This window comes from Streptomyces auratus (genome assembly GCF_050433025.1).
In the GTDB taxonomy this organism is placed as follows: domain Bacteria; phylum Actinomycetota; class Actinomycetes; order Streptomycetales; family Streptomycetaceae; genus Streptomyces; species Streptomyces sioyaensis.
This window is the reverse complement of the sequence record NZ_JBNGCB010000001.1, coordinates 1-57,671: the sequence shown is the minus strand read 5'-3', so window position 1 is coordinate 57,671 and position 57,671 is coordinate 1. Positions and strand designations below refer to the sequence as shown.

The following is a 57,671-nucleotide window of genomic DNA, read 5'->3' as shown; positions in this document are numbered from 1 at the left end:
ACCGATCAGCCTCCAGGCCGACGCTGCGCACGATCGCCGAGCTGATGCGGCAGAAGTCCCCAGATGCGACCAGCAGCCCGGAGACGATCCGCCGCACGCTGTTGGGGCTGTCAGTTCCGACCAGTTGGAGCACGGTCGATTCGCTACTCGTGGTGCTGTGCGACCTGGCACACATAGACCCCGAGCCGGCACCAGTCGATGACGACCTGTGGATCCGCTCGGGGACCAGAGCGGAGATCAAGGCGCTGTGGAACGCGGCGCTCGACGGCGCTGACGAAGGCGACCTCTGGGGCAGAGAAGGCACACAGACCTATCCGGAACCTCCGGAGTACAGCGACGAACCTCCGTTTTGAGCCGCCTGGTGCATTCCCATGGGCCGCGGCTCAGTCGATCTGGAGCTCACGCTCCGGGCGGCACAGTGCGCAGGCCTCCACCCCAGCGTCAGCGCCTCGACGGCCGCGCGGCGGGTGATCGGCCGCACCCGGGGTTGCCCGGCGGTGCACTGGCCGTGGTGGATGGCCACCGGACTCGGATCGGCGCCGACGGTCACCTGCACCGTCCAGGCCGGCGGCGGCACAGCGCGGGCAGCCTCCTGCTCCTGCTCCCGTTGCTCGGCCTGTCATTTCTCGTGATGGACTTGGGATCGGGGCGGCGGGGGCCGCTCCGTGGCTTGGTGCTGTCTTTTCCATCTGCCGGACGGTTCTCATGGCGTCCCAAGCCCCGCACAGCACGGTAAGCCCGTGTAAGGGAGCGAGATGCAATTACGTCCCCACCAGCAAGAAGCCCTGGCCGCGATCCTGGCAGCAGTCCGACAGGGCCGGCGACGGATGACCGTCGTGGCCGCCAGCGGCAGCGGCAAGACCCTCATCGCCCAGCGCGTCTCCGCCGAACTCGCCCGCCGGGGAGCGACGCTGGTACTGGTGCCGACCAAAGCGCTCGTGGTGCAGACTGCCCGTAAGTGGCGTGAGGCCGGGTACCGCGGCCTGCTGATCGGCGTGTGCTCCCTGTCCCAGGACGACAGCGGCCTGTCGTCCCGGGAGCTCACCATGACCAGCGACCCGGCCGCCATCGCGGCTCAGGTGACCGGCGCGCCGGGGCCGGCGGCGGTGGTGGCGACCTACGGCTCCCTGCACCACCTGGCGGCCGCCCACTCCAGTGGCCTGGGCGCCTGGGATCTGCTGATCGCCGACGAGGCCCACCGCACCTGCGCCGCGTTCGGCGAGGGCTGGGGCACCGTCCACGACGACACCCTGATACCTGCTGCCACGCGCCTATACATGACAGCCACGCCGAGGGTCTGGGCCGCCCGCGCCGACGCCGGTCTGCTCGATACCGAGGACCGTACGCCCCTGGCCACGATGGAGCACGAAGAGGTGTTCGGCCCCACCGTCTACCGCCTGGGCCTAGCCGACGCCATCGAACGCGGCATCGTTGCCGATTACCAGGTCCTGGTCGTTGTCGTGGACGACCAGGACCAGGATCTGCTCAGCATCCTCAACGATCCCCATCCCGCTGGCACCGCGCACCACGACGGCCTGCGCAACGCCGCCGTACAGGTCGCCGTCGTGCGTGCCATCCACGAACACAAGTTGCGCAGGATCCTGGCCTTCCACAACCGCGTTGAAGCCGCGACCGGGTTCGCCCGTACCCTGCCGCAGACTGCCGCCAAGGTCCACGATCCACTGCGCCGCGACCATCTGTGGTCGCACGCCGTCTACGGCGAGCAGGACGACACCGTGACTCAGTCCCTGCTCGCGGCTTTCGACGACCCCGAGCAGGATGTCGCGGTCCTGTCGAACGCCCGCATGCTCAACGAGGGCGTCGACTTGCCCGACCTGGACGCTGTCGTCTTCGCCGCGCCCCGTTACAGCACCATCGACGCCGTCCAAGGAGTCTCCCGTGGCCTGCGCCAGACCCCGGGCGCGGGCAAGCGCACCACATTGCTGATTCCTGTCTACCTGCCCGAGACTGGCGACGGCTCCGACATCCTCGAAAGTTCCGACTTCGCCGCCCTGATCGCGATCCTGCAGGCTCTGCGCTCGCATGACGAGTCGTTCATGGATCGTGTCACCCTGCCCCCGCCGACCCGCCCCAACACTCTGATCACCCGCGACCTGCTCTACAGCGACCCCGAACGCGCCGCCCAACTCGCCCGTGTCCTCGGCCTGAAGGTACTCGTCCCCGCCGCCGGAACCTGGACCGAGGGGCTGCGCTCCGCCACCGATTACCATCGCTCCTTCAACCACCTGAACGTCCCCTTCGACTACACCGACGAGGACGGCTTCGGCCTGGGGCAGTGGACCGCCAGCCAGCGGCTTCACCACCTGCTGGGGACCCTGCCTGCCGAGCGCCGCACCGCACTGGAACGCCTCGACATGCGCTGGACGCTGCCCACCACCACCCAGGCCATGCTCGACCACGCTCGCCTGTTCGCCCGGACCCACGGCCACCTCGCCTTCCCCACCACCACCGTCGTCGGCGGGTACGCGCTGGGTAAATGGTTGAGCACCTGCCGGACCCGCGCCGGCGCCGGGAGCCTGGACGTCGAGGTGCAGAGCGCCCTGGATCGGATCGACCAGTGGTGGAACCCGCCCTGGGCGCCCGCGTGGCAGTCCTACTACGCCCTGGCCAAGGCCCGTTACCGCGGCCGGGGCCAGACATGGAACCTGGCCGCGCGCACACCATCCCAGCACGACCTTGCCGCCGCCCGCTGGATGAGGACGCAGGAGACCGAGTTCTTCCGCCTGACGCCCGAGCAGCAGGACCTGCTACTGCAGATCGGAGCGCAACCCGACACGAAGATCCTGCTGCGGCCTGCCTGGGGCGTCGGCAAGAGGAACAATTTCAGCCTGGGATTGCCCCACGCAGCCCGTTTTCTGGCAGAGCAAGGTCACCTGGACATCCCCGCAGGCCACCAGGCCACGTGGGAGAGAAGTGCGAGCGGTCCTGCCGGCTCTTTCCCGCTGGGAGCCTGGTTCCATGAGCACCTCGCGACCCTGGTGACCCTGCCCCCCGACGAACGCCGCGCTCTGAACACGCTTCGTGAACTGGCCCGCCGCGCAGCCGGGTTCGGACATGACCCCGGCGAGTCCCGTTCCCCACAGGCACGCCGGAGCCGGACTGGAGGAGCTGACCAGCAGGACACCGTCGCAGATCTCACTGGCCGCCCGCACGCGTTGGCCGCCGCCTACAGGAAGGCCCGCCGGGGCAAAACGCCGACCGCCTTCGTCCTGCAGAGTGCCGACGGGTGGAGCGCCCGGGTCGACACCTCCACCACCAAACTGGTCGTCGTCCAGCCCGAAGCGGCCTTTAGCCTGCAGGTCTCGATCGAGGAAGCAGTCCGCGCGGGCAAGGCGGCTTGGGGGAGCACCGGGCCCGTCCACTTCTCGATCGGCGGAGTCCCCGACGAGGAGACCGCCCGCAGCTGGGCCGTCCACCTGTACGGCGTGACCCACGAGCACCTGAGCGACATGCTCAGCTACTACGGCTTCGTCGAAAGAAAGTTGCAGTGAACGACCCGGGGTGTCAGGCGCGGCCGCCGAGGTACCAGCCGCGTGGCGCTGGCAGTAACTGAATGGTCATCAGGTCGCCCAGCCGCCAGGACAGACACGAGCGGTCCGCGAACGTCGAATCCGCATCCATCGCCAGGTCGGTGTGCGGGGCGTGCAGGGACAGACGCCGGTAGCGGCCGCGGGCTGGCCGCTCCGTCTCAGTCACCGTCTTCTCACGCCCGGTCCGGCCCGGAGGCGCTGGACGCACCGGGGCATGCCGCACCATCCACTCCTCGACCGCGGCCAGGCCGTCCGTCACGGGGATGCCCCACTCCATCAGCAGCGCCGCCACCTTCTCCAGCCAGGACCGGTCCGCGCCCTCGGTGAGGGTGCGGCGTAGCCGCCGCCGCTCCCATGCGGCTAGTCGGTACGCGAGGCGCACCGCCTCTGGGTAGAACACCAGCGGCGCGACCCGCAGTTCATCCCGCCCCGCGCGCCCCAACGCCCGTCTGCGGGTTTGCCACACCGGCGCGTTGAGCACGGGGATGTTCCACCAGCACGACGCGATGGCGTAGGCGTCAGCGAACATTGCCCGCCCGCCCGCGCCCAGCCGACGCTCCAGCAGCACCCTCAGACGGTGGGCATCGGCGACCTCGGGCACGGCCGACAGCCGGATGGCTGCGGTTCCGGGCTCGCGCCGGTTGTCCAGCCACCGCCCGTGCGCGGCGCAGACCTGCCAGGTTGCATCGGCGGCCAGATAGGAATTCCACGTCGTGCCCTTGATGCGGGCGCACAGCTCGCACACCCGCACCAGGAAGCAGCCGGGGGTGTCCCAGGGCCAGTCCCACGCCGGTCCGCCTGCCGAGGTCAGCAGCCGGTTCGCGCGCAGGTTCGGCAGCGCGGACTGCAGCTTGTCGACCGAGTGGCCCGTCATCACGGCAAGCCGGTCCAGCGCAGCTGCATTGAGATAGCCGTCGCCGTAGCGCGGATCGCCCGGGACACCGGCCTTGCGCAGCGGTGTGCCGAACATGGGCCAGAACTCCTGGTCGGGGATGCTGTTGGCGTCTGCCAGGCGCCGAGCGTAGGAGCCGGTCGACTCCCCGCCGATCAACCGCACCGGCAGCCCCAGCCGCTGTGCCGGCTGCCAGGGCTTCTTCCGCCGCGGCCGACTCGCCGCGCCGTTTCCTGCACGAACCACTGTCACGCGCCCCTCTCATCAGCCGCCCCACAGCAGGGCGACCCGTTACCCCCGGCATGACACCCGTTACTTGCGCCGGACGAGCAAGCCCGTATGCGTCAGGCGCCCGCCCATCCACGTGCGGCGGGTCCGCTCCCGGCGGCGCAAGCCATGTCTTTGGCCGAAACTCTTCGATGCCCCCTCCGGGCTGGCACCCCGGCCACTACATTCCCGCGCGATCTGACGCAGGGGCACCGCCCCGAGAAGGGACGGAGGCGCCATGGAACTGCGGGAGCACCAAGTCGCGGCTCTGGCCGCGATTCAGGCTGCAGCGGCAGCCGGTGAGAAACGCATGACGGTCGTCTCGGCGTGCGGCACGGGCAAGACGCTGGTCGCCCAGCAGGCCGCGCAGCGCCTGGCACCGCAGGGCACCGTGCTGGTGCTGATGCCGACCAAGGCCCTGGTGACCCAGACCGTTCGGCGCTGGCGTGAGGCAGGCACGAGGGGGCTGGCGCTCGGCGTCTGCTCCCTCAGTCAGACCGAGAGCGGCCTGGCCCCCGCGGAGGCGGTGTTGTTGCGCCGCGACCCGCGGGCCATCGCCCAGGCCGCTCGCACGACTGGCTCGGTCACCGTGTTCTCCACCTACGACTCCATCCACCACACCTGCGACGCCCACGACCTGTACGGGCTGCCGCCCTGGGATCTCGTGATCATCGACGAGGCCCACCGCACCTGCTCCGCATTCGGCGAGGGCTGGGGCACCATCCACGACGACGCCGCCGTCCCCGCCAAGATCCGCCTCTATATGACCGCCACGCCCCGGGTCTGGGCCGCCCCGGACCGAAACGAACTTCTCTCGTTCATGGAGCGTGCCCCTCTCGCCACCATGGACCACCGCGAGATCTTCGGCCCGACCGTGTTCGAACTGGGCATGGCCGAAGCCATCGAGCGGGGCATCCTCGCCGACTACCAGGTCGTCATGCCCATCGTCGACGACGCCGATCTGCACCACATCCTCGCCGCCCGACGTCCCGCCAACACCGCCCACCACGACGGCCTGCGCAACGCCGCGATCCAGGTCGCCGTCCTGCGCGCGATCGCCGAACACGGGCTGCGCCGCGTCCTGGTCTTCCACAACCGCGTCCTCCTCGCGGAAGCCTTCGCCGAATCCCTGCCGACCACCGCGCAGGAAGCCGGCGAGCAACTGCGTATCGATGGCCTGTGGTCGCAGGCCATCCACGGCGAACAGTCCGGCGACTGGCGCCGGGACCTGTTGGAGGATTTCGCCGACCCTGACCGCGCGTGCGCGGTGCTGTCCAACGTGCGGGTCCTCAATGAGGGAGTCGACATGCCCGACGTCGACTCCGTCGTCTTCGCCGCCCCCCGGTACAGCGTCATCGACGCCATCCAGGCCATCGGCCGCGGCCTGCGCCAGCCACCCGGGGCGGGCAAGAAGACCACCCTGGTCGTCCCGGTCTACCTCCGACAGGGTCTGAGCACCACCGACCTGCTGAAGGGCTCCGCCTTCGAGAACCTGCTCACCCTCCTGCAGGCCCTGCGCGCCCACGACAACTCCTTCATGGACCGCATCGCCCTGCCCGCCCGTACGAGCGGCGGCAGGGCCCCGGCCCGGACCACTTTCTACGCCCGTCCCGAACGGGCCGCGCAACTCGCGCATGCCCTCGGCCTGGAGATCACCGTGCCGGCCATCGGCACCTGGGAGGAGTCCCACGCCTCCGCCCACCGCTACCGAACCGCCTTCGGACACCTCGACGTTCCCGCCGACTACACCGACCCCGGCGGCTTCGCCCTGGGCGAGTGTCTGACCAACCTCCGCCTGCGACATCTCCTGGGCCGCCTGCCCGCCGAGCACAGACAGGCCCTGGACGCCCTGGGCATGATATGGGCGACGCCAGCCCGCACATTCCAGTCCATGCTCGAACACGCCCGCGCCTGGGCGGGCATGCACGGACACCTCTACGTTCCCGTCAAGGAAGAGATCGGCGGCCACCCGCTCGGCTCCTGGCTGGCCGCCCAGCGCCACAAAGCCAAGACCGGCCGCCTTCCCCCCGAGCACGTCCAAGCGCTCGACGCGATCGACCCCGACTGGAACCCGCCCCGGACGGACTGGCATCGCCGCTACATCCGCGCCCGCACCCTCGTCGCCACCACCGGCTGGAAGCCCGCCGTGCCCTCCACCAGCCCCGCCGGCGAGCACCGCGCCATCGTGAACTGGGTCCTCACTCAGCGGCTGACCTTCTTCCAGCTCCAGCCACGCCAGCAGGAACTGCTGATCGACCTGGGCATCCCGCCCCTGCCTGGCAGCATGTACTCCGACCGCGCCTACGACCCCCAACGCCACGCCTTCTACGCGGCCCTCGGACATGCCGCCGCGTTCCTCAACCGCGAAGGCCACCTCGACGTACCCCGCCACCACCTGGAACCAGCCCCAGCCGCCCGCGCGTACGCCCCCGCCTTCGCACTGGGGGAGTGGATCCACCAGCGCCGCAAGCACCCCGAAGTCCTCACCCCGAAACAACGCCGCGCCCTCGAAGCGCTGCGCATGATCTGGGACCCCACCCTCAATACCCGCAAACACCCCGACCCGCCGCGCCCGCATGACGACACCAGGCCACGCGCGAGACGCCCGGCCGTGCCTGAAACCGCCGAACAGCCCCTGGCTCCTGTCCCGGACCGGGCTTGCCGATCACAGATGCACCACACGGCCGAGCGACACCTTCTCCAGCACCTCCAGCGTGATCTGCTCCTCGCCTGAGCGGATCGCGATCTGCGCCGCCTGGCAGACCAACTGGGACAGTGACCGCATATAGCCGCGGCTGCGCGTATGCAAGTACTCGGCCACCTTCCTTAGGTCGTGCGGCTGGTGCCGGTACAGCACCAGCTCCGCATCGAACAGGTCGATGACCCGCGCGAAGGCGATCGACTCCTCGTCGCTGAATCCCATCCGGCTGGTACGCAGCACCATGTGGTCGCCCCGCAACTGCTCTGTGCGAGCCAGCGTGGTGTCGTTGTCCCGGGTGAGGGGGTCGACAATGAACTGGGCGCCGCGTCCGCAGTAGACGAACGTCGCCCCGGTCTCCTCGCTGATCACATCCAGGTACTGGAAGGCCAACTCCGCGTCCGCGGCCGTACGCAGCCGCTCGATGCCGTCGATGAGGACCAGCCGCGTCCTCGCATTGCGCATGGTCCGAATTACCGACTCGGTGAGGTCTCCGCTCTCCCGCTCCTGGCCCAGGAACCGAGCGAACGCGCCAGCCCAGTTGCGCATGCTGCCGCGCGTCGGCGGAGGCACGTTCAGAGTGATGACCGGGATGCGGTTCTCGTCCGGCCCGTACAGATCCGACAGCCGCCGCTCCCAGTGCACACCGATCGCCTGCAGCACCGTACTCTTCCCCGTTCCGCGCGGCCCGTCCAGGATGATCCCGGCCTTGCCGTGCCGGCGCTGCTGGTTGGCCAGGATCTGCTCGGCCACCAGCAGCTTCGCCTTAGCGATCGCGGGAGTGTTGACCGTGCGCAGATGTCCGTGGAACAACAGCCGCGGGTCCAGACTGCCGACCTTCGTCCCCTCCGGGGCGCTGTCCTCCAGCTTCGGAGCATTCAAAGACGACTGAGCGAGCGCCCTCCACGCATGGCAGTTCTCCGGCCACGACGGCGCAGGCGGGGCCAGCAGCAACGGCTCAGGCGCACGCGTGTCGCGCAGCAGCCGTTCCTCCTCGACCGTCAGCTCCATTTCCACGGTGTTCCCCTCTCCAACTATGCAGGTGCCTCATCCGCACCGCACTCCCTCACAAGACGTCGCCGTCGGTGCCAGCGTCCGCCTGCGCCTGATCGAACTGGGCGAAGATCTGCCGGTAGCGCTCTTTGAGGCCCTCGCCGACGCCGTCTTCCGCCCGCGCCCTGCCGGCATGTGCCCAGGCATCTAGCGCGGGATCTGGCGCCATCGCACCCTGCTCCCAGTCGATGCCCGGCCCCTCGTCGCCTTCCGGTGCGCCGTACAGGCCGGTATCGCCCAAGCTGAGGGGATCGACATCCGGGTCTGGGACGGACGGGGGGACTTTCGACCAGTCGATGGGGTCGCGCTCCGCGTACGGGTCGAACTCCCGCTGCGGGGCCGGCTCGGGCAGAGGCGCATACCCGTCCGGCACCAGTACCCGCCGCGCCTCGTCAGGCCCCCGTTCAGCCCGCTCCAACAACTCGGCAAGAGCATGGGCGATCGCCTCCTCGTCCTCGGTGCGCCCGCCGCGCTCCAGATGCCGGGAGACCGCAATGTCCCAAAGGAACTGCGTGAACGGCGCCCCGACCACATGACTATGGACCCATGTGGCATCCACCCACCCGTTGGTGTTGTGATCGCGCAGCCACACCCGGGACAGGTCGTTGGGGGTGTACCGGACCTCCCACCGGCCTTTCCTCTTGCCTCGCAGATCCGAGCGTGTGAGCCGGAAGGGGTTCAGTCCTTCCTGAGGATCGCGGGAGGGGTGGTCGTAAGTGCGGTTGTGCAGACGGATGCCCTGCTCGCTCACCCCGACCCACGCCGTCGGCAGCAGCCGAAGAAAATCCTCGCGGGTCAGCGGGATCGGCAGGTAGCCTTCGACCGCCACGCACGCCGCGTACATCTGGTTCGGCGTCAGATGGGGCAGATAGGCGTCGTAGGGATCGGCGAGCTCCGGGTGAGGTGTGTTCTGCCACTCCAGGGCGATCCACTGCTGGAGCAGAGCGTCGAGCTCGGCCAGCGTCCACAACCGCTCGCCGTTCACGCTCCGTCGCACCCGCACCGGGTCACGGCCCGTGTAGCTGTTTACGTGCTGGCTGAACTTCGACTTGACCGTCTTGAAGCTGCGCTCCACGACCCCTTTGTCCTGGCCGGTGCGCTTGCGGGCCGGCCGCACCGAAATGCCCAGGTACTCGCAGGCGTCGAAGAACGTCCGTCCGGCGAACACTGTGCCGTGATCGATGACGACCAAGTCGGGGATGATCACTGGCCGGGCCGCGGCGTGCGCGAACCGGGGTTCGACAGCGACCAGTTCCTCATACGGCAGGTCGGAGACGCTGGCGTGGACGGCCGCGTCGTACCCGGGCCGCATCGGCGCCGGGACCAGGGCCTGCGCCAGCAGTTCGCAGGCGTCCACTGCCTTCGTCGCCCGCCCCTTGGCGCGCGGCGCCGACACCAAGCCGCCACGGCCGGCCTTCCGCCGCTTGCCTCGCCGGCTCGGCTGCTTGGGCCGTACCACGGCAGCGATGATGCTGCGGGTCGCCACACAGATAGCGGCTGTCAGCTCAACCCGGGCGGGCTGGCCATCGTCGCCCAGCACCCACACATCCAGGTCGGTCGAGTCGATCTGGACCAGCTCACCCGGCATCGTCGCCTTCGTCACCGAGAACGGCGGCCCCATCCGCGCCCCCGGCGCACGCGCACCCGGGGGAGAGTCCCAGTCCTTGGGGTTGATGCCCAGCCGCCCCAACAGCTTGTACAGCGTCGGCTCCTCCGGAACCTTCACTCCCTCCCCGTGCGCGGCACGCACCACCCGCCGCAGCGACTTGAACAGCTTCCGCGCATCCGACGGCGCGTCCGCCCGCCGGCGCTGGCGCTCTACCAGCACCAGAAGCTGCTCTACTACGAGCGGGTCGGTCGCCCCGTACAGCCGCCGTCGCTTGGTGCTGCGCCCATCCACAAGATCGACCACGCTGCGCCGCCTGCAATAGGCCAGCCGCTTGGCCTGGACCGTTTGCCAGGACACCCGCCTGCCCAGCACCGCGTTCATCTCGGCAGCCTTGGCCTGGTACCGCTCGATGAACGTCGTCGACGCAGGGTCGAAAGCCGGCCGCGGCCGCGCCCCCGACGGCGCCCCGAGAGGCAGCCCGGTGTCAACCTCGACCACCGCCCGCTGCCACTGCCGCGCCGCCTCCGCCGCAGCGACCGGGATACCCTCCAGCTCTGCGAAGTCGGGCATTTCCGACTGGATCAGGGGATGCCCGGCCGCGTCGAGGACAGCGAAGTCGTCCGCCGCTGCCAGCACTGACAGGAGCACCGCGGCCGGCACCCCGCCGCTCTCCAACGGGTCCAGCAGCACCATCATCCCGTCCAGCCCGGCCACTAGGTACCGGCCGCCCTGCCACCGCACCTCGTCCCCGCGCGCCAGCACCCCGCGCGGTGCGCCGCGCACCTGCAGCGACGCCCGGTCCGCCGCAGCGACCGGCCCCGGCCCGCTCACGGCTGCTCCGCCGCGAACGGGCGGCGCATCGCCTCCGGCTCGCCCGTGCTCATCGGCCCCACCAATGATCCGGGACCTAGGGGCACGGCCCAGTCCAAGCCCAGGCGCCGCTTCCACAACATGTGGTAGAGGCGGGGGAGGGCCAGCAGGCGCGACACCCCGCACTCTTCGACGCCCTCCGCCAGCGGCCGCGGCTCGGCGAACGCGCGAGCCAGCGCAGCCTCCACCTCCGCGTCACCGAAACGCGGATGCCGCCGCCGCGACACCCACCGCAGATTCGCCAACGGCGTCCTCCCCGGCAGCCGAGGCGACGCCAGCTGCCAGGCCGCCTGCCCGCACGCCTCGCGCCACACGGACATCTCCCGCTCGAACCGCTCGCCCGGCCCCTTAGCCGGCCGGGCGACCACCACCACCGTCGCTCCGGAAACGGTGCGCACGAAGAAGTCCGGCACCAGCCGCCGCTCGCGGCCCCGCTCCCGCCAGACCAACTGCGCGGACCAAGCGCCGAAATCGACCACCCCGGGATGGAAGTCCAGCAGCATCGCCGTCGAAAGCCGCTCCAGCGAACGGCATCCCACCAGCCGCCTGTTGGTCGCCGCCCACCACCAGGTGACGATGCTTCGCTGGGAGGGATGCCGCGACGGCTTCCACACCTCGCCCCGCTCCGCCAGCGCTACCCCTGCCAATCGGTCCGCTGGCACGGTCCGGCGCACCTCGTTGGCGTCGAAGTGAAGAACCTGCAACTCCCGTGCCATGACGCCTCCCTGGCATTACGTCGTACTGCCGCGGCGTGCCGCCGACAACGGACTGTCAGACCAATAGCACAACGCTCGCTACCCTCTGTGCGGCGAATAGCGCGATCCGGACAGTCTTTTGCGGGCCGCGGGGCGCCCCCCGCTACGAGGCCGCCCGGCGGACGGGCAGGTGAACTCCGTTGACTTGATAAGTGAGTGCTCGGCTCGGCTTGGTGGCTTAAGCGGCGCAGACGATCAGGTTGGGCGCTCGGCACGCCTCCAGGCTGCTCTGCAGCTACGTGATGGCAGGCGCGAGGGTGTGAGGGAAGCAGGTGGGGGCTTGACTACCAAGCTGGAGCCGTCTGTGCTTCCTCCGGCCTGGGACCGGCGAGCACGGCCGAGGGCTCTTGTTCGGCGGACACATTCGCATGAGGCTCGACCAACGTGGGGCCGAGAGCCCAGGCGATCTCTTCCGCACCTTGGTCGTACGACCACCAGTCCGCTGCCCCGGCGGCTACGAGGCGGTCGAGCGTGGAGGCTAGGACGTCAGGAGGCGCAGCGCACACGCGCCCGATCCTTTCCGCTTCGATGGCGCCCCGAAGGCTGCCGGGAGGGAGGTGAGTGACCAGTGCGAGTGCGGTCAGCTGATCTGCGGCCGGCAGGTTGCGAAGTGCGCGGCAGGAGGTCAGGCGCAGGGCTTTGTCTGCGGCGTGGGCACGGTCTTGTCGCCTTGGTGCCTGTGTCAGGACCGCGGCGTCAAGCAGCTGCGCTGTGACTCCGCAGGGCGCACCTGTGGTACCCGCAGCTAGACGGATAAGCCAGCCGGGTTGCTCCAGTTCCTGCCACGGAGATGATTGTTGGTCCAAGCGCATGCTTCGTAGGAGGCCTGCCGGCAGGTGAAGCCGGCCTGAGGCCGTTGTCCGCAACGCGCCTTGCAGGGCAAGCAGCCGGGCGGCGGCGCCGACCTCGGCAGGAAGTGCGGCCGCGAGGTAGCTAAGCATCTCGCGGATCCTGACTGCTGCTCCCGGTCCCTGCTCCCGTCTCCTGCTGCGTCGTGGGGGAGCGGGAAGGGCGGATACCGTGAATGCGGCTTCGGGGACGATGGCGCTGTGTGCTGTGGCGTGTGCGCAGGCACTGCAGGCGTCGGTCAGTCGCCACAGGCGCCCGCCGCGTTCGCAGGTGAGCACTAGCAGGATGGCGCCTGAACAGCCGCGATGGCGCGGATGCCAATGGCAGCCCCGCGCGTGGCACTGGCAGGTGCGCAGATGCGTCGGCAGTGCGGCGCTCCGGGCGTGGGCGGCCAGATGCCCCACCACGGCGGGTCGTACTGCCGCCGTTCCCAGCGGCAAGGGCCTGCTCGCTGTAGGACAGTCCGGGCAGGCCATCACAGGGCCGCCGCGCTGCGGGCGCAGCTCGACTGTCCAGGTGCGCCGCACTGTTCGTCCGGTCGCGCACAGCCTCATGACCGCAAGCCTTTCTGTCTCGTCCGCGTTGAGGAGGGCGCCTCGCGGGCGGTGATGGGGGAGGGGTGGGCGGAACGTTAGTGCAGACCTCTGCCCTCCCTCGCGTGGCCGTCACCTGCGGAAATAGGGCAGAGGTCTGCACTGACAGGGCAGGGGTCTGCACCGTCGGATAAGAAGGTGACGATCTTCCCGCCCGACCCCAACCTCACCGCCCTGCGCCTGGAGCTGGGACGGCTGCGGGGCGAGCGCGGATGGACCTACGACGAACTCGCACGCCGTAGTGGCCTGGCCAGGCGCACCCTCATTGAGATCGAACAGGGCCGCACCATCGGCACCCTCAAGACCTGGCACGCCCTCGCCCACGCCCTCGACGTCTCCATCGAGCACCTCTTCGGCGTCCTCTGCGACGGCCACACGCCGCCAGCCGACGTCACCGAATAGCTTCCTTGCTCCGCCCTTGGATAGATCACCCGATCCGGGCCTCGACCGCGAACGCACAGACGAGAATCGAATGAACTCACGCCACGAGTGAGCCATCTGTGGGATGTGGACGGCATGGGCACCGCGATTCCGGCGCGCCGACTGTCACTTTCACGGCCATGCGCTCCACCACCGCCTTGCCAGCCCGCCGATGGGACGGCAGTCCCACCCGCCCGCACCACCGTCCACGCGCCCTGCGCGTCGCCGCGGACAGCCCCAGCCGCCTGCTGTGTGCGGCTCAGCCGGCACGCTGCCGCGACTGCGGCAACCGCATCGCCTGGTACGCCCGCACCAACCAGCACCCCATCAGCCTCCATCCGCACGAGATGACCGCGGCCGCCGTTCCCGCCCGATGCCGCTGGCACGTCAGCTCCGGCATCGCCCACCCCGCCCACGACGGCACACCCTGGTGCCGCGTCCCCCACACCCCCCTTTGCCCCGCACATCCCGCCACCGCGCCACTCACTCAACAGCTCGCCGAGCTGCGCCGTCATCTCGCACTGCGCACCCGACGCCTGCTCGACGCTGGCGCCTTCACCCTGCACCCCAGCGAACCCGCACCGGCCCCACTCACCACGCCGTGCCAGCCCGCCCGACCCGTGGTGCAGCTGCTGTACTGCCGCTACCTCGCACAGCGCCCTCTCGACGACATCCAGTGCGTCGCACAGACTCGCCTACGCCACCGCTGCACCCACCCCGTCCTCACCCCGGACACCCCAACGGGAACCTGGACACTCATATACGCCACGCCCTCCCACGGCCAACTCAACCTCCCCGCATCCGAGATGGCCGTCTACGACCTGGGCCAACTGCCCTACACAGAACAGCTGCGCTGGCGCGCTCAACGCTGCCCCCTCCACGCAGCCGCCTCGCACGTCGCCGATCTCGCCCTCACCGAGTGGGAGGTCTTCGACCCACTGCTCCACCACTCGCACATGCACCCCCGCCTGCCCACCGCCATCCGACACCGCGGACGCAGCACGTGATACCCGCGACTCCGCCCACCGCCACACACAGTCCCACGCGCCACGACCACGGACCACGCGGTCGCCCGGCCCACCGCCAGTACGCGTCCGCGACCCAAGCGCTTCACCAGATCAGCAACGCCCCAGCTGACACCCAACCCCGAACTATCCAGATGGAGCCCAGGTGCTGAAACCGACCGACGAACAAGCCGCTGCTGCAGACCACTTCCACGCCGGCGACCACCTCGCCCTACAAGCCGGCGCCGGCACGGGCAAGACCACCACCCTCGCCCTGCTCGCCCACGGCACCAAACGCCGAGGCCGCTACCTCGCCTACAACCGCGCCATCGCCCGCGACGCCGCCACCCGCTTCCCCGCCAGCGTCACCTGCAAGACGGCCCACGCCCTCGCATACGCCGCCGTCGGCCACCGCTACACCCGCCGCCTCAACGCCCCACGCCGCCCCGCCTGGCAGACCGGACAAGACCTGGGCCTCACCAAACCCGTACGCATCGGCGAACGCGAGGTCTCACAACGCACTCTGGCCAACATCGTCCTACGCACCGTCACCTGCTTCTGCCACTCCGCCGACCCCACCATCACCCACCACCACGTCCCCCACCTCCGCGGCCTGGAAAGCCAGACCCTGCACCGACAACTCGCCCAGCTCGTCACGCCCTTCGCCTACAAAGCCTGGAGCGACCTTCAGCACCCCGATACCGGCAAGGTCCGCTTCGACCACGACCACTACCTCAAGATCTGGTCCCTCTCGGACCCGAAGATCGACGCCGACTTCCTCCTCCTCGACGAAGCCCAGGACACCAACCCCGTCGTCGAGCAGATCTTCAACAACCAGCGCAACCACGCCCAGCTCGTCATGGTCGGCGACTCCGCCCAGGCCATCTACCAATGGCGCGGCGCCAAAGACGTCATGACCGGCTTCGACGGCACCGCCCTGGCTCTGTCGAAATCCTTCCGCTTCGGGCCCCGCCTCGCCCAGGAAGCCAACCGCTGGCTCGCCATCGCCGACGCACCCATCCGCCTGCAAGGCAACGAAGCCGTCCCCACCGAACTCGGCCTCGTCGACCGACCGGATGCCGTACTGTGCCGCACCAACGTCGGAGCCATCACCGAAGTCCTCCAACTCCTGGCAACCGGATACCGCGTCGCCCTCGTCGGCGGAGGCGAAAGCCTACGCACCCTTGCCCTGGCAGCCCGCGACCTTAAAGAAGGCCGACGCACCAGCCACCCCGAACTCGTACTGTTCACCTCCTGGGGCGAACTGCAGGACTACGCCAGCCACGACCTGGCAGGGCGCGACCTGCAGCCACTGGTCGATCTAGTCGACCAGCACGGCACAGACTCCATCCTCACCGCCGTCAACCAGCTCACCGACGAACGCCAGGCCCAGGTAACCGTCTCGACCGCGCACAAAGCCAAAGGCCGCGAATGGCCAAGTGTGAGGATCGCCGGGGACTTCCCACCACCTCGCGACAGCGACGAGCAGGACGACGCCGGCCGCCCCATTCCCTGCCCCATTGATGACGCCGAAGCCCGCCTCGCCTACGTCGCTGTGACCCGAACCCGGACCCTCCTCGACATAAGAGGCCTCGCCTGGATCGACCAACACCCTGATGGAAACTCCCGCACCACCCCACCCTCCACAGATCCATAACGCCGGCCACACACCGTCGGCAAGCCAGCCCCCCCGGGAACTCAGCCGCTGACCACCACCCCAGAACCTGGGCAGCCTTGGAAAAACTGGATGTATGTAAAGGCTGTTGGCTTTGCATTAAGGGCGCGGGGGAGCGCGCGCCTGGCGCAGCATGGTTTTGCCTGCAACGGCAAGACCCGCATGCTGATCGCCCTGGGCACCGAGGCAGCGATGAAGGGCTACGGCCCGAGTCCATCCCACGCCGAGGCAGCGCTGTGGCATAGCGACGTCGTCTCCGCACCGCCTGACTTAGCGCCGCTCCCCGGCCGCCAACGGTGCGCCGCAGGCCGTGCCTGCGGCGCACCGCTGCGTCCCGCCCAAGGGAAAGGCTGTGCGGGCAGAGTCTGGTGCTATACGGGGTCGTACTCGACGTCGGTGCTCTCGCAGCTGCCAGCGAGCTGGCGCAGGGTGTCGTGTTCGCGCCGGTCGATGGTCAGAGACCAGCGGAGTTTGGTGCCCACCCAGTCGGCCAGGTAAGTACACCGAGCCTCGGCCGCAGGCGGCATCCACTCGGCCGGGTCCTGATCGGCCTTGGACCGGTTGGTCTTCGCGGTGACCGCGACCAGGGAACGTTCGGCGCCAAGGTCGTTGGCGTAGGCCTGACGTCGCGCGGCGGTCCATTGTGAGGCGCCGCTGTCCCAGGCTTCGGCCAGCGGCACCATGTGGTCGATATCTAGGCCCGAAGGCCCGTTCACGGTCGCTTCGTCGTAGTAGGAGCGCCAGACGCCACCGGTGATCTTGCAGCCCGCGCCGACCGTGGGCTCGATGACGGCTTCGGCGAGGAGGACTTCGGCCCGGGTGTTGCAGCCGTCCTTGTCCTCGTCGATCCAGTGGCGGAACTTGGTGCGCTCGTAGCCGTCGCGCACTTCGGCGGCCTGGGGGAGCGCTTCGATGCCGTCGTAGAGGCTGAGAGTCTCGGCAGCCTGTGCGGGGGTGACTGTGGTGAGGGATAGCAGGGCGAGGGCCGCGGCCGCGAAGGCGCGAGCAGTCGTCTTATCCATGATCCGTTGATAGCGCTGGTACGTAGACCGTCGGGCGGAATCGGCCGTGGCGGTCACTCGGGGGAGTGGCAAGTCGTACTGGAGCGAGGAATCACGAGCTGGTCCTTCACGACCCGGAGATCGTCCGCGCGGCGTCGGATGGTCAGGCAGCGCCGGGGTCGAAGCTGCCGCCGGTCAGCGGTGCGCGACGTAGGTCGGCGTATGCACGGATAGTGACGCCGGGCTGGCCGGGGGTGCGCCAGGGGGCGGAGGGGCCGCTGGAGAGCCACAGCCGGCCGAGCGCGGCCGCCGCCTGACGGGCGGTGTCTTCGTCGGCAGCGGTGACGTCGACGACGACCAAGCCCGGCTCGTGCAGATGCTCTTGGGAGATCTTCATGGTCTGCCAGACGCATGTCGCCGACCAGAGGGTTCGCTGTCTGTGCGCACATTCACCCGGATGTGGGCCTGCGTGAGGCGGCGAAGTCCGCATGTGCGTCCGGCGTCGTGCGGGGCCGTCGGTTGACGTGCCCCCGCACGGTGGGTAGACCTCACGCTGATACCAATTCACCTGACCTGGGGGTCCTATGCATTCCGTGCGTCGTCTGGCGATTCTGGCCTGCCCCGTGCTGCTCTTCGCCGCGGCTGCGTGCACCCCCAGCACCCACCAAGACGCGAAGCCATCCTCATCCTCGAGCCCGTCCGCCAGCGGCAACGACGGGGGCTTGCCGCTCGCCCAGGCGGTGGGTCGGCTGAAAACGGCAGCCGAGTCCCGTACCGGGTACAACCGGGACAAGTTCCACCTGTGGACCGACGCTGACCACGACGGTTGCGACACCCGCAAGGAGGTTCTCCTGGCCGAGGCGGTGAAGAAGCCCCGCGAGGGCAAGAACTGCCGGCTGACCGGCGGGACATGGCGCTCGTACTACGACGACAAGACCGTTACCAACGCCCGCAAGCTCGACATCGACCACGTCGTTCCCCTGGCAGAGGCCTGGGATTCCGGCGCTTCGAAATGGACTGCCGAGCGCCGCGAGCAGTACGCCAACGACCTGGGAGCCGACCGCAGTCTGGTCGCCGTCAGCCTGGGCCCGAACCGCACGAAGGGCGACAAGGATCCCGCTGAGTGGATGCCGCCTGCCAAGGACGCCACCTGCACCTACGTCACTGACTGGGTCACGGTGAAGCTCCGCTGGAAGCTGACCGCCGACCGCGCTGAGACCGCGGCCCTGCAGAAGATCGCGGCCGGCTGCAAGGGCGCGACGGTGAAGTCCACGCCGGCACCGTAGAGGCGGGCGCGGGGTGCCCTTGCGTCACATTCGCCGCAAGTATGTGCATCACACCGCTCATTTCCACCTCCTCCCAGACCCGTCCGCGAGCCACGAACCCTGTCCATGCATCTCCGACAGCCGTTCACCAGCCCGTGCCGACCATGACGGGACCGGAGGCTGCGGTCAGGGCGTGGGGGACGGCGGCAGGCGGCTTGGCGGGGAGGCTGGCGGCGTGGGGTGCGGCAAGGTGCATGGGGAGAGTTGGCATCCGTCCATGCTGGCGCGGAGCCGGCGGGGTGTTGCCCTGCCGGAGGCCGGTAGCGGAACGCCCCGCGCCGGATGGTTCCGGGCGGGGCGTCCTCCTGCTCAACTGTCGTCAGTGCCAGTTCTGGATCCAGGTGGTGAGCAGGGTGATGGCGCTGCCGCCGGCCGCGTACAGAGCCCCGCGGAGGGGCTCCTGCCACATCGGCCGGTGGAGCGGCCCGTGGGGGCGGCGCGGCTGCCGCTGACGCATGGCCCAGCGCTGGCGCCAGAGGTCCCGGCGCCGCTGGTGGCGGCCCCGGCGCATGCCGGGCTCGTCCCCGGCCGGGGTGGTACCGTCGTTTTCCAAGGTGTTCCTCCAAGAAATGTTGGGGTCCTCGAGGTCCTCACAGGTGGTGCATCGCGTAGGGAGCCCTCTCGACCAGTGGCCTGAGAAACCGGGTCGGGGATGGGCTCTCTTTCGCGTTGTGTCGATGGTACCGAGCGTCAGGTTGAACACCTTCTGTCTGGCGTTGAGTTGTGGATGTTCGCTGTTCCGAACTGTTCCTGTCTGTTCCTGGAACCTTGTTCAGGGGGAGAGGAGTTCGTTCTCAACTGGGCTTTTCCTGATCCAGTGTTAGGTGCGTCACATTCGCGCGGGTCTACACGATGGTGAACAGGGTCGACAGTGACCCGATGATGAAGACCCACGTTGGTGCGCAGACACTCGCCGATGGGGACGAAGGGCGCCACGCCGCGCGGGTCAGGGGTCGCTGGTGTCCAGGTCGAGGCCGAAGGGCTCCGGGATCCGCAGGGCCCCCGCATCCCCCTCACCCCAGGCGCATACGCCGCGCGCGTCTACTCCCGCGGCCTGCACACCATTTCCGAGGACGGGCTGGACGGCGAGGACCGCTACCACGTGGTGCTCTGGCCCACGGACGAAGACCACCCTGCCCAGGTCCTCAAACGCTACCCCGAGCCCCTTCCCGGCGGCTGACACCACCGAACACATCGGATCGCAGCCCGCACACGCCCGCCCCAGAAACATTCCCGGCCGCCCACTCAGTTGAGCGCGTGCGGGCCGCGATCCGCGCCCGGGTCGCCGCGATGGTCGATGTCGCGTTGGCGGCGGTCGACGTCACCGCGCGGGTGTTCGTAATGAACGGCGGCGGACGATTCCACCGCCGACACCCGCCCGCCGCTGCGCACCGACCCCCGGTCCAGCAACCGGGGGAGCGGGAGATCCCTCACGGTCCCGCTGCGCCACGACCGCGCCGTCCTCGCCAGCGCGATTGTGCGCGAGAAGCTGCGCACCACGACCGCCATGCGAGGCCGGGTGTATGGCATCGCCGCACACCAACAGGCCGCGATACCCGAGCAACTGCTCGCGCCCCAGGAGGTGGCCCCCGACCCCCAGCCGCCCGGAGCCGAAGCCCGGCCTCCGGCCGACGATCGACCGACCTGACGGCGCTGCGGGCTTTCAAGGAGTCGCGCACCGACATGGAGGCCGTCGATCTCACCAACGAGCGGCTGCGTCACTCTCCACCGCGCGGCGGACCACCTCGTCGGCCTCGGCGCGGTGCCGCCCGACCAACTTGGCCGGAACTAAAGTTGTCGAGATTCCAACGGTAACTATAGTTGTCGTATGGCTTCGATTGAGATCACCCCCGAGGAGCGGGCCGAGCTGGGCAAGGCTCTTATTGATGCCCTCAACCCACTGGCGGTGGCTATTCGCTCCCGCCAGTCAGGGCTGTCTACGGCCCGCATGTGGGAGGCGGACCCGGTTGAGGTGACTCTGTCCGTCCTCGCCGCCTGGAAGGTGGTGGATACGGAGGTCAAGCAGCTGACGGCGGTCGCGGCGACGACAGCCGGCTCCTGCGGCGCGAGCTACAAGCAGATGGGTGCGGTCTGGGGCATAACTCGCCAGGGCGCGCGCAAGAAGTGGCCCGACGCAGTTCCTCGTCCTGCAGCCGCGGCGGCGCAGACGGGCGCGATGCTCGAACTCTTCGGCGGCACGGCCGAACTGGTGCAGGACCCATCGTCCGGCGGCTGGGCCTGGGCGGGTGAAGGCGCGGACGAAACGCGCGGCGCCGCCGAGGGCGGCACCTGGTACGCGACGAAGGAAGAGGCCGCCGCTCATGCCGGAGCCTTTCTGCGGGAGCATGCCGCGCCCCTCTCGTAGTGCTCCAGTGCGGCTTCGCCCGGCTCGTTACCGGGCCCGGGGGAGTGGGGCAACCGACCCGGTCGCACCATCCTGCCGCCGCGTCGGCGTGTCACACCCAAGCCCGCCAGCCGAGCCGCAGACAACAAGACCAACGAAGGGGGAATCCATGCCAAGCAGTATCTCTGCACAAAAAGAGGAAAACGGACGAGCCTTGTCCAGGGACCATACGGGCATCGATGATGCACCCGCGCAAGGCGCCGAAGGCCCGACACGCCCCCTCACGCCAGGAGACCCCGGCGGAATCCAACGCCTGACGCCCCGCGAGCGCCAAGTCCTCATTCTCATCGGGCAAGCAGCACCAAACCGGGCAATCAGTCGGCAGCTGGCCATTACCGAACGCACCGTCAAGGCGCACCTCGCCAACCTGATGATGAAGGTCGGTGTCTCCAACCGCATCGAAGCCGCGATCTTCGCCTACGTCCACCATCACGCCATCTCAGTGCCGGCCCCCTGCTTCCAGGCCGGTTAGCGACAGTCGGGTGCCGAGCGCTCCTCCATGTCGGGACGAGCGCTCGCCCTTGAAGAAGGCCGATTTCGAACTATTGGGAGCTTTGCTGGCGGCGGGACCAGCTTGTCCGCAGTCATGAACGCGTTGAACACATGCTGCAGCCCGCATCGACAGGGGTAGTTCCACGCCTCCGCCACCGTCCGGCGCCGGGTCTCTCAACAGTGCCCGTCCCGCCGCGAAGGGCCGCCCATCCTAAGCAACGACCTGCATAGTCGACCAGTTCATCGTCCTTCCGGACATCGTCTTTTGGGTCAATGCCTAAATGGCCAATAGCGGAGTGGAGGTGCAGAAGGAAGAATTGTAAATGCCCGCCCGGAACTTCCGGTCGGGATGCAGGACTTCGCAACGGATCAGCGAACGACTGTAACTCAACTTCAAAAAAAGGGGATACGCATGCGCAACGGACTTCTGACGACTGCTGCAGCCATCACTGCTGCGGTCGTGCTCGGCGTCACGGCTCCGACAGCCACTGCGGTCGATCAGGCTCACACCACGGCAGCCACCGCCTCCGACGCATCTGAAGCCAGCATGCACGGCGGCAGCCTCACGGTCTATGAGGACAGCAACTTTGGCGGCAGGAAGAAGTCCTTCACGAGGTCGGACTCAAACCTCGCGGACAACCTCTGGTCCGACGGCCGGACGAACATGAACGACTCCGCCAGTTCGATGAAGAACACCACATCGGACGACTGGAAGCTGACCTCGGACGCGGGCTTCCACGGTGACGTCTACTTCGCCCAACCGCACTCTACAGACAAGAAGTTCAGCGACAACTCCCTCGGAAACGACGAGCTGAGCGCCGTCCGGCGACTCTGACGGCATTGGGGCGTCGAGAAATCGGCGCCCCCTCTCCGTTCTCCATATCCCGCGAAGGAGACGTTATGTCGCTACTGAAGAGGAGTGTCACACTATTTCTTTTTGTGGCGGTCATGGGCTGCTCGGCTACACCCTCGAAGTCAGCAAGTGACTATGTTGCAGCTCCTGCAGTCAGCGACACGGCACGAAACCTGAAACTGCCGTTCGACACTTACAAGAGGTCTCTGGCTGATGTGTATCTGATCGAGGCCGCCGAGGATACTCTCATGCAGGACTGCTTGAAAGAAAAGGGAATAGGCTGGGCCCTGGTGCCCCGGATCGGCGGCCACGACGTCGATCCCCCGAACCGGCAACGCTATGGCATCATCGAGCCTGAAGTGGCCAAGCGATTCGGCTATCACATGCCGCCTGACGCGCCCCAGGTTGCACGTCACGCGGCGGAAAAAGATGACCGACGCAGTAAATTGAACCGAAGGGAAAGAACAGCCGCCTACGGAGCATCGGGCACTGGTGGTTGCTGGAGTCAGGCCCGCGGTGAATTGCTGAAGCATGCACCGAAAGGAAACTATGACCGTCTTCAAGGGCTTAGCCTGCGCATTTTCAGAGCATCTAGGAAAGACGCCGCAGTGCGGAGGTCATTCCTGACCTGGAGTGCCTGCATGCGAGAGAAGGGGTTCCGCTATCGCGACCCCCTTGATGCCGCCTCCGACAGCCGGTGGTACACGTCGGAGACCCCCTCCGTGCAGGAACAGGACGCGGCAACGACGGACGTACGCTGCAAACGGCAGACTGGTGTTGTCGCCGTCTGGTCGACGGCGGAGACGAGAATGCAGCAGGCGGTCATTCATGCTCATGCCGCGGAGTTCCGGGACTTCAAGGCATCGAAGTGCCGCTATCTAGAGGCCGCGCGACGCGTTCTGAGTCGCAGGGCTGGACGGGGCTCCGCCCGTTCCGGGTAGCCGCTCCGGCGCGGCTCGCCCGCTTGACAATCTCGTCGACCAGGAACGCGGCCGTCTCGCCGGCCTCGGTGGCGACGCTCAGGTGCAGCAGGTGCAGCTGCTTGGCGGCCGGGGAGGTCGGGCTGAGCGTGTGGGCCGTGCTGTCTCGCTGGCAGCCGCAGGTCCGCAAGCGCCGCCGCCAACGAGCCGCCGACACGATCACCGTGGAGACCCGCGCACAGTTCGGCTACTCCAAAGGGGGCACGTCGCGGACCTGTCTGTCGGCATACTCGGAACCTCGCCAGCCTTTGGCACGGCGCGCAGGCCGCCGCAGCTGCTGCTGTTCGAGACGTCCGCCGAGCAGCAGTGTTTCGACTGCAACACCCGTCGTCGCCGCAAGGTCCCCATCGACGGCTGGAGGATGGAACACCTCCAGGAGTCGGCGGACAAGGCGAAAACGGCCGCAGTACCCGCGCCCCGGCGTACGGGCGGCTCGTGCTCCTGCGCGGAACCGGAACTGACCGCGGTCATCCTGGGCCAGTCCCACCCGGCCGAGCCCGCCGAGCAGACGACCCCTGCCAGCGCCATCTACACCGCCTCCTGCCGCGCCTGCGGCGGCTCGTACGACAGACCATGGCGCCGCCGCGCGCCCTGACCAGGGTGTCGCCGGTGGACGGAGCCGTCTCGGCTGCTGGCTACCGGGCAACGGATGCTGCGAGGGTGCGCAGGGGTTCGGTGAGTTCGGGGTGGTCGCCGCGGGAGGCGGATTGGAGGAGGTCTGCTGCGACGACGAGGAGTGAGGTGTGGCCGGCAGGGCTGTCCAGAATCGAGAATTCGGTTCGGATGCGGGCGGCGGTCTGCGGGGCGAGGAGAGAGTAGGCATACAGCAAAGCGGGGTCGTAGCCCGCTGGCGCCAGCCCGAACCCTTCGAAATCCAGCAACGTCGGCCCGCTCACGGTCAGGTTGGCGAAGTGGCAGTCGCCGTGAGCCGTAGCCCAGTCGATATCGACCGGCGCGGGGACGCCTGCGTATTGGGGGAGTGCGCGGTCGATCCACTGCCGGCGTACCGCGACGCGCTCGGTGGGTGTGGCGGCGATGGTCGCCAGGTCGGTGTGCAGGGATTTCCACCATGTCTCCGGCAGTTCTAGCTCACCGGTCAGCACGGGCTCCGGCGCGCAGGTGGGGGAGTCGATGAACGCGGTGAGTTCGGCGCGGTAGGCGATGCCGTCGCGCTCGGTGCCGTCGTGGATGCCGTACAGGGCCGGCTTGCACACCTCGGGGAAGGTGGTAGCCGCGTCCTTGGTGCCCTCCCACAGCTTCCCCTGCGCCTGCGCGGCCGGCGCAGAGATCAGCCGCAACCAGCAGGCTCCGTGGCTGGGGTGGTGCGCTTTCTGCCCGAGGGTGCGGCCCTGGTAGCCCCACAGCCGCTGCCCCTCGACCGTGACGCCGAGTGCGGCGCTCGCCTCCTGTTGTGCGGCGAGTGCGCGGTGTTCGTCAGCCGGGGTGGTGGGGGGCGAGTACATCGCACACCTTCCGCAGGGTCCGGGGCGGGATGGCCGCCTGGTCGAGGGCGGCGCGAGCGGCCTCCCAGTGCGCCGGAGCCGACGCCGACAGCAGAACCTTCGTCACTCCTGGGCATGAGGCGGCCGCCAGCAGGCACGCCTGCGCGACGGACAGCCCCGGCCGCAACAACGCGGCAAGATCGTCGGTCGCTGCCCGCACGAGTTCACCGCCGTGCAGGGGCGCGGAGGCGAAGACTTGCCAGCCACGCTCGGCTGCCTCACCGATCGGCCCCCGGCCGTCGAGGGCCAGTTCGAGTGCGTCTGCCTCGACCAGGCTGACCGGCAGCTGCACCGCACGCAGCCGGTGATCGGGGGAGCCGGCGGCCTCGGTGGCCAGGCGGTCCAGTTCCTCGACGGTCAGCAGACCCTCGGTGAAGCCGGACCAAGTGGCGATCCCGTACGTGCTCAGGTGTCCGGCTGCTGCCGCTTCCTCCAGGACGGCGAAAGCCTCGCGCAGCACGATCGGCAGCACAGCGGGATCGTCGGTGCGCTCGGGGTTGTGCAGGAAGACGGTGTCGAGACAAGCGCGGCCTAGAGCGGCACGGTTGCGCTCCACCTGCCAGCGCACATACCCGGCCGCCAGGCTGTGCCTACGCTCGGCGGCCTCAGGGGGCAGGACGCCGGCGGCCACAGCGGCGGCTGCGCCAGGCGCGGGGAAGCCGACCTTCGTCGACACCTGCAGCTCTGGATGGTCGGCGAGAACGGGAGCGAGGAGGCGGTGGGCACGGCCGGCCAGGTAGTTGGGGGCGGTATCCACCCACGCGGTACCGGGCCAGGCGGCCGCCCGCCGGGCCGCGGCGTCCACCTCCCGCAGGCGGTACGTGCCCAGCGCCAACGACGCCGTCACCACAAGCCTCCCCTCACTGTGGCGGCCTGAGCATCCACCAGCTCCCCGGCTACCGCAGCGGCGTCGGCGACCGTCAGCTCCGCAGCTGCCGCCAGGTCGGCCAGCGATACCCAGCCCCCGCTCAGCAGGCGCTGCAGCAGCGGTTCGACGGCTGGGTCGAAGTCCGCCTCCTGACCCGCCGCGGCGAAACGGACCACCACCGCACCCTGGCCATCGGCTGCAGACGTCAGGCGCGCCCGCCCTGTCGTCAGCCGGACACACAGATCCGGGTCGGCGGGCACGCCAGCGAGGTGGGGGAGGGCCGGGCGGAGCCGGCCAAGATCCTCAGCATCCCGGGCCGCAGCGAACTGCTCCAGCAACCCAGGCTCCTCCAAGGCGACCGCCAGATGCTCGCGCAACGACTCCACATAGGCAGCCTGGACGTCAGGGCCCGCATGCAGGGGCAGGTCGGCACGCACCTGCTCCGTGGCCCGGAGCATCTCGGAGAGCCAGACGAGCAGGTCGGCGCCCGTGTGCGGGGTCAGCCCGCACGTCAGGTGAAGGGAGCGGACGCCTTGGTCGGCGGCGACCGCGTGCCACCAGCCACGCGGCAGATACAACACATCCCCCGGCTCCAGAACCAGGTCGGCTACCGGCTGCTCGGGCGGAGGTTCGGGCTGGGCGGTGTCGCGGTGCATCGGCGCGATCCGAGTCGGCCCGTAAAGCCGCCAGTGCTTGGACCCCTCGACCTGCACCACGATCACGTCATGGTCGTCCCAATGAGTGCCGAAGCCCTCGCGGGCGCTCCACGAGGCGTAGGCGTTGACCTGGACATGTGTACGCAGCCAGCTCTCCAGGTGCTGGGCGAGGTCGGCGACCGGCTCATGGAGTTCGTCGATCGCATCGATCACCAACGAGGCCCCCTCAGCCAGGCACTGGTGCAGCTCGGTCGGGTGGGTGCGCTGCCAGACGGTGTGCCGGCGAGTGGTGACGGGCACTGCATAGCGGTGCTGGGGCAGCATCTCGCCGCCGGCGGACAGCCGCAGCCGCGGCACCTCAAGGCGGTGCGTGGTGATCAGGTCGTTGAGCGTGTCGAAAGAGACCAGAGCGCCGGGATCGGTCACGGCGCCAGGGACGTATTGGTAGTCGCGGTGCAGCGACCGGGCCAGGAACTCCTCCTGGCCCAGCCGCTCCGCGATGAACTGGGAAGTCATCGCTTCGGTCACCGTCGCCTGTCAGTCGTTGCCGTCCGAGCGGCCGGTACCGCCACCGTCGGAGGGTGTCGCGCCCCGGTCACGGGCGGCCTGGATCTGCCGACGGGCGCGGACCAGACCGCCACCCCCAGTAGCGGACCTTTCAGTGTGCTGCGGCATCGCTGCCTCCAAGTAGAGAGCTTCCCGGCACTCCAGCCGGAATAGAAACAGCGTCACGCATCAACTTGCCCCAAAGCATTGCCTGTTGGAAGCGCAGGCATTGCGGGTCCACCCGCAATGTTCCAACCCACAAGCGTACTGCCTCACCGGACCCAGCTCAGCTACCGTGAGGCAGGCTGACCGCTCCACAACGGGGGTGCGCCATAGCCACGATCACCCGCTCACGCCGCGCCACCATCGTCAAAGAGGCGGCGCAGATCCGCATGTACTGCCAACGCCAACGCCGCAGCACCGAACGTACAGTCACCGCCATCCGCAACGCCCTGCCCGAAGTCACCGCCCTCGAAGCCTGGCGCCTGGCCCTGGGCTGGTCCCGAGCCGACACCGTCGCCCAGATCAGCGACCTCTACCGAGCCGACGGTCTCATCCCTCCGGGCCCCTCGCAGTCCATGCTCTGCCGATGGGAACACGACCCCTACGACTGGCCGGGCCAGGAATACACCACCATGCTCTGCCGGGCCTACCGGGCACGCCCGGTGCAGCTCGGCCTCAGCCGAGCCGGCGGCGACGCCTTCGATGGCCTCGGGTTAGGGGCGAAGATCCGATACGGTCAAGCCGATGCCCAGGCGTGCGAGGCACCCACACGGGAAAGGGTGGTGGCGATGACCACATCCACCGGTCTTCCGGCCGTCCGCGAATCCCTCTACCTCGCCCTGCTCGCCGACCCCGCAGGCAGCAGCGCCGTCGTCGAGCTGGCCGAAGCCGCCGTCGAGCACTACGCCCTCAACTACAGCAAGCACCCACCCCACACCCTCTTCACCGAAGTGCGGAACGCACGCAACCTGCTGACCGAAGCACTGACCACCCACACCATCGAAGAAGCCGTCGCTGCCGAGATGCGACGCAGCATCGGCTGGCTCTCCGCTCTGCTCGGCAATCTCGCCTTCCACCTCGACGACCCCTCCGGCGCCAGAGCACACCTGACAACCGCCGGAACCTACGGCACCCGCACCGGAGACGCCCGACTGACCGCATGGACCTGGGGCGCCCAGAGCATGCTGGCCCGCGCCGGCGGCCAACTTGCCCGCTCCCTCACCCACGCCGAACAGGGGCTAGCGCACGCCCCTGCCGGACTCGCCCGCGCCCAACTGCACGCCTGGGCACAGGCGACGGCGCTCGCAGGGCAAGGCCGAGCTGAGGAAGCCGATGCCGCACTCGCGGACGCGAGCCGCGAATTGGAGGCGGACACCTTGGGCAGCGCACCGGGACGGTTCGGGTTCGACGCAGCCGAGTACGCGCTGCACGAAGCCGAAGCCCACCTCTCCCTGGGCCGCACCGAGCAAGCCGTTGCCCGAGCCGAAGCCTCAGTACGCCACGCTCCTGAAGGCACACCAGGCTGGGCGGCTGGCACGTTGGCGCTTGCACAGGCCGAGGCCGCGCTCCAGCCGACAGACGCCGCCCAGCGCGCCCTTGATGTGCTCGAGCGGGTGCCGGCTGCCAGGCTGCGCTCGACCTCCCGCGCCCGGCTGCTCCGCCTGGACACGGCCCTCGCCGCCGTCTCGGCGGCCGGAGTCGACGATCTTCGCGAGCGTGTCCAGGTATTGCCGCCCGTCATTGACGACCGCGGAGATGTCGCGAGCGCCTGACAAACCGTACGGCTGTGATCGGGCCACTACGTTCGCATTCGGCGGATATGGAGGCGCATGCGGCGCCGGAATCGCTGGCTGATCGTGAAGGTTCTCCAGATAGCCCGACGCCACCAGACCTGCTCGGAGGGGAGCAGGCCGGCCCCCTCTGCGCAGGCGTTCCGGCCGACCCGGAGGCGAGTTCCGCCTCTTTGAGGGCTGCATTCGCATCTGATCGGCTCTGAGGGGCCGTTGTCTCGGCCGGCTCGAAGACTGTGCTCGGTGGCGGGATGTGGCGGAGGGTGGCGCATGGGCACGCGGGGGCAGGATGTTCGATTTCTCGGCATGGATGGCTGGCGTGGGGAGCTGCGGCCGGAGTCTTGCGGCGCCGTGAAGTGGACTATCTCTGAGGCATTCTGACGCTGCATCTGATCGATTCCCTTTCGGTCCGATCAGATGCGCCCGAGTGGGGCCGGGTGGCGGTGGAGGGGGAGCGTCGGAGAGGTTTTTGGGGCGGCTGGTCGTCTCCGGCCTTAACCCTCTGTGCTCGTGGCGCGACGGCGTGCGGCGAAGTAGTCTCCCGGCAACCGGAATGACAATCCGGGAAGACAGTGACCCTGGCCGGGGCGTCCAATCCGTGGCCAGGGCCTGTCGAGCAACGTGATCTCAACCTCTTCGCCATGCTCTGGAGAAGCTCATGCCGAAAGGCCGCTATCACCCTCGAAGTCCCTTTTGGGCTTTGAGGTCAGGTGCCGAAATTATCATGCCGCTGCCCACCTGCGATGAAACGCTCAGCATCGATGTCTTGACGGTCACGGTGCCCGGAAGCCTCATCACCACGGTGCTGACCCTGCCTTTCCTGGCCACCGTAAGCTCCACTGAGAGCATCGCCGCAGCTGCCCTGGCCGCGGCCTACCTCAAGACGGTGACTGACACTCAGGTCTCCTACCAGCACATTCGCCGACGCATCACCGGCGGTCCCCAAAGGGCGATCCCCACCAGCCACTAGTTCCCAGCTGGCACGGAACACAGCCGCCCGCGGCCCTGCCGCAGCGAATTTCCCGCGCGGCAGGGCAAGGACGACCAGCCCCAGGCTTTCCCGCCGTAGGACCTGAAAGAGGCACACCCATGACTCCCGCCCCACCGTCGCGGCGGATCTGCAACAAGTGCAAGAAGCCGTTCCTGCATGAGACGCGGCGTGGACGCCCCCACTCCACATGCACCCTCTGCAGAGCCGCCGCCCGCCAGAACAACCGCAACCCCCCGGACTTGGCCCTGCCGGAGGCGGACCTGAACGAGGCTGCCGAGGACCTCAACCGCTCAGCCAGCGACTTCCTCGCCGCCGTCCAACAGAAGACCCCCACACCGCTCCTGCTGCACCGCATCAAGGGCCTCCAGCAGATGGTCGAAGACGCCGAGGCGGCTGCCATACGTCGCGGCCGCCTGCAAGGCGACCCCTGGAAAGTGCTCGCGCAGCCGATGAACGTCAGCCCCGAGCGGCTGCGCAAGAAGTGGACCGAGGAAAAACTCGATCGCCGCCTGCACCGCCGGCGCAGCCACCGCGACGGCCCCGCCTCCGCCGCGCGCAGCCGGACACCCCCGGAAGGCACCACCTCCCCGCCGAGAGATCCGGACGTCGACTCCGTGCCGACGATGACCCCGCGATTCCAGTTCGCGAGCGCCCTGTCCTGCCTCCAACGCCAGACCGGCCAGACCATCAAAGAAACCGCCTCCGAGGCCGGAGTCTCCGCCTCCTACCTCTCCCGCATCGTGGGCGGAACCCGCCTGCCGTCCTGGGACATCGCCGAGCGCATCACCAACGTCTGCGACGGTGACCTCGCCGAACTCCGCGACCTATGGGAAGCCGCCCAACGCCCGCCCGCCCCCGACACCGACAACCGCCCACCCGCCCCATCCCAGCAGCAGGCCGCACAGCGCGCCTTCCACGCAGCCCTCCGCGGCGTCTATCTCGGTGCCAACCGCCCCCATCTGTGGGCCCTGCGCCACGCCATGCACGACACCGTCACCATCAGCATCCTCGCGCGCACCCTCAAAGGCAGCTACATCCCCGACTGGCCTGTCGTGGCCCGCCTCGTCTTCGCCCTCCACGGCCGCCCCGCCGACCTCCGCCCCCTCTGGCAAGCCGCCTACCAGGACCTGCCCCAGGAGGGGCCGCGCCTTGCCGCCGGCTCCTTCGGATGACCCGCAACCCACGCCTCACCCATGGCAGGAACCATGACCCCGCACGCCACACCGGACACACCCGCACTCGCACTGCCCCCCGCCTTCGAGGCCTTCTACGCCCTCCACTACGCCCCCTACCTCGACTACGCCCAAGCCCACCTGTCCCTCGCCGAGGCCACCACCTGCATCAACACGGTGTTCGGCACCCTCATCTCCCGCTGGGACACCCTCGTCGGCTCCTATAACCCCACCGCCGAAGCCTGGGACCACCTGTCCCGCCAAGTCCGCCAGAGCACTCCGCTTTTACCGATGCCCGGTGACCGCACCCTGCACTACGACGTCCAGGTCCTCGCCACCCTCGGCTACACCGCCGCCACCATCGCCGCCATAACCGGCCGTGACCTGAGCAAGATCCGCTACCTCTCCCGCACATCAGCGACGCCCGCCCCCGCTCGCACGAGGCGGGTTGCGCGGACCCCGGCTTGACGCCGATAGGGGAAGCCCTCCGTCGCGGGACAAGGCGGTCTGCTGGAGCAGGGCGCACACCGAAGCGATGCGGGTCATGTGCGCGCTGAAAGCGTCGCGGGCGGCGTGGACGTCCCCAAGCCGCTTCTTGCGGGCCTCCATACGGGGGGTGACGAACAGTCCGGTCGCGAGGGCGGTCACCACGGCGGTGGCGGCGGCCACCAGCAGGGTCCACACGATGTTGGGCATGGGGCACATGCTCCCGCACCGCGGTGAAGCCTCCGGCGTTCAGGCGGCCGGGCCCATGCCTTCAAACCGAAGGCGCCCCTGACCTCGACGTCCCGGAAGGTCTCCGGGGTCGCGAAGGTCAGGGGCGCCTGGGAATCACAGGGCGATTGCAGAGGGCCAGCCTCATGCCGGTGATCGCGTCGGATAAGCCCTCGATATCCGACGCGAGGGAGTGCCTAAGAACCGATCGGTTCCTGGACACGAGCCCCGCAGCGAGCACTACGGCTTTCCCGCGTGTCCCGACACCACATCTAGTGGTTAGTGCGTGCCTGGCCCCCCAGGCGGGTGTCAACACCGGTAATATCGTGTCTGCTTCACCGGCTTCTCCTCGAACTTCGTTGAACTGCCATGGCAGTTCAACGGATCCACTGGTGCCTGATCGGCAGGCCCGGACCGAGAAGAAGGTGAGGTACGTGCTGTGAGCGTTCCCCTGGGCAAGCGCGGCAAGAAGAAGTGGTCCACGTACGAGTGGATCATGCTCTTCTTAGCCGCGGTGGGCACATCGGCAACGGTCATCGCGCAGGTGAGGTAGTTCCTCAGCTCTGCTGAGTGCTCACCCCGAACAGGTCGGACCACGGCCGGAGCGCTGAACATGCAGCGAGCCCGGTCGGGAGCAAGACGACCGGGCTCGGTAGCTAACCGCAGGAGGCTCGCGGTCTCTGGTGCCAGCCGGAGACTCGGGCCTCTTTGCATGCTCTGACCTGGCGGTCTGCACGCGATGGCTCTTAAGACCCGACAAGCCCGGCAGGGCGACGTCATATCTTAAGAGTCAAGGGCAGCTTACCCTGATTCGACGAGAAAACTACAGCACACTTGCATCACGCCGAATCCGCTGACCTGCGGTTATTGACGCCACTGGTGTTCTGGTGGGGGTGGGCCCCTCTCTCACAGCACGCCGATCATGGCGTTCTCCTCCCAGCCGTCGGCGTCTTCGAAGTAGCCCTCCATGACGCCGCTGTTGGGGACCCAGCCGCCCTGCTTGGCGCTGGTCTTGCGGTCGTTGCCGACGCGGCAGGATTCCTCGGCGGCGCCGCGGCGGGGGGAGTGCCCGGTGTGCCGGACGGGGAGCTCGGCCCGGGCGCTGAGCCGGGTGGCGACATCGCCGATGGCCTCCGGGGACAGTCCGCGGTCGGTGACGGTGTGCCAGCGGGGGTGCAGGGCCCGGAAGGCGTAGCCGTCGGGGTCGGTGAGGCCGGCGGCCTCGGTCCAGGCCCGCCAGGCGCGGACCGGGCAGGTGGAGGGCCCGGAGCTGAACGGCACCTTCACCTGGCGGGGGCTGATCTTCGAGACGCGGACATCGACCTGCAGGCCGTGCTTGGCCTCGACGACATCGCGCAGCCGCAGGTGGGCCACCTCGTGCTCACGGCCTCGCGCAGGCCGAGGCTGGCCTCCGGCCCGCCGACGCCGCGCAACGGGCACTTGACGTACTCGAACGGGCGCCGGCGCCGCGCTCGACCATGGCCCAGGCACAGGTCGGGCTTGCGCCGTATGCGCTGGGCAACCGGTTTAGAGGGTGGTCCGGTCGGGGGTGGCTTGTTTGCGGCGTCTGCGGTGTTCGCGTTGTGCTTGGGCGCGGGCGCATTCACGTGTGCAGTACTTGATGCCGCTGGTGCGGTTCTGGCCGTATGTGGCGCGGCCGCGCTGGCGGACGAAGGGGCGACGGCAGGTTTCGTTGGCGCAGGTCCGGATGGTGGCGTCTTCGGCGAGGTGGTTGTACAGCTGGAGAAAGGCGACTGACAGGATGTTGGGGTAGCGGTCGGCCAGGTCGCCGATCCCGATGCTGAACGGCTGCAGAGCCGCATTCAGCGTGCTGCGCAGGTTGCCGATCCGCAGGTCCAGCGTGAGCTCGCGCAGGTGCTCCAAGTCCCGGGGAAAAAGCTCTGGTTGGTCGTCGTTAGCTGCCTGCCACAGTGCCAGTTCGTCCTCGGTCACCGCCGCGTCCACGAGCGCGTCGAGTCCGCCCTCATGGCGTAGGGCAAGCCAGGTGGTGACAGCCTCCTGCGCCTGGGACACAAAAAGGGTGGCGAGTTCACCGTGCAGGGCGAACGGTCCGTGCACGGGATGGAGTTGTGCGTCGAGCTCGGTGTAATGGTCGTGGTCCTCGACGTCCCAGCTGCCCGAGGCGATGTCCCCGCCCAGCGGCCCGTAGGTGCGCATGACGTGGGCGATCGCGTCGTGGTCTGCGGGATCGAGGTCCATGAGTTCGTGGAGGTAGAAGTCCTCCGGCAGCGCCACCGTGTCTCCCCCGTAGTGCAGGTGGGGATCCCAGACGATCCACTCGCCGTCGGCCCGTGCCCCAGGCATTGGCATCAACTCCGGGGCGGGTACCGGAGTTCCGGGCCAGAGCGTAGGACGAAAGCGTGGGTCTACGTATGACGTCATGCGGGGCATCATAGTCATGCGGCAGTAGCACGAAAAGAGGTCGATTCGTATTACGCAGCGTGAATCCGGTAGAGAGGAAACCGTGGTGACGCACTGGCAGAACCGCAAGGCCATCGGCGACGCACACGAGCAGCATGTCATCAAGACGCTGCGAGCCTGCGGGTGGACGGTGCAGCCTTGCGGCCAGGGCACCTACCCGCCCGCGATCCAGCGCGCCCTGGCTCGCACCCAATCAGCGCTGCGCTACTTCCCCGACCTGATCGCCGCCCGCGACGGTGAGGTGATCACCATCGACGCCAAAGACCGCATGCCCAGCACCGACAGCGACCGGTACGCCATCAGTACTTCCACACTCAAGGCCGGCCTGCTTTTCACCGCCGCCCACGCCCCGACCCCGCTGTACTACGTCTTCGGTGATCTCAAGGTCCTCACGCCCTCCGAAGTCCACCACTACACCACCCATGCTCGGCCTCACCGCAGCGGAGCCTGGGTCCTGGTCGCCACGAAACGAGCCCACCCCTTCGAAGAGGTCTTCGGCGCACCCCCTGCCCTGGCGGCATGAGTCCCCGATCAGCCGCCGATGTCCTCCAGCAGGTCCTTCATGACCTCTTCGATGCCTTCATCGACGGCGGCCATGGCTGCCTGGCAGATGAGTTGGGAGAGCAGCTTCATATGGCCACCACGGCCCGGGAGCTGAGACCCTGGGCCGGCCAGGGCCGGCGCTGGGCCTCGGGCCGGCCGAGGGCAAGTAAGCGGCCTTCCTGGCCCAAGGATGTGAAGTGACCGGCGTAGACCTCTCCGCCGGTCAAACCTGGCCGCGGCTCGCCCTGCCGGGCGAAGTGCCGGGCGCCAGCGGGAAGCGGATGGAGAAGCGCTCGGCAGCGAAGTGGACCGTATGGCCGAGTGCTGTGGTGCACCACGCAGCTTCTCTTGTAGCCACGAGGGCGACCGATCAGACGACGCGGACGGGGACGTGACGTCCGCTCAGTAGGCTCTGGAGAGAATTGGCTTCGTCTTCTGGCACGGCGAGGGCCGCCAGCCGACGCGCACGGGTCACGGCTACGTACCACACTCGCAGGGTTTCGTCGGTGGCGGGATCGCCGATGGCCCAGCGGCGCGTGCTCCCGGGCTCGGGCAGCAGAAGGAGCACGCCGTCTGCTTCGTCGCCCTTGAGCTGATGGACGATGTTGGTGCGCACTCCGGTGGCGACCTGGGGCCGCGCCGTGGTGGGTCTTCCGGCCGGGCGGCCCTTGCCGCCTTGTGGAGCAGCCCCGGACAGAGCGGGCCAAGCCTTCATGGCCTGCCATACCTCGGGGCCCCACTGGGGGTGAGGCGGGGGCAGGCTGTGCAGGAAGGCGAAGGCCGTGCGGTTGACCTGGCCAGCGGAGAGGCGGTGGGTGGCGGTGATGCGTTCAGGGCTGCCGGATTCGCCGGGGTACCAGTAGCCGAACAGGACGCGCACGGCGATGGCGCAAGCCCGTGTGAGGTCGTCGCTGGTGGCGCTGCGGGTGTGGGCGACGGCGCGGGCCCAGGCCAGGCTGGTGATGGTGTTGGTGTTGGGCCGCTCCCGAGTGACGCCCGGCAGGGTGGCGTACTTGTAGGCGGTCACCAGGCAGTCCTCGGCCTGGACGGCGTACTCCTCGGCGAGCGCGCGGAAGACATCGACTATGCCGCTACCGGTCGGGGCGTGCAGATGGCGGCTGCCGGAGGCGGCGAACCGGGTGGGCAGCAGCAAGACGGGAATCTCGTCGCCTCGCACGACGGAGGTATCCGGCGGGCGCTGCCCCGTGCGCAGGGTGGCCGCCAAGCGGCAGATGACGGGGGAACTGCGCCAGTTGCCCGTCAGCCGGTGAGAGGTGGGAGACAGCCGGGCCGCGAAGCTCTCCAGCGCCAGCGGTTCAGCTCCGCGCCAGGCGTAGATGGCCTGATCCGGGTCGCCGACCAGGACCAGCGGCAGCCTGGCGCCGTGCAGCAGCTCCAGGATCGCCAGGTCCGCGGCGGAGCAGTCCTGCGCCTCATCGACGACGACTTCCACGAAGCGGGACCGTAGCGGGGGCAGGAGCCCTGCCAAGGCCTCAGCGTTGCGCAGGTTCCACAGGGCCAGCACCCGCGCCTCGTGCCCTGTGAAGTATCCATGCTTGCACCACGAGTTGCGGGTCTCGAAGATCTTCTCCTGCCATGCCTCCTGGCTGTAGGCGCTGGCCTCGATGAGTTGCCGGGTATCGTAGTCGAGTTTGTCCCAGGCAACCGCTTCGCGTGCCCTGTTCTCAGAAGGGTCCAGGGTCATGGGAAAGCGGTGCAAGGAGATCTCTCGGTCCATACCCGTGACTGGGGCCTTGATGCTGGCCCACGACTCCAGCAAACGAGGCGCGGGCTCGGCCGTCCGCCGCGGCTTGACCAGGAACTCCCACAGGAACGAGTCGAGCGTGCCGATGAAGTGTGGCGCCTGGATCAGGTCGGCACGACCTGCCTGGCGGCAGCGGCGGGCCATCTGATCTCGTGCCACCCGCGTGAACGAGATCAGGGCCCGTCCCTGTCGCAGCAGACGTCGGGGGGACTGCAGATGCCGAGTGGTGATCACATGCGTCTTGCCCGCGCCTGGACAGGCAGGAACGTAGGCAGGCGCCCGTACGGCAATGGCGGCTTGTTGCTGAGCCTCGGCGATGGCCCGCACTGTAGCCGTCTCCCCGGACCCGGTCATGGCGCGCTCACCGCCGCGTTGCTGTCCGTGGCGGTGATGAAGCCGATAGCGTCCGCCAGGTACTCGGGCACGGTGAACGCCACCGCCGGGTTGGCCAGCACGTCGGCAAGTTCCTGGGCGAATCGTCCTTTGGAGATCTTGGTGCCCTTCGCGAGGTCTCCGTGTGCACCGGTGAGGGTCCGGCTGGTCTTCGTGACGAACAGCTCTCCGAACGCCAGGGCGGGATCGGCTGCCTCACGAACTTGCTCCCAGCGGCCCTCCGAGCGCGGCGCGCAACGGATGAACGCCGCCCGCAGGGCCGGAATGTTGTCGGCCGACCACAGGGCCGGCTCCAGCGTCCGGGGTGCCGCGGCCAGGTGCAGCGCGCCGGGAGAGCCCCAGCGGCGGGGCAGTTCCCGCAACGAGTGCAGCCGGGCCGGTTCCGGCTCCCCGGGCGCCACATCTGTGTCGGTGATCAGTGCCACCCGCCGTCCCAGACACATGCCGTCGACGGGCGCCAGCAGCACACGCAGATAGACCTCGAACCCGACGCCGTCCACGATCACCCGGGTGGTGCCGAAGAACCGCTCCAGCGCCTCGAACGCTTCCCGGCCCGCCTGAGCGCCGACGCCCTCACCGATGGTCAGAACACGCTGGGCCAGAGCCGGCAGCAACAAAAGCTCGGAAATTCCTTCCACCAGGATCGCCCGCGAGGCGAACAGCAGGGCGCTCTTCGTGGCATCCAGGTAGCGGTCCAGATGCCGCACCCGATCCGGGCTCAGACGCAGCCGGGGGATGGGCAGGGGCCTTGCCTGCCAGCCGTCGGACAGCTCGGCAGGGCACCGAGCCATGACCACCAGATCCTCCACACTGGCCGCGGCCGACAAGATGGGGGAGTGGGTGGTGACCACCACCTGCAGATGCCCGGCCGGCTCCGCTGGGTCACCGGTCGTTCGACGGCGCGAGAACCGCGCCCGCTGCTGCAGATAGCGCAGCAACAAGGTCTGCAGCTGCGGATGCAGGTGCGCCTCGGGCTCCTCCACAAGCAGCACCGTCAGATCGGCCTCCGCCGCCGCGTCCAGCTCCGCCATCACTGTGGCGATGAACAGGGTGTTGGCGTAGCCCAGCCCAGAGGCCGACAGAGGAAAGGTCTGGGCAGAGGCATCACCCATAAGCACCCGTAGCGACCGGGCGATCGAGGCGAACGTGGGCTCTGCTAGGGCCAGTTCACTCATCTGGGGATGCGCGCCGACGGTCAGGTCCCGCAGCGGCTCATTGATCTTCTCACCGACCTCGGCCACGTCCGGGTCCGCGGCAACTTTTTTTAACTCGGTACCGATCCGTTCCACGAACGCATCGACCTGCTCGTCGTTCCCCAACAGCCCACGAAGAATCGTTCGCACCCGGTCACCGCCGGCCGATGCCAGCTCCCGCTCCGCATCGCGCAGCGCAGGCAGATAGACATGCCGGACACCACCCCGCGCCGTAGGTTCCCCCGTGACCGGATGACCCGCGCTCTGCGCCCAGGTGACGCTTCCACGACGCCCGCCGGTTTGCGGCGGCGTCCAGGACACCTGCCACCGAGCTGTACGGCCTTCGGAAGCCCCATCGCGCAGCAGAGCCTCCAGATACGCGCCGCTTTGCTCCGGACCGATGTCGGCCAGGTCCAGCTGAAGGATCGGGCCGCGCTGCGCGGCCGCCGATTTGAGGACATCAGCCTCCTCGAAGTACCGCACGCGGCGCCCGTCCAGGGGATCCATGAGCAGACGTATCGCATCAATCACGCTGGACTTGCCCGCGTTGTTCTCCCCTACAAGCACGGTCACTTCCGGGCGCAGCGGGATTCGCACCCGCTCACAGGACCGGAACCTCTCCACCAGCACCTCGGACACATACACAGGCGCCCCGCCCCCATCCCCGATACGTCACCCTGAGCAGCGATGATCAACAGATGATCGTAGACGTTGCATGCCCCCGCTTGGGCGCAGCGCTCAGAACTCCTCGTCGTCAGGGTCGCTGAACAGGCCGAACTCGGGCACGTAACGCAGGGGCATTGCAGGTATACGTTGCACAGCTGCCAGTCCGCACGCAGGACGGGGCGGGCCCGCCGGGTGCTGAGGCGGCGTGCGGAACCCGGCCCCCACTCCATCGGTCCGCAGCCGCCTGTACCCCGCTTGTCCGCGGTTTCCTCTTCCCCTACGCGCGCCTCGGCCGGAGCGTGTCCAGGGCCTTCTCGACGTCCTCCTTGGAGTTGTAGATGTGGAAGGCCAGCCTCACGCCGTCGCCTCGGACAGACGCACGCAGGCCGTGGTTGGCGAGTCGCTCCTTCGCCTGAGGAATGCCACGCACGGAGACGATCGGGCTCTGGCCCCGGGGCATGCCCATACCTTCCCGAAAGTCGTTGGCGAGCCCGATGCCATGGCGGTTGATCGTGTGGACGCCTATCTTTTCGATCAGCTTGAGCGCCGGCACGGCTCCCAGCCAGGAGAGCCACGCCGGGCTTGAGTCGTGGCGGCGGGCATCGTTGGCGAGCCGCAGTGGTGGGCCATACAGCGATTTCGAGGGGTCTTCACCGGCGCACCAGTTAGCGCTGTGCGGAAGGAGCTTCTCGATCATGTCCTGCTGGATCGCCATGAAGACGGCCCCGCGGGGTGCACCGATGAATTTGTATGCGTGACAAATCAAGAACGTGTATTGGTTGGCGTCCAGTGGCATCCAGCCGACAGCCTGGGTGGCGTCAACCATCGTCCACGCCCCGCAATCGTTGGCCTTGCTAGTGATGGTGTGCAGGTCTGCAACGGAACCGTCGATCGACTGCGCTGCGGAAACGACGATCAGTGAGACGCCGGGGCGTATCGCGTCGGCAAGCCGTTCGAAGGGAACGAACTCCACCTTGTAGTGCCGCTGCTTTTGGTGGGCGAGGAAGGGCCAGCAGGCCGAGGTGAACTCATCCTTGCTGATGAGGACTGTCGTCCCCCGCTTGACCGTATTTGCGATCGCCGCGACGAAGTCCGCCGTCGTGCCATGGATAGCTACGCGAGAGGCGGGAACACGGACGATCCGCCCGAAACTGTCCCGGGCGGCCGCTACCGCCTCGTTGTACGTGGCCAGGGTGGGTCTGCCGTGCAGCCACTGCCAGGATCCCTCCGACACGGCGACGGCCGTGGGGAAGCTCGGCAGGCCATAGGTGGCTGTGTCGAGATAGCCGCTGTTCGGCACGAACAGGTCTTGGGCCTCGTTGATCGTGAGGGGATTATCCCCTATCTCGCGGAGGCTTGCGTCAACGTCACACATGCACGTCGGGCTGGGCGGCAGGCTGGTGGGGAGCGAGTCTCCACCGCGAGTGCGGGGGGCCTCGCGGTCAGCGCGCGTCTCGAGTGGCGTTCGGTTCGGATCGTCAGTGTGCATCGGCTTGTCCTTCGCTTCCGTGACGGGGGCGCCGTTGGGCTGGTGGGCGGCCGGTTGCTGGTTCACGGATTGCTCCTTTACCTGTGGTTGGATTCGTCGAACCCGGAGTACGCCGGGCAATGCCTCAAGCGTGGCTCTGCCGAATCTGTCAAAACAACAGGGTCCGGCTCCCTTTTTTCGTCGAATTGCTGCACGTCAGCGCGCTATTGATGTCGATCAATCTGCAAGGCTGGATATTCGTACAACGCTTCTGCGGGCAGCTACAACACGCGTTCGCGGATGCACAACAAACGCGCTAAATTCGAGATATGGCTCGAGTAGACCAGGAAGTAAGGAACATCGGCGATGTCGACGAGTTGATCGCCTGGGCCGTAGCTGCGCAGCTAGCCCGGCTAGACGAGGATCACAAGATCAGCAACAGAGCCGTCGCTCGTGCATCCGGCTGGGACCCCGGAAACTTGGTCAAGGCACTCCATCAAGATCGTCACAGACTCAATGGTGAACGGTTGAGGCAACTCGACGAAGCGATATGCGGCCTGGTGCCGGAGATGGAAGACAACGGAAGTCTGACCTCGTTGAGCTTGCGACTTCGAGGATTGACCGACCGGACAAGTCTTGTGGCTCACGTTCCTTGTAGCTGGGCTCCCGAGATGCTGCTGAACCGCCCCACCACCGAGTTCGACGTCCTGATCCAGGCATCGGCGCTCCTCACCATGTTTATGGCGGTGGACAATTCGAAGTCCGAGCGTGAAGGGATCCGAGCGATCCGTCAGCACTATGAGGAACAGATCGGCAAACTTATCGATCGGCTCATCGTGATCGGTGCATCTCCACCAACGCCACGAAATACCGATGCACTGGCTCTAGTTGGCGGCCTCGCCAAGTACTCATTCGAAACAGCAAAATCTCGCCTGCACCACGCTTTGCGTACGTTCCCCCTGGGCTTCAGGATGTGGCGGACGATCACGGCGCTGGTCCAACTCAGCGAGACCAATCCCCGCCTCGCCAATAAAGTCAGAGCCTGGGTCCACGGTCTGCTCAACGAAGCGGATCAGCTTCGGCAGGTAAACGTATACCCTGGTCGATCTCTCGAACTTGAACTGGCTCTGGCTATTCCGCAGGAGTGGTCACCCCCCGGAGATCAGGACTGGATCCACCAGCTTTTGCTCACCCGCGCACGCAGCGCAACCGCAACCATCAGGGAACGTGGAACCGCCGTTCACGGACTGTGGCAACGCACCCTCACTTACGACCGAGCTCACAGTGGCAGATGCAAAGATGAACTTCGCTCCCTCATCCAGGAATTCCGATCACCCGATGCAAGACCGGATGCTGTAGCCGGCCTGCAGTGGGTTGCCAGCACGCTCCAGCACGTCCTCGAAAATGACGTGGCATTCTGCAATAACTGGCCACAAATAAACGAACCGTGGCTTCATGTAGTCAACGGCGCGGCCGAGTCGCTGAACGACGAGTTCATGCCCGATCACATTCGGCCCGCAGCCAAGTCTCTGTTTAGGCACACACTCCTCCAGAACGCCGGTGTTGAGCGCCGTCAAGCCATCGACACACTCGTTGCGGGCGGGTGGATCGAACCCATCGTCAACGCCTTGGGGAACGTGCTCACTCACGAAAAGGCGCAAGTATGGCTGCGCATCCGTGCCCTATTCGCACTAGGCTTCCTTCAGCACCGTGACCTGGCAGTAGCGCAGATCCTCAACACAGCATTCCAGGAGGCGTTTGACAAGATTACAAGGGCGGACCCTCATCCTACGCGCGCTGAAATAAGTGAGATGCACGCCGTGTTGTTTGCCATAGGAGACTGCTTCGGTGCAGAGTCGCGAACGCCCGAACCTCAGAAAGCCAAAGAACAAATAAGATCGGACGTTCTAGAAAGCCTGAGTCGCCTCATAGTTGACGGCCAGACAGATGCGCTTCAACGTCACCTAATCGCTCGAGCAGCTGCCTACATGCTGACTGTCACTGCCTCAGATCGCACACAGCAAGACAAGCTTGATACGTCAGAGGAGCTACTAATCCACCTCCGTAGATGTCATCCGGATGGCATCACTCAACAGTTTTGCGACTGGGCGCTAAAGTTCCGGTTCGACAACGAAAGCGGAAAGGTGCGCCCCTTGTTTCATGCGACTCTCTGAGTACCTAATTTTGTAGGGGCCTGTATCTGGTTTTCACTGGCCACCGGAACCCGGCCAGCGTCGCCGCGTCAACCTGGACGAACTGACCGCTGCGGTGACAACCCGCGGGCCCTCACTTACCCCTGGAGCCATCGCAGCCCACGCCTGCAACCGTCGGCTGGCAGCCCAAGCCCGCAGCCGCGCCGAGCACACGGCCGCATCCACCGGATCCGTGCATGCGCGTGAACTCGTCGAACCGGCCACTGCCTTCAGCCGCCTCCACAGCCTCGGCTGGATCACTCGCCTGCTCAACACACCAGACCCCGATGCGCTGCTCGCCCAGGCTCTGCAGGTGGTCGCCGACCTGCCCCCACCCGGCCAGCGCATCGACCGCCGCATCCTCGTACCGGGCAATTCCCACGCCCTCGACGCAGGAACGCTGCCCGCCCTCGTTCTCGCCCTGACCGGATCCATCGCCACGACGGGGCGTGCAAGCTGGGCCCGCCTCGGAGTGGCCTGTGACGACCTGCTTGGTGGACTCATCATAGGGAAGACCGAGGGGGACAGATCGAGCGTTGCCCGTGCCGCACCCTAGGCTTCCGCCTATGACGGTGGTTGAAGGTCCCCGGCCCGCCGGCCCGGATAAGCGGCCGTTGTTCCCGGATCAGGTTCAGGCGCTCCAGCGGGCGGTCAAGCATCTGCGCCGTCCTGGAACGCGCGGGCTGTACGTGGCGGCGACGGGGACGGGCAAGACGCTTGTGTCCATCCGGGTCGCCGACGAACTCGACGCCCGGTTGGTGTTGTTCGTGGTACCGACGCTGGATCTGGCTGCGCAGACGGCTCTGGCGTGGCGTCGCGACGGGCACGGCGAGCACATGGTGATCGTGTCCTCGATGGACGCAGCCGGCCGGGAGGATCTGGTTGCGGCGAGGGTCGGCTCGACCAGCAACGCCCCCGCGCTCGCGGCGCTGCTGTCGGTAGTGGGGGAGGGGGATGATCAGGTTCCTGCGGTGACCGTGATTTGCACCTACGACTCCCTCGACAAGATCGAACAGACCCAGAAGACGCAGTACACAGTGCCGCCGTTCGACCTCGCGGTCATGGATGAGGCGCACAGGATCGCCGGCCGGGCGGACAAGAAGTGGGCGGCCGTCCACGACGCCACGCGCATCCACGCGGATCGCCGTCTCTACATGACCGCCACCCCGCGGATCTTCGGCTCGCCCGAGCTGGCGGAGTCCGCCGACACCTCCCGCCCACGCCGCCGACACCGCGCCGGCACTGAGGCGGACCTCGACGCCTTCGCCAACTCCATGGACAACGAAGCCGTCTACGGCAAGAAAATCTTCGAATACCCTCTCGCGTCCGCGGTGGCCGACGGCCGGGCAGCGGACTACCGCATCGTGGTACCCACCCTGGCCGACGCCGACCTACGCGCACGCCTGAACCTGCCGACTCCCGGCGCCACCGGCAACGACGAAAACCAAGGCGAGGCTCAGGAGGCGCTGCGCACCACGGCGCTGCACCTGGCCGTCCTCAAAGCCATGACCGAGCACGGGCTGCGCCGGGTGCTGGTGTACTTCACCCTCGTCTCCGACGCCCGCCGCTTCGCCCGCGAACTACCTCACACCCTGCGCCTGCTGCGCCGCACCGCCCCCGAGCTGTGCCCGGACATCACCCCGGAGCTGTTCTTTGCCCATGGCGAGCACACCCCCGCCGAGCGCCAGGACATCTTCGACGACTTCGCCGCCGCCTCTTGCGCGATCATGACCAACGCACGCCTCATCTCCGAAGGCGTCGACATCCCCAGCGTGGATGCGGTGGTCTTCGCCGACCCCACCCGCAGCGTTATCCGCTGCGTCCAGGCCCTCGGCCGCGCCCTGCGCGTCGACGTCTCCGGCAAGGTCGCCAGCCTCATCGTCCCGGTCTACGTCCCGCCCGGCGCCGACCCCGAGAACATCCTCGGCACCGCCTACGAGCCCGTGTGGGCGATCGCGACCGCGCTGGCCAGCCACGACCACCGCATCCTGGAGCGCCTGCCCGACAAGGCCAACCGCCTCCCACGCGAGACCAGCGACATCATCGAACGTCGCTGGCACTTCGACTTCACCGTCCACCCCGAGCGCATCGCCCGAGCCATGGACCTGGCCTCCTTCGACCCCCGCGACCCAGCGGTCTCCCGCTCCCGCCGCCTCGGGCTCGCCGCCGCCCAGGCCTACCGCGACGAACACGGCCACCTCGACGTCCCCACCGACTACACCGACCCCGCCGGCTACACCCTGGGCACCTTCATCACCACCATGCGCGATGCCCACACCGCTGGCCGCCTCGAAGCGGACTGGATCGCCGAACTCGACGCCCTGAACATGATTTGGGACAAGCACGCCGCCGCCTGGCGCGCCCGCCTGACCGCGGCCGGCGACTACCACGCGGCCCACGGCCACCTGGCTGCCCCCGCCACCACCAAAGTCGGCGCCTGGCTCGCCGAACAACGCCACCTCGCCACCAAAGACCAGCTGGACCCGGCGCGTGCCGCCAACCTTGCCGCGCTCGATCCTCACTGGCGCCTGCCCCATGGTGCGGACTGGCACCGCAAGTACCACCTGCTCCACGGCCATCTCGCTGCCGGCCACGACCCGGCCGCCCTCTCCCACGACACCCTGCTCGGCACGGTGAAGATCGGCGCCTGGCTGCATCGCCAACTCACCACCTGGCACACCCTCCACCTCGGCCAGCAGCGACTCCTGTCCGGCCTCGGCCTGACCCACGACAACAACCCGCTGGCCCCTACCCGCCGTACCCGCCGCACCTTCAGGCAGACCGTCCAGCTCCTGGAACTCTTCCTTCACCGCGAAGGCCGCGCCCCCACCGCCCGCGAGACGATCCGCGTCGACGGCGAGACCGTCAGCATCGGCGCCTGGCTCGCCAAGACCCGTACCAAGCACCGCTCAGGCCAGCTCCCCGAGACTCACGCATGCCTGGTCGCCGCGCTTTTTGACGGCGACTGGACGACCGAGACCGCCGTCCCCGCCATCCTGGCGTAGACGCCTGCCCGCACAGGGAGGGGGCGGAGCCGGGCCCGTATGCTGCGTGCGCCTGGAGGACCGCGCCGCGCGCCCGCCGTTCAACCTTGGCCGCCGTGCTCCCGTACTTCGCTTCGTCACTCCATGGTCAGGTTCGTATGCGGGTGGTTACTCTGGCGTGATGGATCACGAGGGGGCGGAGCAGGGGCCGGGAGTTGCGGTGACCAGCCGGGAGCAGGACGCGGTGCGCCTGCTGCTGTTGATCGACGGGGCGTGCGAGCCGCTCACGGAGGCGGAGAAGGCCGTGCCCGGCCTGGAGCGGGCGGTGGGCGTGATGCGGACGCAGGTCAAGCTGCAGAAGCTGGACTTCTGGCTGCGCAACCCCGACTACCTGGCCAACGAGCTTCTGACTGCCTACGAGACCGAGCCCGAGGAAGCACTACTGGACCTCGCCGGCCGCATTCTGGACTCCGAGGAGCCGGAGGTGCGGCGCTATCCGATGCTGCGCCACCACTTCGGCGCCTACGAGTGGCTGGACGACGCCCTGGCGGTGCTGCGCAGCGCCGGGCTGCTGGTCCGCAAGCGGCGGGGAACGGTCAACCGGGTGCGCCAGCACGACTACTTCCTGCTGGAACACGGCCGTCACGTCGCCCGGGAGATCATCCGCCAGGAATCGGATTTCGGCTACTACGTGCAGCGCGTCGAGGACGTCCTGCGGCTCGCGGGGGAGAAGAGCGGCAGCGAGCTGAAGAAGCAGCAGTACCTGACGCGCGAGTACGCCGACACGCCGCGGGGGAGCCGGATCGGGTCGATCAGTGAGCAGGCGCGCCGCCGGCTGGCGGCATTCCGGCAGCAGCTGCAGGTACAGGGAGCGGGGGGAGCATGAGCACGGTGCAGGAAGAGGCGCTGCTGGAGACGCGTATTGCGGACAAGGCGGGTGTGAAGGTCGACGATGTCCGTGACGTGTTCGCCGCATACGGACTGCCATTGGTCATTTCCCCGGCACGTCCGCGGTCACTGCGGGTGCGCCGGCTGCGGGTGGCCGGGGAACGCACCGGCGACGTCGAGCCGGGCCCGTTCGACAAGACTTTGTCTTTCTCCGCAGGTCTGACAGCGCTGGTCGCCTCGAACTTCCGGGGCAAGACATCGGTGCTGGAACTGCTGACGTGGTGCCTGCGCGGCACGCCGCGCAGTGAGATGCAAAACCGTGTCCGCAGCTGGCTGCACCACGTCGACCTGGACGCGACCGTCGCGGGGGAGCCCATGGCGTTCCGCCTGGACCTCACTGACGGGGAGATCACTGCGGCAGTCGTCCTGACCGGCCCCGACCCGGCCGCACTGGCCGGCGTACGCGGCCCCGCCCCGGACCGGGGCATCACCGTCCTGCTGCGAGCCTCCAGCACCGACAGCTATGCGGAGCAGATCGCCGGCCTGATGCTGGGGCGGATGGATCTGCAGCCCCTGGTCAACAGCTTCAAGGAGACCAGCACCCAGACCCACGGGTGGCCCGCCTACTTCGGGGCTGTCTACCTGCCGGCCGGCGGCGACAAGGCGCTGCTGGGCGAGGTCACCTCCAACGGACTGCCGGGCCGTCTGCTGCAGGTCTTCCTGGACCTGCCCGCGGCCGCTGCCCTCACCCGCGTCAAGACCGTGCACGACGTGCGCGTCGCCGAGGACAAGGCACGCCGCGCGGTGGCGGCCGCCGAAGCGGCGGAACGCGCATCCGAACGCGAACGCCTGGAAGCCGAGCTCGCCCAGGCCCGCGAGGCGCTGGCACGGCTGCTGCCCAGGGACGGCGAGGACGCTTCCCTGACAGACCTGGCCCACGACGCGGTCCAGCTCGCTCGGGCGCTGGCCGACGCGCAGGACGCGTGGGACGAGGCTGTGCGCGTCTTCCGCCGGGCGCGCACCGAACGCCAGCAGGCCGCCAAGCTCCTCAACGACGTCACCGAAAGCGCCACTGCCCGCCTGCTCTTCCATGGCCTGAACCCCACCAGCTGCCCCCGCTGCGACCAGCAGATCGACGACACGCGCCGCCAGCAGGAGCGGCACGCCCACACCTGCGCTGTATGTGCGCGCGAGGTGGCCGGAGACGACGAAGACCCGCAGGACATCACCGCCGAGGCACAGCAGCGGCTGGTGACGAGTACCGCCGCCGAAGCGGCAGCCAAGCAGGCTCTGGAGCAGGCCGAGGCCACCGTCGATGGCCTGACACGCCAGCTGGAAGGTGCGCAGGAGCAGCTGCGGCGTGCCCAGTCCGCCGCCGACCTGCCCGCTCGCCTGGCCGCACAGGAGAACGTGCTGCGGCTGGAAGGCGCATTCAGCGTGTTCCGCGAGCCCGAGGAACCGGCCCTGGACGAAAGCGAGGCCAAGGCCATCAAGGTCCTGGCGGCCGCCGCCGACCTGCTGGAAAAGGACAGCAAGACGGCAGCCGAGGCACTGTTCAAAGAGGTCAACGAGGAGACCGCCGAGCTGGCGACCCTGTTCGGGGTCCCCTCCCTTAAGTCGGTGGCGATCGACCGCGGCGCCCGCCTGAAGATTTTCCCCCTCGGCAGCAAGCAGGAATGGTTCAAGGACCAGACCGCCGGCGCACGCCTGCGGCTGCGCATCGCGGTCGCCATCGCCCTGCTCAGGGTCGGTCGGGCAAACGGCGTATCCACCCACCCCGGCCTGCTGCTGATCGACAGCCCCAAGTCCGAGGAGATGCAGTCCGCCGACGCCCATAAGCTCTTCAAGGAACTGGCCACCGTCGCAGCCGAGAGCGACCTGCAGGTGGTCATCACCACCGCGGACTTCGACCTGGCTCGCGCAGCCCTGCCCGCCGACAGCATCCGGCAGGCCGAGCCCGGCGCTTCCCTATGGTGATGCCTCACCCGAGAGCACGCAGGAAAGGACGGCTGCCGTGCCGCAACTCGCCGACCGGCTGACCGAACTGGCCGCGGACGGCCAGCCCATCACCTTCCCTGCCCTCGGCCTCGCCCTCGACACCGTCGCCAGCCAGGCCGGCGACGTGGCCGCCGGCCCTTTCGCCCCCTACCTCGCCGAAGCCGTCGCCGACGCATACAACCGCAGCGACACCCAATGGCAGCCCGCGGCCACCGCACTCCCCGAAGGACTCGCCGCACAGCACAGTGTCCTGCACCTCACCGCGGCCATGGACGCCCTCCTCCACAGCCCCGCCGCCGCCAAGGCACTGGGCAAGCCCCTGACCGCAGCCCTGCTGGACGGACTGCCCGACCGCATTAAGGCCGCACCACTCCTGGCCGCCGCCTGCCTCGAAGCCGCCGTACGCCTGGCGGTCGCCGAAGCGGTCACCCCCTTCAAACTGTGGCAAGCACTCGAGGACGTGCCGACCGACGGCCCCGAAGACTTCCTTGAACGCCTGCCCCGCCTCCTCGGCCTCACCCTCGACCGATGGGCCGACGAGGAAACCATCGCCGACACGGTACGCACCCTGCTGCAGCAACTCACCCACGACGAAGCCACCGACGTGGACGCGATGTTCGAACTCGGCTGCGACCTGCTCCGCCGCGCCCTTTCCTCCCAGGACATCGGCACCGTCACCACCCACCTCGTCCAGGCCCGCCATCAGTTCGAGACCGCCGCCCAGGCCGAAGAAGCCCGCCACGACGCCCTCACCTACGCAGCGGTCTGCGACGCCATCCTCGCCTTCGGCCGGGAAGACGCAGCAGCCATCAACCACGCCGCCGACGAGATCGCCGACACCCTCGACCAGAGCCAGGCCTGGCTCCACCGCACCCACCAGCCCGAATGGCTCCGACCGCGCCGCTCAGCGGAAATCACCTGGCACCACCTCGTCCTCCAACTACGCGCCGCGGCCACCACCCTCCAGGACGATGCCTGGATGGACGCCTGGCACGCCCTCGACACCGTCCTCGCCGCCTACAGCGCTGCCCGCACCGTCCATCCCCTGGCAGGCGACACCGGCCAAGGCCTGGCCCTGCTGGTCCAGCCCGCGATCGAAGACAGCTTCCTGCGCCAGCAGGCCTTCCTGGCACAACTGCGTCGCGCCGCCCAGGAAACAACCCAGCACGCCGCCCGCGGCTTCGATGTCGCCACCGCCAACACCCTGCTCACCGCAATCGAAACCGCAGCCCAGCGCGAGACGAACTCCGCCAACTCCTCCAACGCCGCCGACGACGGCAGCGATGACGACGACCCCGGCGGAACGGCGCTCGCCCGCCTGCAACGCCTGGCACCCACCCTGCTCCTCCAGCTCAAAGACCAAGCCCTGGGCATCGCCAGCACACTCGATGACCAGCAGCTCCTCACACTGGAAGGCCTCGCCCACGCCAGCGACGTCGCCCGCCTCAAAGCCACCGACCCGCTCATCGTGCCCAGACTCGACAAGCTCATGGCCGAGTTGTCCGCCCATCCCTCGTTCACCGGGGAAGTCCGCCAGACCTTCTCCGTGCTGGTCGAGCAAACCCTTCTCTTCCTCAAGAGCCGCTCCGACATCACCCGCACCAACCTCTTCGGCTCCACCAAGAAGGGCGAACCACCCCCCTTCGACTACCGGCGCAAACCCGAGGGAACACGCAAGCCCGTCGAGGCCGACCTACAACGCGACTTCCATCAGTGGCTCCAAAAAGGCCCCCTGCACAACGTCGTCCTCGTCGAACCCGTTGACGTGGGCATGGGCCGCGCCGACGTCATGGCGCACTTCGGCTCCCTGCGCTACCTCACCGAGATCAAACAGGACGCCACCGACAACGATCCCCAGTACCTCGAAAGCTGCTACCTCACCCAGGCCGCCGAGTACAGCAACACCAACGCCCCCTTCGGACAACTCCTCGTCCTGGACCTCACCCCGAAGAACGACACCCAAGGCAACCTGCGCGTCGATGAAGTCGCCTGGACCACCACCCATCGGCCCCGCGGGGCCACAACAGACCGGGCAGTCGTTGTCGGCATCGTCGCCGGCAACCGCGCCACACCCTCCGCCTACTCCCGCAAGTAAGCCAAGCATCCATCAGTTTGCGACCACTGCCCTTACCACTCGACGAGGATTCCGCCGACGACATGATGGTGCTCGAGGCGATGATCACGCGGGCTCGTCGCTGGCATGGGACCTCTGGAAAAGCAAGGACTGACGAGGTGTCCATCAACGCAGAGACCAATGTGCGCATCGCCCCCTGCACCCTTGACGCCCTGCGCCGCATCATGGCCCGGCGGGGCACCTCTCGGGACGAGACGGTCCGCCAACTGCTCACCGAACACCTCACAGCACAAGAACAAAAGCACCCAGAGGACCGGCTCACTCACACCTCCACCGTGCTGCGCTACCCCCCGCCGCCGCGCTGGCGGGGCGATGCAAGGAAAGACGTGCCCTTACGTGTGCGGGCGCCGCACGGCCTGCTGGAGCGAGCCCGCGCGGTCTCGCTGCGGCTACCGGGCCAGCACCCGCGCGCCTACCGGGACTACCAGGGCCGCATGCTCACCGACGCGGTGACGACCGCCATCGCACGGAACGAGCGCTTCGACGACAACTTTCTCACCGGCCTGCTCCCGCTGCTGCGTCACGGCGCCGCGCTTGGCCTGTGGCGGCTGACGGTGGCCGCAACCAGTACCGGTCCCGAAAAGGCATGGCTGGTGGAAGCGGAGGCCGTGCGAGCCGCCCTCCACCTGTCTAACGTCCCCCTAACCCCCGACCATGAATACGTGCTGCGCGTCGCGGAAATCTTGGAGCGGGACGAGGCATGGCACGCAGCGGACCGCTTCCGCCAGGCAACCGGCCTTGCCCGTGGCTACCTCACCGGCCCCAATGCCGGGCGCTGGGAGCAGGTCCTGTACGACCAGGACGAGGCGTTCAACGAGATGTACCAGGACCGCCTACAGGCCGACGACAGCGATGACAGGCGGTGGCGCAGGCGGCACGGGATCACGAGCTACGACTTCACTGGCCGGGGCGGAACCGCGGTCTGGCGCGCTCAGCGCCGGGCGAGCCTCGAGTACTTCGAAGAGTGGCTGGTCAAGCGTACGAAAGGAGATCCCGCAGCCGGCGTGATGGAGGAACCGGCCTCGCCCGGCTGGCTGCTGCGCACACCGCCCACCTGGCTCGCCCACGCCCCCGCCCGGGCCGCCGCTCAACCGCCCGAGCCGTTTTCTGCCTGGGCGGCAAACGGCCGACTGCTGGCCTTCCCCTACCTGGGACGGCAGGCCTTCTGGCCGCTCCTGCCCAGGCCGGGCTCGGAATGGCAGCCGGTGCCCGGCTTCGAACCCGTGGCCGCAGCGGCCGCCACGCTGCGCCCCGACCAGGTCCTCGGCTTCATCGAAGCCCTCCTCATCGACTGGAACCACACCTTCGCCGAGGAGCCCTCCCTGCGGATCGCCCTGGACCTGCCCGCCGACAAGGCGCGCCGCTTCGGCTTCATCACCACCAAGGAACAGCACCGGATCATGGCCGAGGCCCGCGCCATCACCCTGGAGAACATGGACCGCTTCATCGACCGGGTCGCTGACACGGGGGCCAGCGAGATCTACCTCCAGAAGCTGAAAGAGGCCCGCCGCAACGCCCGCGAGTTCCACCGCCTCACCCTGAAGTACAACGAGCACAAGAGGCCGACGTTCGGCGTGGCCCGGGCCACCTGGAGCTGGCCCGGACGAACGGTGGCCGCCGAGCTCGTCGCCGGAGCCCCGCCCGACCTCCTGCAGTGGCTGGCCACCGCAACCCACCAGCGCAGCACCCTGCTCCTGGAGCAGGCGATGCAAGCGGCCTGGCACCGCGCCTTCGACCAATACGGCTTCCGTATGTGACACCCACCGATACACAGACTGACCCCCTGTCCTGTGAGCTGGATGCACGCCCAAAGACATAAGCCGGGCACGACATCCGCGCACCTTTCAAAGGGCGCCCACCTGAAATGGGGGAGACCTCGCAATGTCCCGACCGCTGATCTCGTTCCTGGCCGCCGGCGTCACCGGCCTGGTCGTGGCGCTGACCGGCGCCCCGTGGTGGCTGGCCGCCACCGCCTTCGGCTGCCTCACACTGGGCCTGGGCGTCGTCGCCCTCCAGTCGGTCTTCCCTCAGGAGTCCGCGCACCGGCTCGCCTGGTGGCGCGACCGCCGCCGCCACCAGTAACGCCCAACGCGTCAACCAGGGCGCGCCCTTGCGCACGGCGGGACCCCAACCGGTCCCGCCGTGCCCAGCAACGAGCGAGCCCACCGATACCGCGACCACCCGGGAAGGACTGCCCCGCGAGGTTCTTCCCGTCCCCGCCCGACCGGTGTGACCAGATAGAAGTGCCGTCCCCGCCTCAAGGGGCCGGCACGAAAGGAGTCCGATCGTGAACAGAACGCGACGGCCCGGCCCAGATACCGGTCACTGGGTCCTGCTGTGGCTGCTGGTGACTGCCGCTGCCGTGCTGGCCGCCCGGAACCAGCAGTGGACCAGCGCCGTCACCACAGCGACCGCCGTCTACGCCGTCGCTGGCCCGGACCGCAGGAGCCGACTGTGACCCGCACCCCGCCCACCGCAGCGGAACTCGCCCTGGCCGCCGAGGTCAGCCGCTGCGGACTGACTGCCACCTCCCACCAGCTCGAACGCTGGCGCGCCAAGCGCTGGCTGGCCCCCACCGACCAGTGGACCGACCCCGCAACCAGCGCGCTGCGCCCCGACATCGTCCACCGAGCCGCATGGCTCGCCGCCCTCTCCAGGCCAGGCCGCGGCATCAGCTGGATCGGCTGGACGTTCTGGGCGATCGACGACACCAAGCAGACCGCTGCACTGCTGCGCCAGGCCCTGATCCGGACCATCCAACTACCCCTGCGCCAGGCGGGCATCACCCTGACCCAGATCCCGCAGGGCGACAGCGACACCGCCTTCGAAGCCCGCCAGGACCTCGCCGAGCGGCTACTGCAGGGGCGACGCGCCATCGGACGGGACCTGGACGGCCTCCTGCGCAACCACGCCGACACCGCAGGCATCGCCCTGCCCGAACCCCGCACCGTGTCCAACCCCTTCGACACCACGCTGATCCGCATCGGCGCCCGGCTGCTGACCGGCGGCATGGCCGACGTCAGCCCCGAAGAACTCACCGATGCCTGGCGCAGCGTATGGACCGGCCCGCCCGAGCAGCTCGACCGGATCACCGCCGCCCACCTCGCCGCCGACGAAGCCGGAACCGACCTGCGCGCCATCTCCCCACTGGCTCACGGACTGCCAGGGCTCGTCCGCGTCTTCGAACAAGCAGACGCATACCTGCTATGCGAGGCGGTCCGCGCATGCACCAAAGCCTCCTCCACGCTGATGAAACTGCTCCTGGAACGCGCCGACGCCGAGATGCTGGCAGAGCTGATGAGCGATGTGATGTGGGACCAATGGGTCCGCGTCGGAGGCATCGCCCCCGCCAGCCGGCTGGGGGAGGCCGCGATCACCCTGAGCACCGTGCAGTATCTCCTCGTCCCTGCCTGGGCCGAAGACCTCCACCGCTACCAGGACCGCATGGACCGCCTACTGGCCGCACCCACTGCGCCAACACCGGACGGCCGCCCCGTGTGACGCCTTCCGCCTTCACCTCCCGGCTGCCGGCGCAGCTACGCCTTCTTCGACCGTGTCCGCCCCACCTCCCGGGAGAAGGTCGTCGAGTTCGCCGCCAAGTTCACCCTCTTGCAGATCGAGGTCCCCGACTTCGCTCTTGCGGCCCCGGTGCTTGCCGACCGTATGGCGCAGTGCCTGCGTCTATTCGCCGACCGTGACCAGCGCCTGGCCAGTAATTGCCTGGCCAGGCACATGCCCCGATTCGAGAAGGCCGAGCCTGCCATTCAGCTCGCGGCCCTCGGCGACCTGCCGGCGTTCTGGGGAACTCTGCCCGATCCCATGCGCACGCTCTACAACACCAAGATCACGACCATTGCCGACCAGGTGCCGCACAATGTCTACCTCAGGCCCGATGAGACCCGAGCCCTTGCCCTGGTAATTCATTCCGAGGTCCGTACGAGCCTGCCCGCTCTGACGGACGCGTTCGAGAAGCTCCCGGTATCCGAGCGGTCCCGGGTGATCAGTATCCGACCGGACCCCTACTTCCTCCCGTATCTGCCCGGCCTGCTCATGGGCGTGCGCAGCTTCGACGAGGGCGAGTTCGTCGCTCGTACCGCCGTCCTGCCCAGCGCCGGCCTGATGAGCCTGGACGATACGAAGGCTGTCCTCAGGGCGTGGTGGGACAACGAAAACGGCCAGACCTGGGGCGGTGCCATGCCCGGCTACCTCGTTGCGCTCTACCTCACCACCACCCACCTCGGCGAGGCGAGGGACGAGACCTGGAGGACCTACCTGGAGGAGCTCCGCTCGCTCCCGGACCTGTTCAACGCCATCGCCCGTGGTACAGGCCTGGCGGAGGCGATCGTCCCTGGCTGACCACCGCCTCCCCCTGTCGGGCCCTATAGAACCGGAGCCTCCCCGCTTTCGTCGGCCTGATCGAAGACGTCCTGCAGAGCTTCGACAGCACGGTGGTGCCCGGCTGCCGAGAGCTCGCTGGCCACAGCCTCGACGATGAAGGCCTCGCCGGCGTCGATCGCTGTGGTCGCGAGGGCTGTTCCGAGGTCGACCGTGTCCGGCTGCTGCAGCCGATGCCACAGCAGGAGCCGCAGTGGCTCCACAGTGCAGCCGCGGTCCCGGGCGGTGAAAGCGAGTTCGTCGGCCTTGGCGTGCTCTCCCTGCTCCTCGGCCCGCATCATGGGGCCAGTGGTCTCGCCCGCCTCGATCCCCTCCGCATACAGGCGGCGGGCCCCTTCGATGTCACCTTCCTGGTAGTGCAGCCGGACCAGCTCCTGGTAGCAGCCCACGAGCCCGGCGTCGATCGCCTTGCGGAAGTAGTTCTTGGCCTGCGTGAGATTGCCTGCCCGCTCATAGCGGTAGGCCAGCCGGGAATAGGCGTAGATATCCCCGCTCCCGTTTCTCGCGATCCGTTCGGTCCACTCGACAGCCTCGTCGAACAGCCTGTCCTCGGCGAGCATGAACACCAGCGCCTGCATGGCGTCATCCTCGCCGGCCTCAGCACCTCGCCGAAACCACCGCTCGGCCTCCGTCCGCTGGCCGAGCTCCAGGTGATGGCGCCCGACGTGCACGAAGGCATCCCGGTGCCCCTGGTCTGCGAGCTCACACCAGACGGCCGCGGCCCGCTCGAGCTCGCCAATTTCCGTGAGATGGCGTGCTTCCTTGCGCCGGTAGAAGTAGGCGAGGACGGCATTGCGCTGGAGTTCCCCGGACGCTCGCTGCTCGCCAATCGTGGTCAGAGCGCTCTCCGCACGCGCCCTGTCGGCCTCCTGCCCCAGCAGGTAGGAGGAGCTGCGGTCGTACAGACCGAACAGGTCCCTGCCGTCTGAGACCGAAGCGGACACGCGTACCCGCCCTCGCTCGTACGCGGACCGGGCGAGGGCCAGACGGTCCTCGTCGGTGCCGGCATGCTGCAGGGCGGCTGCCCAGAACGGCGCGGGCGGGCAGTCGTGGCGGAGCTCGTAGCGGCCGATTTCGAAGAGATAGTCGGACAGCCGGTAGAGCGGCTGGTCCGGTGGGGGAGTGCCGGGCCTGGGCCGGACCGGGCTCAGGGGGCCGGGGACGCCCCGGCACGGGGCGGAAAGGTACTCCAGGGCGCTCTCGAACCACCCAGGGCGAGCATGTTCATCCCACATGTGGTCAGGGGCGAGAGAAGCCGCAGTGGCTTCCAGCCCACGCGAGGGCAGCATCGGGCCGTGGCCGAGGCGGCGCAACTGCACCGCGGCGATGATGAGGCACTGGGCCATCGGGGAGGCGTGCTCAACGCGCTCCAGAAGTGCCGGCACGCCCGCGAGGTACTGGGTGAGCCGCCCGTCAATGGCGACTGCGGAGGCCTCGGCCACGCGCGGGTCGGCCTGTGCCACCTCCTCAAGGACCGCGGGATCACAGACGAACTGGTCCGGGATCCGCGCGTGGACACCGACTCCGGTGAGCAGGGCCCGAGCCTGGGGGTAGCCATCGTGCGGCGGAGAAGTGGCGGTGAGGCGGTCCCAGTCATCCAGATTGGTGGTGGCGAGCGCGAGGACGGGACCGCGCCCGGGCGTACGCAGCAGTTCACGCAAGCCGGCAGCAACCTGCTCGCCGACGGCCGGGTCACTGGTCAGCAGATACTGCTGGATCTCGTTGAGCCAGAGCACGGTGCGCGGCTCGACCTCTGGCAAGCCCGTGAGCACCGCATCAGTGTGGCTTGGTGCGATCGGATGCCACAAACGCCACTCGTCCGACAGGAGTCGAACCGCCTCCCAGCAGGCTCGGGTCTTTCCGGTGGAAGAACCACCGATCAAAGTCACCAACGTGCTGCGGCCATCCAAGGCGCCGAGAACCGACTCACGCAGCAGCGCATCGTGTTCGCGCTCCACGTACACCGGCAGCACCGGCAAAGGGCCGGATCCGTCATCGCCGGAGACGTCGATCGCCCGCTGGACCTCCAGGTCGAAAGGATCACGGACGTTGCGCACCAGCCACCCGAGCCGCTCGCGCGCGTTGCCCCGAGCCTGGCCAGCAGACCGCTGCACAGCGGTCTGGCGTAGGGCCAGTAACGGCCTCACATCTGTGCTCAGCGCCTTGGCGAGGGCCACCAGCGTGGCCTCGGACGGCACCTTCTTGCCGTTCAGCGCCTGGCTGACCACTGTCCGCCCCAAACCGCTCCGTACCTTCAGCCCACCTACCTGCAGACCACGCTGCGCCGTGAGCACGCGCAGCCGTAGCCCGAGTTCCGACAACGGATCTTGTACTTCCCCCATGTCCTGCCTGCTCCGTCCCTCGGGCGACCGTCTTCATTCAACTTTGTTCGGCCCGAACCCTGGTGAACACCAAAGCCGCGAAATTCACCGAAGTAATCACCGTCCGATCAGCTTGGGAAGAAGACATGACCTCACCCACACACCTGATGCTCCTGGCCCTGCTCCTGACGGTCCTCACGCTGTTCTGCACGCTCGTAGGTGCAGCGGCCGGCCTGCTTGCTCGGATCGACGGCGCAACCTATGCCACCGCCCTGCTGCGCGGTGCTGTGGCCTTCGCCGGCAGCGCCACCCTGTCCCTGGCACTGCTGACCTTCGCGATCACGGCCGGGCGGCCTTGACAACGAACTTCGCCCCGGCGGTGCTTCCGTGCTCCCGGCCGTGGGAGCCGCTGGGCAACCGTCAACTTGTTGGCAGGGGCGGGCTCGGCGTCGGCGAGCGCGGGATCGGGGTGGTGCGGCAGCAGATCCCCGCCGGGCGATGAGGACCCAGGTCACGGACGAGTCCGGCGGTGCACGAACTCCATGCCCAGCACGAGCAGAAGCTCCCCTCCCACAGCATCAAACCGCTCCTGCAAAGTGGGCGAACGGGAAAGGCCAGCCAGCTCACCCGCCTTGGCCGCAAAGACTTCCCGATGCGCGAGGTAGTCGGTCATGGAAGCGCGGTGGACGACCCGGGCCCGCTCCAGCAGCGCATCGTCTACCTTCCCGTCTAGCGTGCGGCCCAGCGCGGCGCACA

50 protein-coding genes and 2 pseudogenes (1 of these 52 running past the window's edge) are annotated in these 57,671 nt (G+C 68.3%); 31 read left to right on the top strand and 21 right to left on the bottom strand.

All coding sequences use genetic code 11. The annotated features are described in order from the left end of the window. Nucleotides 1-353 carry the 3' portion of a hypothetical protein gene (locus BKA18_RS00260; protein ID WP_366043530.1) on the top strand. 211 nt of this gene lie to the left of the window's left edge, so 353 of the gene's 564 nt are visible here — the last part of the coding sequence; its start codon lies beyond the left edge, outside the window; its stop codon occupies nt 351-353. Here the strand turns inward: BKA18_RS00260 and BKA18_RS00255 are convergent. Continuing rightward, a complete protein-coding gene (locus tag BKA18_RS00255; protein ID WP_366043877.1) occupies nt 311-550 on the bottom strand; it encodes a DUF6233 domain-containing protein in 240 nt (79 codons plus the stop codon). The genes BKA18_RS00260 and BKA18_RS00255 overlap by 43 nt on opposite strands. A 205-nt stretch (nt 551-755) precedes the next feature. On the opposite strand from BKA18_RS00255, the gene BKA18_RS00250 reads away from it, so the two are divergent. After that, a complete protein-coding gene (locus BKA18_RS00250) occupies nt 756-3,512 on the top strand; it encodes a DEAD/DEAH box helicase (RefSeq protein WP_366043529.1) in 2,757 nt (918 codons plus the stop codon). Between the two features lie 13 nt (nt 3,513-3,525). Here BKA18_RS00250 and BKA18_RS00245 read toward each other — a convergent pair whose 3' ends face one another. Next, nucleotides 3,526-4,695: a hypothetical protein gene (locus BKA18_RS00245; RefSeq protein WP_366043528.1), complete on the bottom strand. Its 1,170-nt coding sequence runs from the start codon at nt 4,693-4,695 to the stop codon at nt 3,526-3,528. A 253-nt stretch (nt 4,696-4,948) separates the two neighbouring features. On the opposite strand from BKA18_RS00245, the gene BKA18_RS00240 reads away from it, so the two are divergent. Beyond that, nucleotides 4,949-7,444 carry a DEAD/DEAH box helicase gene (locus tag BKA18_RS00240; protein WP_366043527.1) on the top strand — a complete coding sequence of 832 codons (2,496 nt, stop codon included), beginning with the start codon at nt 4,949-4,951 and terminating at the stop codon, nt 7,442-7,444. Here the strand turns inward: BKA18_RS00240 and BKA18_RS00235 are convergent. The 3 genes from BKA18_RS00235 to BKA18_RS00225 are packed head-to-tail and all read right to left on the bottom strand — an operon-like array spanning nt 7,376 to nt 11,656. Further along, nucleotides 7,376-8,419, bottom strand: coding sequence for an ATP-binding protein (locus tag BKA18_RS00235; RefSeq protein ID WP_366043876.1), 1,044 nt, complete (start codon nt 8,417-8,419; stop codon nt 7,376-7,378). The genes BKA18_RS00240 and BKA18_RS00235 overlap by 69 nt on opposite strands. A 55-nt stretch (nt 8,420-8,474) precedes the next feature. After that, nucleotides 8,475-10,901 (bottom strand): integrase, encoded by a 2,427-nt coding sequence (locus tag BKA18_RS00230; RefSeq protein ID WP_366043526.1) that lies wholly within the window; start codon nt 10,899-10,901, stop codon nt 8,475-8,477. After that, nucleotides 10,898-11,656, bottom strand: coding sequence for a TnsA-like heteromeric transposase endonuclease subunit (locus BKA18_RS00225; protein ID WP_366043525.1), 759 nt, complete (start codon nt 11,654-11,656; stop codon nt 10,898-10,900). Before BKA18_RS00225 ends, BKA18_RS00230 begins: the two co-directional genes overlap by 4 nt. A 1,619-nt stretch (nt 11,657-13,275) precedes the next feature. Here BKA18_RS00225 and BKA18_RS00220 point away from each other — a divergent pair. The 3 genes from BKA18_RS00220 (at nt 13,276) to BKA18_RS00210 (ending at nt 16,218) form a co-directional block, all read left to right on the top strand. After that, on the top strand, nt 13,276-13,539 hold the full coding sequence (locus BKA18_RS00220; protein ID WP_366043524.1) for a helix-turn-helix transcriptional regulator: 264 nt from the start codon (nt 13,276-13,278) through the stop codon (nt 13,537-13,539). 158 nt (nt 13,540-13,697) lie between these two features. After that, on the top strand, nt 13,698-14,564 hold the full coding sequence (locus tag BKA18_RS00215; RefSeq protein WP_366043523.1) for a DUF6083 domain-containing protein: 867 nt from the start codon (nt 13,698-13,700) through the stop codon (nt 14,562-14,564). Between the two features lie 166 nt (nt 14,565-14,730). Further along, on the top strand, nt 14,731-16,218 hold the full coding sequence (locus BKA18_RS00210) for a UvrD-helicase domain-containing protein (RefSeq protein WP_366043875.1): 1,488 nt from the start codon (nt 14,731-14,733) through the stop codon (nt 16,216-16,218). 389 nt (nt 16,219-16,607) lie between these two features. Here BKA18_RS00210 and BKA18_RS00205 read toward each other — a convergent pair whose 3' ends face one another. Together BKA18_RS00205 and BKA18_RS00200 are read right to left on the bottom strand one after the other, a co-directional pair. Next, complete coding sequence (locus BKA18_RS00205; RefSeq protein ID WP_366043522.1) at nt 16,608-17,258, bottom strand: HNH endonuclease family protein; 651 nt, start codon at nt 17,256-17,258, stop codon at nt 16,608-16,610. Nucleotides 17,259-17,400: 142 nt separating this feature from the next. Beyond that, entirely contained in the window at nt 17,401-17,634 is a 234-nt protein-coding gene (locus tag BKA18_RS00200; RefSeq protein ID WP_366043520.1) for a DUF6207 family protein, read from the bottom strand. A 187-nt stretch (nt 17,635-17,821) separates the two neighbouring features. Between BKA18_RS00200 and BKA18_RS00195 the strand changes: the two genes are divergently transcribed. Continuing rightward, nucleotides 17,822-18,523 (top strand): HNH endonuclease family protein, encoded by a 702-nt coding sequence (locus tag BKA18_RS00195; protein WP_366043519.1) that lies wholly within the window; start codon nt 17,822-17,824, stop codon nt 18,521-18,523. A gap of 124 nt (nt 18,524-18,647) precedes the next feature. On the opposite strand, the gene BKA18_RS00190 is transcribed toward BKA18_RS00195, so the two are convergent. Beyond that, nucleotides 18,648-18,773 carry a hypothetical protein gene (locus BKA18_RS00190; protein ID WP_366043518.1) on the bottom strand — a complete coding sequence of 42 codons (126 nt, stop codon included), beginning with the start codon at nt 18,771-18,773 and terminating at the stop codon, nt 18,648-18,650. Between the two features lie 108 nt (nt 18,774-18,881). Then, a complete protein-coding gene (locus BKA18_RS00185) occupies nt 18,882-19,115 on the bottom strand; it encodes a hypothetical protein (RefSeq protein ID WP_366043517.1) in 234 nt (77 codons plus the stop codon). A 363-nt stretch (nt 19,116-19,478) separates the two neighbouring features. Between BKA18_RS00185 and BKA18_RS00180 the strand changes: the two genes are divergently transcribed. Further along, nucleotides 19,479-19,742 carry a hypothetical protein gene (locus tag BKA18_RS00180; protein WP_366043516.1) on the top strand — a complete coding sequence of 88 codons (264 nt, stop codon included), beginning with the start codon at nt 19,479-19,481 and terminating at the stop codon, nt 19,740-19,742. A 65-nt stretch (nt 19,743-19,807) separates the two neighbouring features. On the opposite strand, the gene BKA18_RS00175 is transcribed toward BKA18_RS00180, so the two are convergent. Further along, on the bottom strand, nt 19,808-20,071 hold the full coding sequence (locus BKA18_RS00175; protein WP_366043515.1) for a hypothetical protein: 264 nt from the start codon (nt 20,069-20,071) through the stop codon (nt 19,808-19,810). Nucleotides 20,072-20,390: 319 nt separating this feature from the next. On the opposite strand from BKA18_RS00175, the gene BKA18_RS00170 reads away from it, so the two are divergent. The 6 genes and pseudogenes from BKA18_RS00170 (at nt 20,391) to BKA18_RS00145 (ending at nt 23,886) form a co-directional block, all read left to right on the top strand. Further along, entirely contained in the window at nt 20,391-20,927 is a 537-nt protein-coding gene (locus BKA18_RS00170; RefSeq protein WP_366043514.1) for a hypothetical protein, read from the top strand. Between the two features lie 148 nt (nt 20,928-21,075). After that, nucleotides 21,076-21,438 carry a helix-turn-helix domain-containing protein gene (locus BKA18_RS00165; RefSeq protein WP_366043513.1) on the top strand — a complete coding sequence of 121 codons (363 nt, stop codon included), beginning with the start codon at nt 21,076-21,078 and terminating at the stop codon, nt 21,436-21,438. A gap of 432 nt (nt 21,439-21,870) precedes the next feature. Next, nucleotides 21,871-22,293 carry a peptidase inhibitor family I36 protein gene (locus BKA18_RS00160; protein ID WP_366043512.1) on the top strand — a complete coding sequence of 141 codons (423 nt, stop codon included), beginning with the start codon at nt 21,871-21,873 and terminating at the stop codon, nt 22,291-22,293. A 65-nt stretch (nt 22,294-22,358) separates the two neighbouring features. After that, nucleotides 22,359-23,252: a hypothetical protein gene (locus BKA18_RS00155; RefSeq protein ID WP_366043511.1), complete on the top strand. Its 894-nt coding sequence runs from the start codon at nt 22,359-22,361 to the stop codon at nt 23,250-23,252. Nucleotides 23,253-23,386: 134 nt separating this feature from the next. Beyond that, nucleotides 23,387-23,485, top strand: a pseudogene (locus tag BKA18_RS00150) (telomere-protecting terminal protein Tpg); the annotation flags it as partial. A 167-nt stretch (nt 23,486-23,652) separates the two neighbouring features. After that, complete coding sequence (locus BKA18_RS00145; RefSeq protein ID WP_366043902.1) at nt 23,653-23,886, top strand: hypothetical protein; 234 nt, start codon at nt 23,653-23,655, stop codon at nt 23,884-23,886. A gap of 40 nt (nt 23,887-23,926) precedes the next feature. On the opposite strand, the gene BKA18_RS00140 is transcribed toward BKA18_RS00145, so the two are convergent. Genes BKA18_RS00140 through BKA18_RS00130 form a run of 3 tightly spaced genes read right to left on the bottom strand, consistent with a single transcriptional unit; the run spans nt 23,927 to nt 26,833 of the window. Continuing rightward, a complete protein-coding gene (locus BKA18_RS00140; RefSeq protein ID WP_366043510.1) occupies nt 23,927-24,754 on the bottom strand; it encodes a phosphotransferase in 828 nt (275 codons plus the stop codon). Next, the gene (locus BKA18_RS00135; protein ID WP_366043509.1) at nt 24,726-25,640 is read right to left on the bottom strand and encodes an aldo/keto reductase; all 915 of its coding nucleotides are present in this window, start codon (nt 25,638-25,640) and stop codon (nt 24,726-24,728) included. The genes BKA18_RS00140 and BKA18_RS00135 overlap by 29 nt, the downstream gene beginning before the upstream one ends. Continuing rightward, nucleotides 25,637-26,833 (bottom strand): cupin domain-containing protein, encoded by a 1,197-nt coding sequence (locus BKA18_RS00130; RefSeq protein WP_366043508.1) that lies wholly within the window; start codon nt 26,831-26,833, stop codon nt 25,637-25,639. The genes BKA18_RS00135 and BKA18_RS00130 overlap by 4 nt, the downstream gene beginning before the upstream one ends. Nucleotides 26,834-27,255: 422 nt before the next feature. On the opposite strand from BKA18_RS00130, the gene BKA18_RS00125 reads away from it, so the two are divergent. The 4 genes from BKA18_RS00125 (at nt 27,256) to BKA18_RS00110 (ending at nt 31,287) form a co-directional block, all read left to right on the top strand. Then, the gene (locus tag BKA18_RS00125) at nt 27,256-28,638 is read left to right on the top strand and encodes an NsdA family TPR-like regulatory protein (protein WP_366043507.1); all 1,383 of its coding nucleotides are present in this window, start codon (nt 27,256-27,258) and stop codon (nt 28,636-28,638) included. A gap of 742 nt (nt 28,639-29,380) precedes the next feature. Beyond that, complete coding sequence (locus tag BKA18_RS00120) at nt 29,381-29,626, top strand: hypothetical protein (RefSeq protein ID WP_366043506.1); 246 nt, start codon at nt 29,381-29,383, stop codon at nt 29,624-29,626. 119 nt (nt 29,627-29,745) lie between these two features. Beyond that, nucleotides 29,746-30,819 (top strand): helix-turn-helix domain-containing protein, encoded by a 1,074-nt coding sequence (locus tag BKA18_RS00115; RefSeq protein ID WP_366043505.1) that lies wholly within the window; start codon nt 29,746-29,748, stop codon nt 30,817-30,819. 21 nt (nt 30,820-30,840) lie between these two features. After that, a complete protein-coding gene (locus tag BKA18_RS00110) occupies nt 30,841-31,287 on the top strand; it encodes a hypothetical protein (RefSeq protein WP_366043503.1) in 447 nt (148 codons plus the stop codon). Here the strand turns inward: BKA18_RS00110 and BKA18_RS00105 are convergent. From BKA18_RS00105 to BKA18_RS00095, 3 genes are all read right to left on the bottom strand, one after another. Continuing rightward, nucleotides 31,234-31,515 carry a hypothetical protein gene (locus BKA18_RS00105; RefSeq protein ID WP_366043502.1) on the bottom strand — a complete coding sequence of 94 codons (282 nt, stop codon included), beginning with the start codon at nt 31,513-31,515 and terminating at the stop codon, nt 31,234-31,236. The two genes, BKA18_RS00110 and BKA18_RS00105, sit on opposite strands and share 54 nt — an antisense overlap. Nucleotides 31,516-32,439: 924 nt before the next feature. Further along, entirely contained in the window at nt 32,440-32,907 is a 468-nt protein-coding gene (locus tag BKA18_RS00100) for a site-specific integrase (protein ID WP_366043501.1), read from the bottom strand. A 153-nt stretch (nt 32,908-33,060) separates the two neighbouring features. Next, nucleotides 33,061-33,858 carry a CGNR zinc finger domain-containing protein gene (locus tag BKA18_RS00095; protein ID WP_366043500.1) on the bottom strand — a complete coding sequence of 266 codons (798 nt, stop codon included), beginning with the start codon at nt 33,856-33,858 and terminating at the stop codon, nt 33,061-33,063. A gap of 163 nt (nt 33,859-34,021) precedes the next feature. On the opposite strand from BKA18_RS00095, the gene BKA18_RS00090 reads away from it, so the two are divergent. Further along, a complete protein-coding gene (locus BKA18_RS00090) occupies nt 34,022-34,498 on the top strand; it encodes a hypothetical protein (RefSeq protein ID WP_366043498.1) in 477 nt (158 codons plus the stop codon). Nucleotides 34,499-34,888: 390 nt separating this feature from the next. On the opposite strand, the gene BKA18_RS00085 is transcribed toward BKA18_RS00090, so the two are convergent. From BKA18_RS00085 to BKA18_RS00075, 3 genes are all read right to left on the bottom strand, one after another. Next, nucleotides 34,889-36,637 carry a UvrD-helicase domain-containing protein gene (locus BKA18_RS00085; protein ID WP_366043497.1) on the bottom strand — a complete coding sequence of 583 codons (1,749 nt, stop codon included), beginning with the start codon at nt 36,635-36,637 and terminating at the stop codon, nt 34,889-34,891. Continuing rightward, a complete protein-coding gene (locus BKA18_RS00080; RefSeq protein WP_366043496.1) occupies nt 36,634-38,508 on the bottom strand; it encodes an ATP-dependent nuclease in 1,875 nt (624 codons plus the stop codon). The genes BKA18_RS00085 and BKA18_RS00080 overlap by 4 nt, the downstream gene beginning before the upstream one ends. 304 nt (nt 38,509-38,812) lie before the next feature. Continuing rightward, entirely contained in the window at nt 38,813-40,090 is a 1,278-nt protein-coding gene (locus BKA18_RS00075; protein WP_366043495.1) for an aminotransferase class V-fold PLP-dependent enzyme, read from the bottom strand. 242 nt (nt 40,091-40,332) lie between these two features. Between BKA18_RS00075 and BKA18_RS00070 the strand changes: the two genes are divergently transcribed. From BKA18_RS00070 to BKA18_RS00020, 11 genes and pseudogenes are all read left to right on the top strand, one after another. Then, nucleotides 40,333-42,177 carry a hypothetical protein gene (locus BKA18_RS00070; protein WP_366043494.1) on the top strand — a complete coding sequence of 615 codons (1,845 nt, stop codon included), beginning with the start codon at nt 40,333-40,335 and terminating at the stop codon, nt 42,175-42,177. A 55-nt stretch (nt 42,178-42,232) separates the two neighbouring features. Next, a pseudogene (locus BKA18_RS00065) lies at nt 42,233-42,751 on the top strand (TIGR02679 domain-containing protein); the annotation flags it as partial. Nucleotides 42,752-42,761: 10 nt separating this feature from the next. Next, nucleotides 42,762-45,200 (top strand): DEAD/DEAH box helicase, encoded by a 2,439-nt coding sequence (locus tag BKA18_RS00060; RefSeq protein ID WP_366043493.1) that lies wholly within the window; start codon nt 42,762-42,764, stop codon nt 45,198-45,200. A 160-nt stretch (nt 45,201-45,360) separates the two neighbouring features. Further along, a complete protein-coding gene (locus BKA18_RS00055; protein ID WP_366043492.1) occupies nt 45,361-46,065 on the top strand; it encodes a hypothetical protein in 705 nt (234 codons plus the stop codon). Next, nucleotides 46,062-48,044, top strand: a complete 1,983-nt coding sequence (locus tag BKA18_RS00050; RefSeq protein WP_429638072.1) for an ATP-binding protein — start codon at nt 46,062-46,064, stop codon at nt 48,042-48,044. Before BKA18_RS00055 ends, BKA18_RS00050 begins: the two co-directional genes overlap by 4 nt. Nucleotides 48,045-48,081: 37 nt before the next feature. Further along, complete coding sequence (locus tag BKA18_RS00045) at nt 48,082-50,160, top strand: hypothetical protein (protein ID WP_366048197.1); 2,079 nt, start codon at nt 48,082-48,084, stop codon at nt 50,158-50,160. Nucleotides 50,161-50,297: 137 nt separating this feature from the next. Further along, nucleotides 50,298-51,956 carry a hypothetical protein gene (locus tag BKA18_RS00040; RefSeq protein WP_366048198.1) on the top strand — a complete coding sequence of 553 codons (1,659 nt, stop codon included), beginning with the start codon at nt 50,298-50,300 and terminating at the stop codon, nt 51,954-51,956. Nucleotides 51,957-52,080: 124 nt separating this feature from the next. Continuing rightward, the gene (locus BKA18_RS00035; protein WP_366048199.1) at nt 52,081-52,281 is read left to right on the top strand and encodes a hypothetical protein; all 201 of its coding nucleotides are present in this window, start codon (nt 52,081-52,083) and stop codon (nt 52,279-52,281) included. Between the two features lie 205 nt (nt 52,282-52,486). Continuing rightward, a complete protein-coding gene (locus tag BKA18_RS00030; protein WP_366048200.1) occupies nt 52,487-52,657 on the top strand; it encodes a hypothetical protein in 171 nt (56 codons plus the stop codon). Continuing rightward, the gene (locus BKA18_RS00025) at nt 52,654-53,700 is read left to right on the top strand and encodes a hypothetical protein (RefSeq protein ID WP_366048201.1); all 1,047 of its coding nucleotides are present in this window, start codon (nt 52,654-52,656) and stop codon (nt 53,698-53,700) included. The genes BKA18_RS00030 and BKA18_RS00025 overlap by 4 nt, the downstream gene beginning before the upstream one ends. Nucleotides 53,701-53,808: 108 nt before the next feature. Beyond that, nucleotides 53,809-54,555 carry a hypothetical protein gene (locus BKA18_RS00020; RefSeq protein ID WP_366048202.1) on the top strand — a complete coding sequence of 249 codons (747 nt, stop codon included), beginning with the start codon at nt 53,809-53,811 and terminating at the stop codon, nt 54,553-54,555. A gap of 23 nt (nt 54,556-54,578) precedes the next feature. On the opposite strand, the gene BKA18_RS00015 is transcribed toward BKA18_RS00020, so the two are convergent. Continuing rightward, nucleotides 54,579-56,936: a helix-turn-helix domain-containing protein gene (locus BKA18_RS00015; protein ID WP_366048203.1), complete on the bottom strand. Its 2,358-nt coding sequence runs from the start codon at nt 56,934-56,936 to the stop codon at nt 54,579-54,581. 125 nt (nt 56,937-57,061) lie between these two features. On the opposite strand from BKA18_RS00015, the gene BKA18_RS00010 reads away from it, so the two are divergent. After that, nucleotides 57,062-57,274 (top strand): hypothetical protein, encoded by a 213-nt coding sequence (locus tag BKA18_RS00010; RefSeq protein ID WP_366048204.1) that lies wholly within the window; start codon nt 57,062-57,064, stop codon nt 57,272-57,274. Nucleotides 57,275-57,426: 152 nt separating this feature from the next. On the opposite strand, the gene BKA18_RS00005 is transcribed toward BKA18_RS00010, so the two are convergent. Then, nucleotides 57,427-57,671, bottom strand: a 245-nt coding sequence (locus BKA18_RS00005) for a hypothetical protein (protein WP_429638070.1), incomplete at its 5' end; no start/stop codon positions are given.

Bases quoted from the DNA above. Each gene is read 5' to 3' on its own strand.
- BKA18_RS00250 (WP_366043529.1), top strand. From the start codon at position 756: ATGCAATTACGTCCCCACCAGCAAGAAGCCCTGGCCGCGATCCTGGCA.
- BKA18_RS00240 (WP_366043527.1), top strand. From the start codon at position 4,949: ATGGAACTGCGGGAGCACCAAGTCGCGGCTCTGGCCGCGATTCAGGCT.
- BKA18_RS00235 (WP_366043876.1), bottom strand. From the start codon at position 8,419: ATGGAGCTGACGGTCGAGGAGGAACGGCTGCTGCGCGACACGCGTGCG.
- BKA18_RS00225 (WP_366043525.1), bottom strand. From the start codon at position 11,656: ATGGCACGGGAGTTGCAGGTTCTTCACTTCGACGCCAACGAGGTGCGC.
- BKA18_RS00215 (WP_366043523.1), top strand. From the start codon at position 13,698: ATGCGCTCCACCACCGCCTTGCCAGCCCGCCGATGGGACGGCAGTCCC.
- BKA18_RS00205 (WP_366043522.1), bottom strand. From the start codon at position 17,258: ATGGATAAGACGACTGCTCGCGCCTTCGCGGCCGCGGCCCTCGCCCTG.
- BKA18_RS00200 (WP_366043520.1), bottom strand. From the start codon at position 17,634: ATGAAGATCTCCCAAGAGCATCTGCACGAGCCGGGCTTGGTCGTCGTC.
- BKA18_RS00195 (WP_366043519.1), top strand. From the start codon at position 17,822: ATGCATTCCGTGCGTCGTCTGGCGATTCTGGCCTGCCCCGTGCTGCTC.
- BKA18_RS00190 (WP_366043518.1), bottom strand. From the start codon at position 18,773: ATGCCAACTCTCCCCATGCACCTTGCCGCACCCCACGCCGCCAGCCTC.
- BKA18_RS00180 (WP_366043516.1), top strand. From the start codon at position 19,479: ATGGGGACGAAGGGCGCCACGCCGCGCGGGTCAGGGGTCGCTGGTGTC.
- BKA18_RS00175 (WP_366043515.1), bottom strand. From the start codon at position 20,071: ATGGCGGTCGTGGTGCGCAGCTTCTCGCGCACAATCGCGCTGGCGAGG.
- BKA18_RS00170 (WP_366043514.1), top strand. From the start codon at position 20,391: ATGGCTTCGATTGAGATCACCCCCGAGGAGCGGGCCGAGCTGGGCAAG.
- BKA18_RS00165 (WP_366043513.1), top strand. From the start codon at position 21,076: ATGCCAAGCAGTATCTCTGCACAAAAAGAGGAAAACGGACGAGCCTTG.
- BKA18_RS00160 (WP_366043512.1), top strand. From the start codon at position 21,871: ATGCGCAACGGACTTCTGACGACTGCTGCAGCCATCACTGCTGCGGTC.
- BKA18_RS00155 (WP_366043511.1), top strand. From the start codon at position 22,359: ATGTCGCTACTGAAGAGGAGTGTCACACTATTTCTTTTTGTGGCGGTC.
- BKA18_RS00145 (WP_366043902.1), top strand. From the start codon at position 23,653: ATGGAACACCTCCAGGAGTCGGCGGACAAGGCGAAAACGGCCGCAGTA.
- BKA18_RS00140 (WP_366043510.1), bottom strand. From the start codon at position 24,754: ATGTACTCGCCCCCCACCACCCCGGCTGACGAACACCGCGCACTCGCC.
- BKA18_RS00130 (WP_366043508.1), bottom strand. From the start codon at position 26,833: ATGACTTCCCAGTTCATCGCGGAGCGGCTGGGCCAGGAGGAGTTCCTG.
- BKA18_RS00125 (WP_366043507.1), top strand. From the start codon at position 27,256: ATGTACTGCCAACGCCAACGCCGCAGCACCGAACGTACAGTCACCGCC.
- BKA18_RS00120 (WP_366043506.1), top strand. From the start codon at position 29,381: ATGCCGCTGCCCACCTGCGATGAAACGCTCAGCATCGATGTCTTGACG.
- BKA18_RS00115 (WP_366043505.1), top strand. From the start codon at position 29,746: ATGACTCCCGCCCCACCGTCGCGGCGGATCTGCAACAAGTGCAAGAAG.
- BKA18_RS00110 (WP_366043503.1), top strand. From the start codon at position 30,841: ATGGCAGGAACCATGACCCCGCACGCCACACCGGACACACCCGCACTC.
- BKA18_RS00105 (WP_366043502.1), bottom strand. From the start codon at position 31,515: ATGCCCAACATCGTGTGGACCCTGCTGGTGGCCGCCGCCACCGCCGTG.
- BKA18_RS00095 (WP_366043500.1), bottom strand. From the start codon at position 33,858: ATGCCTGGGGCACGGGCCGACGGCGAGTGGATCGTCTGGGATCCCCAC.
- BKA18_RS00085 (WP_366043497.1), bottom strand. From the start codon at position 36,637: ATGACCGGGTCCGGGGAGACGGCTACAGTGCGGGCCATCGCCGAGGCT.
- BKA18_RS00070 (WP_366043494.1), top strand. From the start codon at position 40,333: ATGGCTCGAGTAGACCAGGAAGTAAGGAACATCGGCGATGTCGACGAG.
- BKA18_RS00060 (WP_366043493.1), top strand. From the start codon at position 42,762: ATGACGGTGGTTGAAGGTCCCCGGCCCGCCGGCCCGGATAAGCGGCCG.
- BKA18_RS00055 (WP_366043492.1), top strand. From the start codon at position 45,361: ATGGATCACGAGGGGGCGGAGCAGGGGCCGGGAGTTGCGGTGACCAGC.
- BKA18_RS00050 (WP_429638072.1), top strand. From the start codon at position 46,062: ATGAGCACGGTGCAGGAAGAGGCGCTGCTGGAGACGCGTATTGCGGAC.
- BKA18_RS00035 (WP_366048199.1), top strand. From the start codon at position 52,081: ATGTCCCGACCGCTGATCTCGTTCCTGGCCGCCGGCGTCACCGGCCTG.
- BKA18_RS00015 (WP_366048203.1), bottom strand. From the start codon at position 56,936: ATGGGGGAAGTACAAGATCCGTTGTCGGAACTCGGGCTACGGCTGCGC.
- BKA18_RS00010 (WP_366048204.1), top strand. From the start codon at position 57,062: ATGACCTCACCCACACACCTGATGCTCCTGGCCCTGCTCCTGACGGTC.